This window comes from Bacteroides sp. Phil13, assembly GCF_001940965.1.
In the GTDB taxonomy this organism is placed as follows: Bacteria; Bacteroidota; Bacteroidia; order Bacteroidales; family Bacteroidaceae; genus Bacteroides; species Bacteroides intestinalis.
The window spans coordinates 173,015-214,353 of sequence record NZ_MSHA01000034.1; the positions used below are offsets into that span (position 1 = coordinate 173,015).

Consider the following 41,339-nt stretch of genomic DNA (forward strand, 5'->3'; position numbering starts at 1 on the left):
AGGAAACCACCAATAACAATACCAATGGTTGTCCAGTTCAGAAATGCTTCGCTTGTCATAGTTGCGCCTACACTCAGTCCTAAGAAAATAGTTGCCGCATTCATAATGCTGTTGGCAGCCGCATCAAACAAACGGCTGGTGTCCGCACCGATTTCCTTAATCAGGTTACCGAACATCAACATACCGATCAAAGGCACTGCCGTCGGTACAAAGAGAGCGACAATTGTAGTTACTGCTATCGGGAAAATGATTTTCAGTACACGCAGATTCTTGATTTCCGTCTTCGAAGGATAGAGCTTTTCCTGTTCCTTCATATTGATCATCAATTCCTTCTTAGAGCAGAACAGCTTCACTACCAACGGAATAATCACCGGCACCAACGCCATGTAAGAATAGGCTGCAATAGCAATCGGACCCAACAGATGCGGAGCCAGCTTAATAGTCGTGAAGATAGCCGTCGGACCATCAGCACCACCGATAATGCCTAGTGCACCTGCCTCCTGTGGAGTGAAACCTATCATAACAGCACATAGCAGCACAGTGAAGATGCCCAACTGTGCAGCAGCACCAAAGATAGAGAGACGCAGGTTGCGAAGCATCGGTCCGAAGTCCGTCAAAGCACCCACACCCATAAAGATGATGGGCGGCAAGAAACCTGTCTTAATCAACATATAGTAGATGAAATTCATCAATCCCAAGTCATGTGCAATTTCATGCAACGGCATTTCCCAGATGTTCTTCAATACCCCATTTACCATTACCATTCCGTTTTCATCTGCCTGAATGACCCCCATATCACCACCAGGAAAGTTGGCGATAAGTACACCAAAAGCGATGGGCACCAGCAACAACGGTTCGTAGTGCTTCTTGATACCCAAGTACAGCAGAATGAAAGCAATGGCATACATCACCAGAAACGACGGGTCAGCAATGATATTGCTGAACGCCGTCATATCATAGAGTTTTGCAAATATTTCTTCCATCGCTGTTTATCCTATCTTCATTAATACATCATCTTCTGAAACAGTGTCCCCCGGAGTGGCACAAATAGCCGTAATTGTTCCGTCAAAGTCGGCACGGATGGCATTGTATGTCTTCATGGCTTCAATGTAGCAAAGCAAGTCACCTTTCTTCACCTTGTCGCCCACCTTCACCGGAGTTTCCTGTGCATTCTTCGTCAGGAAGAACTTACCTTCCAACGGAGCGATCACATCCTGACCTTCGCCTACGGGAGCTTCCACTTTCGCTGTAGCATCTGCCGGTAAGTCAATATCACCATAAGCCACCGTTACGCGATAAGCCTGTCCATCCACCTGTACGGTTAGTGTCTTCGGTTTAGCGTCATCCAACGGGGACTTATTAAGTTCCGCCTTCCGTTTTTCCACATCTGCCAGGAAGTCTTCTTTCGCCTTGCCACTCTTGTATGCTTCGTATTGTGCCGGATGCATGGCATATTCGAAGAGTTCTTCATCATCTTCTCCCAGATCCCATTTATTCTCTTTCATCATCTTGCGATACTTGTCGAGCGCATCCGGATAATTATCCTGTGGATTTCCGGTGAAGAACTTACGGCCTTCACGTTCCGCTTTCTCCACGAGTTCAGGAGCCAGCGTACCCGGCAGTTTACCTGCCTTGCCCAACAGCATATCCCAGATATCATCAGCGATCATACCCCAACGTTCCTTGCCTTTTTCCATGGCAATCACGTTCATCATCGCCAGATTCTTAACGTACTGGCTGAACGGAGTTACCAACGGAGGATAACCTACACGCGGCCATACATAAGCTACTTCGTTAAACAGCTTGATAAGCAACTGATCCTGCGTCATAAACGGCAAGTTACGTTTTGCCTTATATTTATTGATGGATTCCAGATTGGACTCCAGGTCGGCCATAAGGCTACCCATCATACCACCCGGAAGTCCCGGACCGATCAGCAGGGAGTTCATCAAGCGGTTTTTCGGACTGATGTACAGACCAAGAAAATCGTCCATAAATTCCTGAATCAATGCACGCACCTTCATATATGCTTCCATATTCACCTCAGGAACTTGGAAACCTGCATCTTTCAGCATTGCCTGCACGCTCAGCAAGTCAGCATGTCCCGTACCCCATGACAACGGTTCCATGCCCACGTCGATATAATCGCAACCAGCCTCACAAACTTCGAGGATGCTTGCCATATTAAAACCGGGACCTGCATGACTATGATACTGAATAGGGATTTCAGGGTGTGCAGCCTTGATATTTGCTACGATCTTACCCAATGATACCGGACGTCCGATACCTGCCATATCCTTGATACAGATTTCATCAGCACCTGCCTTGATGAGTGTTAACGCCATATCCGTATAGTATTCTACTGTGTGGATGGGCGAATGGGTGATACAGAGCGAACACTGTGAAATCATTCCGGCTTCCTTAGCGTAAGTGATGGAAGGAATAATGTTACGGGTATCGTTCAGTCCACAGAACGTACGTGTAATGTCTGTCCCCTGTACTTTCTTCACTTTGTAAAACAGCCTACGTACATCCGCAGGCACGGGGCTCATGCGCAGGCCATTCAATGCGCGGTCCAACATGTGAGTTTGTATACCGGCTTCGTGGAACGGTTTCGTCCATGCACGTACAGCTTTATTAGGATTTTCACCAAACAATAAATTTACCTGTTCAAAACCTCCGCCATTGGTTTCTACGCGGGCAAAACAGCCCATTTCAACAATAGCTGGAGCAACCTTTACCAACTGGTCTACGCGGGGCACATATTTTCCGGCACTCTGCCACATGTCCCTGAACACCAAGCTGAACTTAATTTCTTTTTTCATACTAAATAAATAGATGTGTGTTTTTTATTAAAGATTATCATTTTACTTTCTCGACCTTGGCTACTTTACCCTTGCCTTGTGTCACCACCGTTACAGCAGCACTGATAGCAGCCAAAATATTTCCGGGAATCGCTGCGGGACCTTGCGCACCTTTCTTATCCGGCACCACCTCTTCGGGGGCATACTTGTTTACCAGAAGAATAAGTCCTTTACCTAAGTAGATTACAATCAGCAGGATAGCGAACACTGTCGTCATACCTACCACCATCAGCAGAAGCGCTGTGTTGAGATTTTCCATATTATAAATTATTAGTTATTCGGTCTGTTTTGCAAAAAATCGTCCGAAATTACGGATTTTTGATGAATTAAAATAGAAAAAGAACGATAAAATATGCTAAAACGAAAGTTCCCGTGCTCTCTCCTATCAAAAAGATTGCACGGGAACCATCTGTCACAAGTCACTGGATATCAAAAGATACTAACTTACAGAGCCGGGAGGATTAACCTAATGGATCACCCTCGATACCACCGTCACCGCCGGTATTTCCGCTATCGGTGTTGCCACCGGAAGTGGCGGTTTTACCCCACTCTTCCCAACAGATATTATTATCCACCATGCTGCGAGTAACAACCTTACTATTCACATCGCGTTCAACCTCGGGAATGAAACGGACGCGCACGCCCACTATCTGGGAGGCACTGACCTCTTTAGCAGTTTGTACTCCCTTCTTATTAGCAGCAGCCGTATAATAAAAAGTGCCAACCCCATCTATTTTCACCGTACGTCCCTGTGCCATATAAAGGGAGAGCACTTTTCCCAAGTTTTTAACGATAGCATAGGCATCACCACGGGTAGTGGTAGAAAGATATGCCAATTGATCCGCAACCTGATCGGTTGTAATGGCTTTACCCCATGTAATTGATTTAGGATACCACAAGCCATTGATTTTCTGTTGATTTTTCTTGTAAAACATAATTAATAATGTATTAAGTAAATATAAATATAGTTGCAAATGAACCAGTCATCATTGCTTTGACCGATCAGGTTAAGGACTGACCGAGGCCGCATCTCCTTATAATTAAGAGATAATAAGAAAGAATTTCATCGCGAGGCCTCAACGATTAAACCTTTCGTTTTTCTCAAATTCGATGTTGCAAAGTTAGGATACACAAGAAGGAAAAGCAAGAAAACAGCCTCTACAACTTATTTCACCAATCCACTATTAATCAATATATTACAAAAAGTGAATCTCTACAATACAACAACAGGAGCAAGTACGGAAAATGAAGCAAACGATAAGTATCTCTACAAGGGAGGAAGCTAAAGAACTGATAATGAACAATAGGAAAACAAAGTATCTCTACAATACGGGTAAAAGAACTTTTCTTCTCTTTCCCTCTTTTAATTGCGCATAATTTCATTACTTTGCACCCTAATACTTAATCAATAAAAGATTGCTCCATAAATTAAATATATGTTCTATAGACTGATAACCCAAAAACGTGATGAATGGCTATGCTCCGCGGATTGCACAATCCGCGAATTGCTATCCTATATCGACCGAAAAGGAAGAATGCGCGATGCCCAGCTCGATGCCATAAAAACCTACCTGTTTCTCAAGATAGCATGCAAAAACCAACCTTTGTGGAAACTGTTCGTTAATGGAACATTCAATAGCATGGACTTAAGTACAATGCCGCTCACAGTAGAGGCACGCAATGTGCTGACAACCAACAAAGCCGCCGCTGCCTTGTTGGAATATGCCTTGCAGAAGGACAAGAACGGAAGACAGCTTGCTCCCGCATTGGAAACCTTCATCAAAGAACATGCCACGGAGATAGACTATGAAAAGGCTTTCAGAAAGATATTCTATGACGTAACCTATACGGATTATCTGTTCAGCCTGCCCATGGGAGCCGGGAAAACCTATCTGATGGCAGCATTCATCTATATTGATCTGTACTTTGCACAGAATGAGCCAAGCAACCCTTGCTTTGCACATAACTTCATGATATTTGCTCCTTCCGGGCTGAAATCATCCATTATCCCCAGCTTGAAGCACATCAAAGAGTTTGATCCGTCATGGGTAATACCCGAACCTACCGCCTCACAGCTCAAGCGATTAATCAAATTCGAGATACTGAACGAACAGAAATCAGCCAAGAAGAGCAATCTCATCAAAAACCCCAATGCGCAGAAGATAAACAATCACCAGCCACTGGAGGACTTGATGGGATTGGTAGCCATTACCAACGCCGAAAAAGTAATATTGGACAGGGTGGATCAGGAAGAAGATAGCAAGCTGTTCACGGAAGAAGAATATAATAAGGTGAAACTTGCTAATGAATTGCGGAACATCATCGGACAATTACCAAATCTGGCCATCTATATAGACGAAGTGCACCATGCCGCCGATGGCGAAATAAAACTACGCAAAGTAGTGAACGAATGGACGCGCGCCCACTCGTTCAATGCTGTATTAGGCTTTTCGGGTACCCCCTATCTGGAAAAAGCGGAGAATGTAGTTTTGGGAGAAACATTCAGCATCAAGAATACAGACCTGGCCAACGTGGTGTATTACTACCCTCTCATTGAGGGGATCGGTAATTTTTTGAAAATACCTGAGGTGAAGTATGCCGATAATGAGACCGATATGATTGTCCGCAACGGAATAAAAGAGTTTCTGGAAAAATACAAGGAAACCGTTTACCCGAACAACACCCGTGCCAAACTCGCCATCTATTGCGGACAGATAGAGACGCTGGAAGAACAGATTTATCCGCTCGCCGCCGAAATATCAGCCGCTTATGGACTGGACCCCGCGACAAGTATTCTGAAATATCATGGAGGAAACTCTAAATATCCACAGCCGGAAGGATCGGAAACAGAGTTCGCATCACTTGACACTATCTTTTCCAAAATCAGAATAGTTTTGCTGGTACAAATCGGCAAAGAGGGATGGGACTGTAAGAGCCTAACCGGCGTAATCCTTCCTCAAAAAGGAGTATGCCCCACGAATATGGTGCTACAAACAAGTTGCCGCTGTCTGCGCCAAGTGCAGAAAAACCATGCGGAAACTGCCCTGATCTGGTTGAACAAATTTAATGCCGACACCTTGAACAAGCAGTTGAAACAACAACAGAACATCACTTTGCAGGAGTTCAGTGACAAGAAAACATATTCCTTCAAATCCATCGAACGATTTTCGCGCATGGAGCGGATGCAGGTGCCTCCCATCGACTTCTTCCAGTTAAAAGTTTCGTATCAGACATTAATCATAGACGAAGACACGCATACCGCAGAACGGCTGACAGACGAAGGCATACTGCAACAGGCCGAGTTGTCCATTATCCATCATCAAGACATGGAAGGGCACATCATAGGGCACTATGAAGAAGAAAAACAATCGAACCATGAAATTGCTTCTTTCAATCACTGGCTACAGCTCATTGCCAAAGAAAGCTTCGGCACACTCTCCATTACGGAACTAAGAAAATACGATAAAGAGTTAAACGGCATCTTTCGCCGGATTACAGTCAAAGAAGGAGAACTCCTGTCCTTCAATCACCATTTTGACCACATGCAGATACGCTCTTTGATACGCCAAGCATTCGTCCCCAAGCGGGATTTCCGCATCAATGAAGAGATTGTGCCTGCCAAAGCCAACCTGCTGCAAATAGAAAAATTAGTTTCTCCGATTGAAGTGACCGATGACAGCCGGTTCTACCCTTCACAAAAAGAGGTGAAAGAAGTGCTCCAATGGGACAATCGCCCTGCTGACGCTCCACTTGCCCCTGAAGTGCAGGCTGCCATGAAAATATTGGAGGCACAAGGAATGGATACCTCATCGCTACACCCGCATGACCCGCACCCCGAACGTGAGAAGACCTATCATTACCTTCCCTACCGTTTCGACAGCCCCCTGGAGAGGGAGTATTTCTCGCAATCCGTCCTGCCTATAATCAAAGATAAGGAGCTGGAAATATACTTCAACGGTGACGACACCATGACCGAATTCAAGATTGACTGCTACAGACAGTCGGGCAAGGAATGGAGATACATAGGAAAATACGTCCCCGACTTCCTTCTCATCAGCCGAAATGCCGACAAGCAGATTCATAAAATCATTATCATTGAGACGAAAGGTGAAGGGTTTGCCGCCAAGTTTGCAGATAAGCGCAACTTTATCGAGACCGAATTCATCAAGAAGAACAACGAAAAGTTCGGTTACCCACGTTTCAGCTTCCTCTATCTGGAAGACACATTAAGCAGGGAGGAACAGGAAAGACGGACCCTGCGTGCAATCAATCAATTCTTTAACAACTAAAAATACATTCAAGATATGGCTATTAAATATGTACCCTATTTCCCGAATACACTGGAAGGCCAAGCATTGCTCGACAACTTTGTGCGCACCAAACGCATCCTGCGCTATCGTGACAATAACAAAGTGATAGAACACATAGAACGTGGCATGCCGTTCTACGAAACAGAGTTGCAGGAAAAGATAGGTAAGAACCCGGACGGGAACCTAATTATCCGTGGTGAGTGTGTTTCTGCTTGTGCTTACTTAAAAGATAAAGGCATCAGTGTGGATTTGGTATATATCGATCCCCCGTTCGCCAGCGGGGCGGATTATGCGAAGAAGGTTTATATAAGGAGGAACCCCAAAGTGGCGGAAGCAATGCGACAGGCTGAAATAGAGCTGGATGTGGAAGAGCTGAAAGCCTTTGAGGAGAAGATGTACGGTGACATTTGGGACAAGGAACGCTATTTGAACTGGATGTACGAAAATCTGATGGCCATCAAGAGTGTGATGAGCGATACGGCAAGTATTTATGTTCATCTGGACTGGCATATAGGACATTATGTGAAGGTGTTGATGGATGAGGTTTTCGGAGAAGATAACTTCAGAAATGAAATCGTATGGAAAAGATCTACAGCACACAACGACAGTACAGGTTTTGCCAATCTCCATGATTCAATATTCTACTATTCTAAAAGCCTTGATTTATTCTTCGACATTCCGCTCGTACCATATACGCAAGAATATATTGACAGATATTATAATAAAGAAGATGAAAATGGACGTAAATATTTAGATCGTGACCTTTCAGCAAAAGGATTAAAGGGTTCCGGATATTCTTACGCTTGGAAAGGGAAAAGCGGATACTGGAGATGCCCAATAACGACTATGGAAAGATTTGAAAAAGAGGGCAGATTGTATTATACGAATAATGATACTCCAAGATATAAGCAATATCTTGATGAAATGGAAGGGGTACCAGCACAAGACTTATGGACAGATATTTTTGCAGTCAACTCCCAAGCCGATGAACGTGTCGATTATCCTACCCAGAAGCCAGAATCTCTTCTTGAACGCATCATCCGGGCCAGCAGCGACAAAGGCATGGTAGTTGCCGACTTCTTTGGCGGCAGCGGAGTAACCGCCTCCGTATCTCACAAGCTGAACCGTCGGTTCATTCATTGTGACATCGGCATCAACAGTATACAAACCGTTCGTGACCGCCTCATGGCCGCAAAGGCCGAATTCGACATCCTCGAAATAAAAGACGGCGTTTCACTCTACCGAAACCCCGTGCAAACCATGGAAAAGTTAAAAAGTCTGATTATCGGCCTTCGCAACGAAGATGCCTTGGACAAATTCTGGGAAGGCAGTATCATGGATACCAAATGCGGCATGATGCCTGTCTATCTGCCCAATCTGATGGACAGCAGCACCCGCCTGCTGGACAAACCACTGATGAACCGTATCATCCGCGAAGCCATGCCCGACTTGCCCGATGACGTAAAGCGCGTAATCGTCTATTACATAGACATCATCGATCGGAAAGAGATAGAGCAGTTTATCAAAGAGCAAGGCAACCCGCTCATTGAAATCGAACTACGCGACCTGAAACAGGTGCTCGACAACGTAGTAGTGGAAGACTATGCCGAATGGCAACTTGCGGAAACACAGGACAACCTGTTCAAAGGATGGCAAGTAGAAATCATACAGTTCCACAGCGACCGTGTACTTAAGAAGATAGAAGCCATCAACCTCAAAGGGGAGCAGCAAGTCACGCAGTTCAATCTGAAGAACTCCGGCAAGGGTAAGGAAAAGAAACACTCCCCCATCACCATCAGCGATGAAGGGCTCGAAACCATCGAATGGATTAGCCTAGACTGCTCTACAGCCGACAAGGAGGCTATCTGGCACAGCAATAGTGAGGTAAAAATCGACAAGCTGGGCTACACTATCCGAAACGGCATAAAAACCAATGAGTTCTGGGATGCCCGTATCCGTTGTGACCACAAGCCTTTGAGAATGAAAATCCGTAACATCTGCGGAGACGAAACAGTATATACATTATAACCTGTATTAATCATAACAGGATTTAAAGGAGTTATCACTTTGTTAGGAATTAAAGCCAATAGTTTCTGCTTGGGTACAAGTTAAGTTTTATCGCAATCCTGTAAAAAACGCCCCCAAAGCGAAAATTACCATTCAGGTACAAAAATCCCCGTCAGAAACACTTCTCGACGGGGTATCCAAAGATAACGACAGAGGGTGCCTCACATAACGACAGAGGATACCTCACATAACGACAGAGGGCACCTCATATAACGACTGAGGGTACCTCCATCAAAACAAGAGATTTGGAAGCCTTTTTTTGTTGCCATATTTCGGTTATTCAGCACCCTTCCACCACCGCATCCACCGTTTCACCGTTGGCAAACAACGCCTCGTCCATCTGCAACAGCCTCTTCTTCAACCGGAACTTCTGCTGAGATACCGAAGCGGGCGACACGGCCGTCAACGTAGCAACCTGCGCGTTGGTAAAGCGCAACCGGATGAGCAGGCAAAGCTGAAGGTCGGCAGGCGTAAGTTTCGGGAAACGTCCGGCAAGGCGAGTGGTAAACCCTTCGTACACACGGTCCGTGAGTGTTTGCAGGTGTCTCCACTGTTCGTCCGTGAGGAACTTGGGATGACTGCGCAGTTGCCCCACTACCTCATCGCGGTCTATCAAGACAGAAGTGAGTGCCTGTACCTGGCCATCCAGCACGTGCGCACGCTCCCCCTCCTTCCGCAACAATTCCAGTTCGCGGGGCAAGGGGCGATTTTCATAATCCTTAAGACGTGTACGAAGGGACTCATTTTCATCGCACAAGTGACTGCCATGCTCCATAAGGTTCATCAATGACCGATGTACTTCTTCCCGTTCTTCATCCGTCAACGACATTTCCCTCAGGCACTCCTGCAATTCATTTTTTTCCAGTTCATTGTTGCTCAGACGTTGCTCATTCTCGCTCAAATCAATGAGGTAACGGCGATGCTTACGGTCGGTCGAAAACTTGATATTGCTTATGGAGAGCCATACGTTCAGACCTATCATCAGTGCAGTAAATGCTCCCCAGAAGAATTGCTTCCGCTTATCGGCAGGCATCAGGCGGACGCGCTTTCCGTCGGAGAGTTCCTTCACCCTGTTATATTCACGATGCAGTTCGGAAAGCAGACGGGCGGTTTGGGCACTATCGGCGACACCGGCTTGTACTAAAGAGTCGGCACGGACAAGGGATTGTTCATAATCGAGCATGGTTTTACTGACAGGGGCAGTGCAAGCCGTCAGCCCCAGAAGAAAAAGAAAGGACAAAAAGAATAGCATATATCCGCTTTTCATAATCAATGTTTTGTCGTAGTTTTTATAATCAACACATATCAATCTTAGTGTCACAAAGGTAATGCTTTCTCTACATAATAAACAAAAAAGGCACAAAGTTTTTCGTTACTTTATGCCCCCTATCTATCTTAAAACAAGAAAAATCAGAACTCACTTGTAAAGTGGAACTTAATATTTTTAAAGTCCATCTGCGCCATCTGCAACACATAACCGCTATCAGCCAAGAATACATCCCTACCCTCACGATCCTTTGCCATATACTGATACTTGCGCTTTTTAAAGGCTTCCAGCTCTTCCGGATTATCACTCTCTATCCAGCAAGCCTTATACAAGCTCAACGGTTCCCAACGACACTTCGCACTGTATTCATTCTCCAAGCGATACTGGATAACCTCGAACTGCAACTGCCCTACCGTACCGATAATCTTACGCCCATTGAACTGATTGACAAACAACTGCGCCACACCCTCGTCCATCAACTGGTCGATACCCTTGGCAAGCTGTTTCTGCTTCATCGGGTCAGCATTCTCGATATACTTGAACATCTCCGGTGAGAAACTCGGTAAACCACGGAAATGAAGCATCTCCCCTTCCGTCAGCGTATCACCAATCTTAAAAGTACCGTTATCCGGCAAACCGATAATATCGCCTGCCCAAGCCTCGTCAACGGTTGTCTTGCGCTGTGCCATGAACTGCGTGGGCGAAGAAAAACGCATCGTCTTCCCATGACGTACATGCAGATAAGGAGTATTACGTGTGAATTTACCGGAACATATCTTGCAGAATGCAATGCAAGAACGGTGATTCGGGTCAATATTTGCCGTAATCTTAAACACAAAACCGGTAAATTTCGGTTCTTCCGGTTCCACTTCACGTTCTTCCGCCTGCACCGGACGAGGGCTTGGGGCTATTTCCACAAAGCAATCCAGCAGCTCCTGTACACCGAAATTATTCAGAGCCGAACCAAAGAATACAGGCGCCACTTCCCCTTTCAGGTATTCTTCCTTATCAAATTCAGAATATACTCCATCTATCAACTCCAACTCACCACGTAATTTATCAGCCAGTTGCGCACCGATTTGCTTATCCAGTTCTTCGGTATTGATATCTACCTCCACCTTTTCCGTCACTACCTGCTTGGAAGGCTGAAAAAGGTTCAGATTCTGCTCATAGATGTTATAAACTCCCTTAAAACGCACACCACTTTCGATAGGCCATGTCAACGGACGCACATGAATAGCAAGTTCTTCCTCCAGCTCATCCAGCAAATCGAAAGGATCTTTGGCCTCACGGTCCATTTTATTGATGAATATAATAACCGGCGTATTACGCATACGGCACACTTCCATCAATTTACGGGTCTGCGTTTCCACACCTTTTGCACCATCCACAACGATGATAACGCTATCTACAGCAGTCAGCGTGCGGTAAGTATCTTCGGCAAAGTCCTGGTGACCGGGAGTGTCGAGGATATTAATCTTATAATCTTTGTAATCGAACTCCATCACAGAGGTAGTTACAGAAATACCACGCTGTTTCTCTATATCCATCCAGTCGGATGTAGCCGTTTTCTTTATCTTATTGCTCTTTACAGCACCCGCCACCTGAATCTGTCCACCGAAAAGCAACAGTTTTTCAGTCAATGACGTTTTACCGGCATCCGGATGCGCGATAATCGCAAAGGTCCGTCTTCTTTCTATTTCGTTATTATTTGCCATATATAAATTAGGTATAATATTATTATTGGGCATTCAGTTTATCAATACATACTTTCAGGCTTTCTTCCCAATGTGGAATATGAATCCCGAAAGTATTTTTTATCTTTGTCTTATCCAATACGGAATAATGCGGACGTGGAGCCTTTGCCGGATATTCATCCGTATGCAACGGACTAACCTTACAAGTCGTAATGCCTGCAATGCGGTGAATGGCAACTGTAAAGTCATACCAAGAACATACACCCTCATCGCTGAAATGATAAATCCCAGGTATAATTCCCTGATTGATGGCTGCATAGATGGCAACAGCCAGGTCTTTTGCATACGTCGGTGTACCGATCTGGTCGAAAACAACTCCCAAAGATTCACGTTCACGTCCCAGACGAATCATCGTTTTCACAAAATTGTTTCCATAAATAGAGTATAACCAGGCAGTGCGAATCACCATCGCCTTCTCGCAGTTCTGCATGACTTCCTTCTCTCCGCCCAGTTTAGTGAAGCCATAAACTGAATTAGGACACGGCATGCAATCTTCTTTATAAGGTATATGCGCCGTACCGTCGAATACATAGTCCGTAGAAACTTGTATCATTGCAGCACCATAAGCCTGTGCAGCACGTGCCAGTATTCCCGGAGCCTCCTCATTCAGTTTGCGGCATAGTTCTTCGTTATCCTCTGCCTTGTCAACCGCCGTAAAAGCGGCACAATTTACTACGACATCAATCTGATTGCCGGCAATGCATGCCCGTACAGCGTGTTCGTCACAGATATCCAATTCCTGTACGTCAGTAAAAAAATAGGTGTGTTGCGGATTCTCTTTTGCAAGAACTTGCATCTCGTTGCCAAGTTGTCCGTTGGCTCCGGTTACTAATATTCTCATCTCTATATTTAGATTCTATTAATTACAATTCACGATTAAAACTACGATCCCTCATCACCCTGTCACTTTATCACTCTTCCAGCTTTAACTCCCCCTTCTTGTCCTTCTCATTATAGTTGGCAAGCAAAGATATGAAACTGCTGATAACCTCTATTGCCTTCGCCGTTCCCGGTGTTATTTCCTTCTTCTGCAAACGCAACAGCAGAACACCATACAAAGCTTCGAAACATGTTTCCAATTCCGGTTCATCCTTCTTCCCGCTCTTTTGACGCAACTCTACAATAAAAGGCAGTGCTTTGAAATAAGCCGCACTATAATAAGGGTACTTGGGTGATGATAGCAATTCGCCATGCAACTCCGTCAGGTTTATCACTACATTACGGTTGATTTGCAGATGCCCTTTCTCCTTCACACCTTCGATACGCATCATATCAATCAGATTTCCATACCATTCCTCCAATGCAGGGCGCTCTTCTTCGGGATAACGGGAAATAATATTTTCGCGGATTTTATCTATATCGCAACCGTTGGCACGTATCAAATCTTCCACCTGCCACATATATATAAGGTATTCTGCGATATTCTTCGCTTTCAGTTGTTGTGCTATCTTCATGATTTTATGTTTCTTGTCAGTAAAGTGATTCGCCCATCAGCGTAAACACCAATCCAAACACAGACACAACAATGACAATGCCTCCGATGATACGGTTCAATATCCAGATGCCGCGCAGGTTGAACTGTGTACGGACTTTATTCACAAAGAAAGTAATACCGAACCACCACGCCAATGCTCCCAATGCAATAGCCAAGTATCCGGTGACTGCCTCAAACACCAGCACCCCTTCGCTGACAAAGGCAAAGCGTGCAAAGAGTCCGATAAACAGGAAAATAATAAGTGGATTGGATAGTGTGACGGCGAATGCCGTTATGAAGTTATGAAAATAAGAACCTTTATTAGTAGAAACAGGGCGAATGGACGAAACAGGATTACTACGGAACGTATAAATACCAAAAGCTAACAACATGATACTTCCGAACAACTGCAAATAAAAGATATTTTTATTGACGTAATCGAATACGAAACTCATTCCGTACCCTGTCAGCAGAGCGTAAGCAATGTCACTCAACGAGGCTCCCAGTCCTGTTATGAAACCATACCAACGCCCCTTATTCAACGTACGCTGAATGCACAGCACGCCGACAGGCCCCAACGGAGCAGACACAACTACCCCGATAATAAAGCCCTTCCATAATATATCGAATATGGTCCTTATTTCAATCATGGCTGCAAATATCGTACTTTTTTGTGAGACGAACCAATTGTGTTAACGTTTTTTCGACTGATTAGCATAAAACACCTAATACTTTACACTACTAAAGCGAAAAAGTGACAAATAACAGGCTATTCTTAGACAGACACGTTGTGCATGTTTAGAGGTGAAAAGTCTTTTATAAGAAAATGAATTTGCAAGTCGTTTTACAGAGAATGAAAATAGAGACATTTTAGTTTGACATTGTAAAAAACATGCATTTATTACGGAGATTTATTTAAACATAAAAGCTGATTATAGAATAGTTACTTGAGCACCGGTTAAAAGAGCGTACATAAAGTAGAATACAAGCGACTCTTAGCATCCTATTATTTTACATAAAAGCAATATGAAAAGTTCAGATAAATTTTATTTTAGAAGTCAAACAAAAGGATAATTCAATACAGATATTATTAAATAACCAACTTAAAAGAATAAAAAGACAACTTTCAATAGCTTTATATCAAGATTTACATTACCTTTGTATCGTTAATTAATACAAACAGAAAAGACATGCTTATGAAAACAGCTCATCAATTAAGGAATCTCTTATTCATTACACTACTTGCACTTGCCGGTTGTATAAACAATGATGTATACAATCCTGACAGCAAACCAGACAATGAACCTGACAATGGAAATGTCACCGATCTTACTATTCCCTCAGATTTTCTATGGTCAACCACTGCCCAAGTTGCCGTTCACGTAACTATCGGCAATAATACGCCCCACACTTATACTATCTCCATCTACCCACAAGGAGCAGACGAGGAGAGTTTGCCTGTAGCCATTGGCACAGCCAGTTTCAACTACCCATATAACAAAGAAATCACACTACCTGCCAGCGATACGATAGTGGCCGTAACCCAAACATTACACTATACAGACGGTAGCCAAATGACATTGGAATGCAATGTCCCTATAGTCAACAAGAAAGCAACATTACATCTGGGAGAGTCCGGCAACACAGTCTCGTCCACCCGTTCTCCCAACATAACCACACGTAGTGATGATGACCTGGAAGATTGGAATAAAGCAAAAGAGTTAACAACTGACATCACAGAGATAAATAAGGGCGAAGAATACAAAGTTTCTATCGGGAACATGGTTAACTTGAATGATAACATCAACATTATGGAAGGCGGTAAAATTTATATTGCAGGAACATTAAACATTTCAGCAAAGAACGCATTTCAGAACCATAAAGATGCCAAATTTATCATCTTAAGCAAGGAACAGTCCAAAGGAGAAGCAGCGGGGATTCTTCAATGCTTTGGCGACTTCACTGTTAAGAATGAATTTGAAATAGAGAATTACGGTACAATGACAGTAAACGGAACACTCGCCATTGAAAATGGTGGTGAAATAGATAACTATGGATGCCTTCACGCCGAAAAAATAGAATTGGATGGTAACGGAAAGGATGACTCATTACTTGAAATAAAAGAAAGGGGATACGTTTTCTCCAAAACAATGTGGATGCAAAAAGCCACTTTAGAAATGGAAAAGAACTCTCTTTTAGAAATTGAGGAAACTTTAGAGTTAAAAAACGACTGTGAAATAGAGGGAGATGATGATGGCAAATGGGCGGTAGTCAAACTAACGGATGCAACAGTAATAAACGAACACAACGGTAAAACCCCACAAATTAAAAATAAAGTATTCATCGTATGCGACCACAACAATGGGGAAAAGCCGAAAAACATTTATTTGGAAGACGGTGCCCAATGGGGGAATACGAAAGCTGCTGCCAACGCAGGGGTGAAAACAACAGGCTCCGATTGTGCTCCCGCCTACAAACCGGAGGAAGGGGGTACCCCGGAAGAACCCGGTAATGATAAAGAATATACTTTAGGGCAGTATACCTACGCCTTTGAAGATCTGTGGCCCAACTTTGGCGATTACGACATGAATGATATTGTACTGGTTACCAAAGTTACACTAAAAGCTACAGCTAACTACGTAACCCAAGCCACACTGAAGTGTAAACTTGCCGCCATCGGAGCAAGCAAACGCATTTCCGCAGGAGTACAGTTGGACGAACTCACTGCCGGTGATATTAGCAGTATTCAATATGATACAAGTAATAACTTCACAGAAAATATGTTCAAAACCAATGCCAACGGCACTGAACAAGGACAAACTTTAGCAGTTATACCTCTGTTCGACCATGCGCATGCTTTTGCAGGTTATAACGGCACTCCCATCGTAGGTACCTATAAGGACGCTGAATTCAATCCTAAAGAATTCACCGTAACCATTCATTTCAAAGAGAACAGTGTGGAAGAATCCAAATTGGCTTTAAACAAATTGAACTTCTTCATCACTTGCAATGCAACACAAGGCAAACGTATGGAAATCCACCAGATCAATGGAAAAGCAACCGACTTGTTCGACACATCCGCCATTGGCGGAGTGGTTGCATCCCCCAATACCCCATTCAGGGCAAAGGGTAATTTCTGCTGGGTCATGATAATCCCCGGTGAATTCAGCTTCCCACTAGAGGGCAACAATCTCCGCCAATCTTTTGAGAATTTCGAGCTATGGATTGCCAATCCGGATTACGATTGGTACAACCATCCTTTCCCTGACAAAGTAAAACAATAAAGGATTCCCGATAAAAACGCATGCAAGCAAATCTGCATGCGTTTTTTATTTCCATTTCTTTCTCTCCCCCAACGATTTTATGTATCTTTGCGCCAAAGAAAAAAAGCCGGTATCTCCCGTAAGTGCTTCCTTGCCTTTTTCGGAGTACCTCAAGCATAAATCATAAATTATAAATCATAAATATTCAGTATGATTCTTTTTTTCAAGACCCCATCCAAGAGCGTGATAGCCGTAGAATGTGACCACGCACTCACCCAGGCAGAAAGCGACAAACTCTGCTGGCTTTTTGGAGAAGCCACCCCCGAAAGTGAAGACAACCTGAAAGGACATTTCGTTGGTCCGCGCCGCGAAATGATTACTCCTTGGAGTACGAATGCCGTAGAAATCACCCAGAACATGGGATTGAATGGCATTACCCGTATTGAAGAGTATTTCCCCGTAAAGGACGAAAACGCCGACCGTGACCCGATGCTGCAACGCATGTACAAAGGTTTGGATCAGGATGTATTCACCACAAACCGTAAGCCGGAACCGATCGTCCATATTGAAGACCTGGAAGCTTACAATGAGAAAGAAGGTCTGGCACTCTCAAAAGAAGAGATGGACTACCTTAAGAAAGTAGAGCAAGACCTCGGACGTAAGTTGACAGACTCCGAAGTGTTTGGTTTCGCTCAAATCAACTCCGAGCACTGCCGTCACAAAATCTTCGGTGGAACGTTCATCATCGACGGTGTGGAACAAGAGTCTTCCCTCTTCCAGATGATTAAAAAGACCACTCAGGAAAATCCGAATAAGATTATTTCAGCCTACAAAGACAACGTAGCTTTTGCAGAAGGTCCGGTAGTTGAGCAGTTTGCTCCGGCAGATCACTCCAAGCCTGATTTCTTCCAGGTGAGAGATATACAGAGTGTTATCTCACTGAAAGCTGAAACACATAACTTCCCTACCACTGTGGAACCGTTCAACGGTGCTTCTACTGGTACAGGTGGTGAGATCCGTGACCGTATGGGCGGTGGTAAAGGTTCCTGGCCGATTGCCGGAACTGCTGTCTATATGACTTCTTATCCCCGCACGGACGAAGGACGTCCTTGGGAAGAAATATTGCCGGTACGCCAATGGCTGTACCAGACTCCGGAACAGATTCTGATCAAGGCATCCAATGGTGCCAGCGACTTCGGTAATAAGTTTGGCCAACCATTGATTTGCGGTTCGGTACTTACTTTTGAACATAAAGAGAACGACGAAGTTTATGGTTACGATAAAGTAATCATGCTCGCCGGTGGTGTAGGTTACGGTACAAAACGTGACTGCTTGAAGGGTGCTCCCGAAGCCGGAAACAAAGTCGTCGTGATCGGTGGTGACAATTATCGTATCGGTTTGGGAGGCGGCTCCGTATCTTCAGTAGATACCGGACGTTACAGCAGTGGTATTGAACTGAACGCCGTACAACGTGCCAACGCCGAAATGCAGAAACGTGCCTACAACGTAGTACGTGCCCTCTGCGAAGAAGAAACTAACCCGGTGGTGTCCATCCACGATCACGGTTCGGCAGGACACGTGAACTGTCTCTCCGAATTGGTGGAAGAATGTGGTGGTTTGATCGATATGAGCAAGTTACCCGTAGGCGACCAAACTTTGTCAGCTAAAGAAATCATCGCCAACGAAAGCCAGGAGCGCATGGGATTGCTGATTGAAGAAGAAGCCATCGAGCATGTACGTAAAGTAGCTGAACGCGAACGTGCTCCGATGTATGTGGTAGGTGAAACTACCGGCGATCATCGTTTTGCCTTCCAACAGGCTGACGGTGTACGTCCGTTCGACCTTGCCGTGGAACAGATGTTCGGTTCATCTCCCAAGACTTACATGATAGACAAAACCGTAGAGCGTCACTACGAAATGCCAAAATACGAACAATCCAAGTTGCACGAATACCTGACGAATGTATTGCAATTGGAAGCCGTTGCCTGCAAAGACTGGTTGACTAACAAAGTAGACCGTTCCGTAACAGGTAAGATTGCCCGCCAGCAATGCCAAGGCGAATTGCAGTTACCGCTGAGTGACTGCGGTGTGGTTGCCCTCGACTATCGTGGCGAAAAAGGTATCGCTACCTCATTGGGACATGCGCCACAAGCTACATTGGCAGATCCGGCAGCCGGTTCGGTACTTTCTGTAAGCGAAGCGTTGACCAACCTTGTATGGGCTCCTATGGCTGAAGGAATGGACAGCATTTCCCTCTCTGCCAACTGGATGTGGCCTTGCCGCTCACAAGAGGGTGAAGATGCACGCCTCTACACCGCTGTAAAGGCATTAAGTGATTTCTGCTGTGCACTGCAAATCAACGTGCCTACCGGAAAAGACTCTCTCTCCATGACTCAGAAATATCCCGACGGTAGCAAGGTGATTGCTCCGGGAACCGTTATTGTTTCGGCAGGCGGTGAAGTATCCGACGTGAAGAAAGTTGTTTCTCCTGTACTGGTAAACAACGAAAAGACAACCATTTATCATATTGATTTCAGTTTCGATACATTGAAACTGGGTGGTTCGGCTTTTGCACAGTCATTGGGTAAAGTAGGTGACGAAGTACCTACCGTACAAGATGCCGAATATTTCCGCGATGCTTTCCTTGCTGTTCAGGAGTTGGTAAACAAAGGATTGATTCTTGCCGGACATGATATTTCTGCCGGAGGTTTGATTACAACTCTGCTTGAAATGTGTTTTGCTAATGTAGAAGGTGGTATGGAGATCAACCTCGACAAAATGAAAGAACACGATCTTGTGAAAATTTTGTTTTCCGAGAATCCGGGTATCGTGATCCAGGTAAGCGACAAGCACAAAGAAGAGGTTAAACAGATATTGGAAGATGCCGGTGTGGGTTATGTGAAAATCGGTAAGCCGACTGACGAACGCCACATCCTCGTATCCAAAGATGATGCTACTTACCAGTTCGGTATCGATTATATGCGTGATGTATGGTATTCTACTTCTTACCTACTCGACCGCAAACAATCTATGAACGGCTGCGCTAAAAAACGCTTCGAAAACTATAAGATGCAGCCTATGGAATTCGCTTTCATGCCTGATTTCAAAGGTAAACTCTCTCAATACGGTATTGATCCGGACCGTCGTACCCCGACAGGTATCCGTGCAGCAATTATCCGCGAGAAGGGTACGAATGGCGAACGCGAAATGGCCTACTCACTGTATCTGGCAGGATTCGATGTGAAAGACGTTACAATGACCGACCTTATCAGCGGACGCGAGACACTGGAAGATGTGAACATGATTGTTTACTGCGGTGGTTTCTCCAACTCCGACGTACTGGGTTCTGCCAAAGGTTGGGCAGGTGCTTTCCTCTTCAACCCGAAAGCTAAAGAAGCTCTCGACAAATATTACGCTCGTGAAGATACACTTTCACTGGGTGTTTGTAATGGCTGTCAGTTGATGATGGAACTGAACCTCATTAACCCGGAACACAAGAAGAATGGCAAGATGCTTCACAACGAATCTCATAAATTCGAATCCAGATTCCTGGGACTTACTATTCCTACAAACCGCAGTGTAATGTTCGGTTCGCTAAGCGGAAGCAAACTCGGTATCTGGGTAGCCCATGGAGAAGGTAAATTCTCTTTGCCTTACGATGAAGATAAATACAACGTAGTGGCTAAATATAGTTATGATGAATATCCTGCCAATCCGAATGGTTCGGACTACTCCATTGCTGCAATAGCAAGTTCCGACGGACGTCATTTGGCTATCATGCCTCACTTGGAGCGTTCCATATTCCCATGGCAGAACGGTTGTTATCCTGCCGACCGCCTGCACAGTGATCAGATTACTCCATGGATGGAAGCCTTCGTCAATGCACGTAAATGGGTAGAAGAAAAGACAAAGTAGTTCTGACTACAATTTATAAGTGATGTACAGGCGCAGGTTATAATATACAACTTGCGCCTGTTTTCGTCTAAACAATACGAGGTATCGGACACTATTCTTCTACATTCGTTTTGCTTTTATCAAACAAAATGCATATTTTTGCGTTAATTTCACAAAAGCTTCCAACAACAAACGACCGTAACTGTTATGAGAAAACTCGTCCTTTTCTTTGTATTCACATATTTTTCTGCCCTATGCATCGCCCAAACATATAAATATCTCGGCGTAGAAGATGGCTTAAGTAACCGTAGGGTATACGCCATCCAGAAAGGGCCAAAAGGTTATATGTGGTTTCTTACGCATAATGGCATCGACCGCTATGACGGAAAAAACTTCAAGCAATACCGGCTTATAGACAGTGAAATAGAGGTCAATTCTATGTTAAATCTGAGTTGGCTCTATGTTGGCACGGATGGAACACTTTGGGAAATAGGTAAGAAAGGAAGAGTATTCCGCTATGATGCCAAACATGACCGCTTCCAGTTAGTATACAAATTACCGGATGAAGTGGTAAAAGGAAATCCGACTCCTGTAAGTTACGGCTTTATCGACAGTAATAACATTGTATGGCTCTGCAATGAAGAAGCGCTATACCTCTATGATGTCGACACCGGCAAAACCAGCGTTATCAAAAATCATATTGGTGAAAGTATCACGGATATCGAACAGATTGATTCTGAACATTACTTCATCGGTACGGATGTCGGTATACATCATGCCGAATTAAAAGACAACGTTCTCAATCTTTCTCCTTGTCATTGGCTGGATAACCTGAAAATGCAAGTCAACGAACTATATTTTCATAAAGAAAGTCGTAAACTCTTTATCGGCACCTTCCAAAAAGGTCTTTATTTGTACGACATGAACATCCATCAAGCTATCAAGCTCAATGCCGGTTTGGAAGATGTCAGTATTACCCGTATAAAAGCTTTCAACGATAAGGAAATATTGATAGCCACTGATGGTGCAGGCGTATATAAAATGAATGTGGATAGCTACAAGTGCGATCCTTACATTGTAGCGGACTATAACAGTTATAACGCCATGAATGGCAACAGTATCTATGATCTCTATGTTGATGGTGACCGTATCTGGATGGCTAATTATCCTATCGGCATCACGGTACGCAATAATCAATACGCCAGTTATCAATGGATTAAACATTCCATTGGCAATAGGCAATCACTTGTTAATGATCAGGTAAATGCGATCATTGAAGATCACGAGGGTGACTTATGGTTCGCTACCAACAACGGTATCAGCCTGTACTCCACTCAAACCAAGCAATGGTATTCGTTCCTCAGCGTATTCGATAATGGAAATGTTACTAAGAATCATGTTTTTATTTCTTTATGTGAGGTATCACCGGGGATCATTTGGGCGGGCGGATACAGTTCAGGCATTTATCAAATCAACAAAAAACAAATGAAAGCGGAATTCTTCACTCCTTCTACATTTAGTGACAGTGATATCCGCCCAGACAAATATATACGTTCTATTATGAAAGATTCTGCCGGCAACATCTGGTCCGGTGGCTATTACAATCTAAAACAAATTGATTTTCCACATAAGAACATACGTACATATCCGGGGCTAAACGGCATCACGGACATTATAGAAAAGGACGAGAAACATATGTGGATAGGTACCGCCACAGGTCTGTATTTGCTGGACAAAGAGACTGGTGAATTCCAATACATCTCAATGCCGATAGAATCTTTCTATATCAATGCACTTTACCAGTCAGACAACAATTTATTATATATAGGAACCAGTAATTCCGGATTACTCATTTATGATTATGAGAACAAATCGTTCGAGCACTTTCATAAAGATAATTGCCCTTTGATTTCCAACAATATATATACGATTCTTTCAGATGAAGACCAAAGTATTCTGTTGAGTACCGAAAACAGTCTGACAAGTTACTATCCAAGTGAAAAAGTATTCCATAACTGGACTAAGGAGCAAGGATTGAAAAGTGACCATTTCAATTCTGCATCAGGTGTATTGCGGAAGAATGGAAACTTCATTCTCGGAAGTACGGACGGAGCTATAGAATTTCATAAAGACATGATGATTCCACGAAATTACAAATTTCAAATGATATTCAGCGATTTACGTGTATTCTATCAGACCGTTTACCCTGGTGACGAAGGCTCACCGCTGGAGGTTGACATAGATGAAACCAAAGTATTGAAACTAAAATATAATCAGAATATATTCTCTTTGCGAATATCTTCCATTAACTATGATTACCCGTCTCTGATTTTGTATTCCTGGAAATTGGAAGGCTTTTATGACGGATGGAGCCGTCCTGAAAAAGACTGTTTGATCCGATTCACTAACCTAAATCCCGGAAAGTATACACTACGGGTACGTGCCATTTCCAGTGAAGACAGGCGAATCGTTCTTGAAGAACGTGACATGGATATTATGATAGAACAACCAATATGGCTCAGCATCTGGGCTTTATTACTTTATGCTCTTGTTATTGCAGCAATTGTTACTATAACTTTACGTGTCATCATCTTACGTAAACAACGAAAAACTTCGGATGAAAAGATACGCTTCTTTATCAATACAGCGCACGATATCCGTACTCCGTTAACATTGATCAAAGCTCCTTTGGAAGAACTCAGCGAAAAGGAAGATCTGACACCAGGCGGACGTAGTAATATGAATACTGCCATACGAAATGTGAATGCCCTGCTGCGTCTTACGACTAACCTAATCAACTTTGAACGTGCAGATACTTATTCCAGTGCTTTGTATGTATCAGAATACGAACTGAGTACATATATGGAAGAAATGATCAATGCTTTCCGGGCTTATGCAGATGTCAAACGTGTCAGCCTGACATACGAAAGCAACTTCCGCTATATGAATGTCTGGCTCGACAAAGATAAAATGGACTCTATTCTGAAGAATTTGATTTCCAATGCTTTGAAATATACACCGGAAGGTGGTAGCGTACATATTTTTACAGCTGAAACTGAAGATAACTGGAGCGTTGAAGTAAAGGATACGGGTATCGGCATTCCGGCTTCCGAACAAAAAAAGCTCTTCAGAATGCATTTTCGGGGTAGTAATGCCATAAACTCAAAGGTTACAGGCAGTGGTATCGGCCTGCTATTAGTATGGAAGCTCGTCCGTCTGCATAAAGGTAAAATTAACTTCAGCAGTACGGAGGGTAAAGGTTCCTGCATTAAGGTTATATTCCCGAAAAAAGAAAAATATTATCGCAAAGCCGTTCACAGTCCGAAACCGGGAAGTGAGAAAGTGGTTTATGCAGAATCAGGTGTACCTAAGAATATTTCTTTAAGTACGGTTTACGATACTGCCAGACAGAGACAACAACAGAACGACGATCTCCCTAAAATCTTAATCGTAGAGGATAATGACGAACTGAGAGAGTATTTGCGCAATACACTGTCGGATGATTATACCATACAAGTATGCAGTGACGGTAAGCAGGCACTTGACATCGTTAAAGAATACATGCCTAATATGATCATTTCGGATATCATGATGCCCGAAATGCGTGGAGATGAATTGTGTCACAAGTTGAAGAATGATATTGAAACATCACATATCCCTATCATATTACTTACAGCACTGAATAATGATAGAAATATCATTGAAGGATTGAAGACAGGAGCAGACGAATACATCGTGAAACCATTTAATATTGGAATTCTTCGTGCTACGATAGCTAATATCCTTACTAACCGTTCCTTATTACGCCATAAATATGCCAATCTGGAACTGAACGATGAAGAGAGTGACACAGCTTGCATCAACTGTTCCACCGATATTGACTGGAAATTTATTTCTACTGTCAAGAAGAGTGTGGAAGACAATATGGATAATAGTTCCTTTACAGTTGACGTACTCTGTAACTTACTGAATATGAGTCGCACCAGCTTTTATAACAAAATAAAAGCTCTGACTGACCAAGCCCCGGCAGATTATATCCGACTGATACGCCTGAAACGTGCCGCCCAGTTACTGAAAGAGCAACAACACAGTATAACTGAGGTTGCCGAAATGACGGGATTTAGTGATGCAAAGTACTTCCGTGAAGTATTTAAAAAGCATTTTAACGTCAGCCCAAGCCAATATGCGAAACAGAAAGAAGAAGATAATAATGGTAAGATGATATAATAACATGAATATTTACTTCGAGGCATTCGGCCTCTTTTCTAAGATAGGACTCTTTACTATAGGAGGCGGCTATGCTATGGTGCCATTGATAGAAGAAGAGATTGTAGATAAACGGAAATGGATTGCCAAAGACGATTTCATTGACTTACTTGCTATTTCCCAATCAACCCCCGGCATTCTTGCAGTCAACATTTCTATTTTCATCGGATATAAGCTAAGGGGAATTCGCGGAAGTATAGTTACCACTTTAGGTACTATATTACCGTCATTCTTCATAATTCTTGCCATTGCGTTATTCTTCCATAACTTCAAAGACAATGTCATTGTTGAACGTATCTTTAAAGGTATTCGTCCGGCAGTGGTTGCATTGATCGCCGCTCCTACATTCAGTATGGCAAAATCAGCCAAGGTAAACCGATACAATATCTGGATACCCGTCGTGTCAGCATTGGTCATCTGGTTACTGAACTTCTCCCCTATTTGGGTAATTATCATTGCCGGTGTGGGAGGATACTTGTACGGACGATTGCGTCGTCCGAAAGTTGAAAGTTGAAAGTTGGCTGCGTATCATAAATCATAAATTATAAATCATAATTCTCCCATGCTTTATTTACAGTTATTCTATACATTCTTCAAAATCGGTTTGTTTGGCTTTGGTGGCGGATATGCCATGCTTTCTATGATACAGGGTGAAGTGGTCACCCGCTATGGCTGGTTGACATCACAAGAATTTACGGATATTGTGGCTATCAGTCAAATGACGCCCGGACCTATCGGAATCAATTCGGCAACGTATGTAGGTTTCACAGCTACCGGAAGTGTATGGGGCTCTATCATTGCCACTCTTGCAGTGGTGCTTCCCTCATTCATATTGATGTTAGCCATCAGTAAATTCTTCCTGAAATATCAGAAACATCCGGTTGTAGAAGCCGTATTCAGTGGATTGCGTCCAGCAGTGGTCGGATTGCTGGCATCAGCAGCATTGGTCTTGATGAACACAGAAAACTTCAGTTCACCTAAAGAAGATATGTACTCGTTTATTATTAGCTGCCTCATTTTCCTAGTAGCCTTTGTAGGAACCAGGAAATATAAAATCAATCCTATACTAATGATTGTAGCTTGCGGAATAGCAGGGCTTATATTATATCAATAAAAAAGGTGAAGCTTATAGCTTCACCTTTTTTGCAACTGTTTTCGATTCATTATGCAGTCGGTCGAGTGCCGTCACCACATAACGATATTTTGTTTTCCCATTCTCATACGGCAATTTATAAAAATTATCGCGCGTAATAGCTACGATATGGGAAGGATCACTGATATCCACTTTCTCTTTTGCACCGAAGCGGTAAATCACATATTGAACAGCACGGTTCATTTCATCTTTGTACTTCGGGGCTGTCCAGAACAAAAGATACCCATCTGCTGTCCACACTGGTTTTACCTTACGCACTTTGTCAGGTGCTTCATTATCCATGAAATCGAATACCGGCGGTAAAGCAGGATATTTATGATATTCAGCAATCAAAGCATCGCGATATTTCCCCGCATTTTCCACCACTGCGCTGGCAGGCCACTGACAGCTTCCGCCAATTGTCTGATAAGCACGCTGCAATGCCATCTTGCGGGGAAGTTGGTTCATAGAGGGGTTTTGCGGATCAGCATTCTGTACTGTATTCATCACTGATTGCCCGATAAACAAAGGACGGTTCTCCGTATGCTTTGCCCACCATTTCACCAATGTTTCATAATCAGCTGCCGGATGGCCAATATGCCAATATATTTGCGGAATGTTATAGTCCACCCAGCCTTCACGAGCCCAAAGAAGCACATCGGCATAAAGGTCATCATAGTTCTGTAATCCATTGGTCTTGCTACCCAGCGGATCACTCTTCTCATTACGATAGATACCGAAAGGAGATACACCAAATTTAACCCAGGGTTTCACCTCGCGTACCGTCTCATGTATTTTCTTTATCAACACATTGACATTGCTGCGCCGCCAGTCTGCTTTATTAGAAAAGCCACCACCGTAACGGGCAAAGCTGGCATCATCCGGAAAGTCCACTCCCGGTTTAGGATAAGGATAGAAATAATCATCCATATGGATAGCATCCACATCATAGCGGGAAACAATATCCATTACCACCATACAGATATGACGACGGCTTTCCGGTAATGCCGGATCAAAATACAATTGGTCACCATAGGTCACAAACCACTCGGGATGGATATTATAAACATGATTCGGAGCCAATTCATTCTTTAGCGAGGTCTTCACGCGATAGGGGTTGATCCACGCATGAAATTCCATGCCTCGCTTATGGCATTCTTCAATCATAAACTCCATAGGATCCCAGTAAGGATTAGGAGCTTTTCCCTGTACACCTGTCAGAAAACGACTCCACGGTTCCAGCTTGGAAGCATAAAGAGCATCAGCCTCAGGACGTACCTGAAAAATGATTGCATTGATACCTGCCCCTTGCAAAGAATTCAACTGGTCAAGCAAGGTTTGTTTCAACTTCTCGGTAGGAATTCCACGAAACTGTCCGTTGACAGCCTGAATCCAGGCTGCGCGAAATTCACGTTTGGGATATCTTTCGGGTTGCGGAGATTGTGCCGCCACTGCTAAAGAAAAGAGCAGGGCGCATACGCACAAAAGAGTTTTTACTTTCATTCTTTATAAATCTGATTAAGGGTTGTTTATTAATTATGCAGGCCATTCTACTACCATACGGGTACCGCCTGTGTAAGATGTATCCAGATAGATTTTGCCATCAACAATGTCCATTACCTGGCGGGCTATGGAAAGTCCCAATCCTGTACCAGGCCTAAAAGTATCTATTTTAAAGAAACGTTCGAAAATAGTATCCTGATATTGCGGGTCAATACCTATACCCGTATCCTCTATAACAAAACGAATGATACTATTCGCTTTATCTTCCTCACACAGTAGACGAATGACTCCTTGCTCGGTAAACTTCTCGGCATTGTCCAACAACAAAGCCAGGACACGCTTCATCCAGGCACGCACAGTCAGGATTACAGGATCATCAGGAGACGGAATCCACTGCAATTCCACACCGTCATTTTGTTTGCCTCCAAATTCATCTATACATTCAAGACAGCAAGCGTTGACATCCACAACTTCTTTAGGCATATCTGCCGTCTGAGAGTCCATGTCAGCTATGTCAATAATATTATCAATCAATCCCAGCAAATAAGCACTATTCTTCTCCACCTGACCAGAGTATTCACGAGCATCTTCCACATCCAGTCCTTCCTCAGCAAGCAAAGCAGAAAAGCCTACTACAGAATTAAGCGGTGTACGCAACTCATGCGTAACATGCTGGATGAATGAACTCTTGATACGGCTCATCTTCTGCAATTCCTTACGGGCAACATCCAATTTCCGGTTCATAGATAAAGTGCGAACATAGAGGTAAGTAACCAGCAGAAGTAATATAAATATCAGGCAACCGGCAATAGATACCGTAATAAGCCGTTCACGACTCATTCTTTCACTCAATTCCAATTTTTCCATCTTCAGGCGGTCCACTTCAAACTGGGCAGTGTATTTGTTCAGTTGTTCATCCATTTCTGCCGTACGTACAGAATCATTCAATTGAGAGTATTCTGCAAAAGCACGGCATGCCTCCTTATAGTGACCTACTTGTTCCAGCATAATGGCTTTCTGCCTATAATTTCCAGGGTAATAATTACCGATCGAACATTGGTAATCAATTAAAGAATCCATATAAACCACAGCATTACTTATATCTCCCAGGATCTGGTTGCACATTATTTTGTAACCAAACCATCCTTCTTGTGAAATATCTCCTTTATGTTTGAAATAATAAGCATTCGTCTCACGAACGTAAGGTTCCGCTGCCTTCGCTCCTTTCACCCCTAAGACAGCGATAACACGAAACTGATAAAAACGCATGTATAGCGCTTCTCCTATAGATATTTTTTTCTCTTCTATTGTTTTTTCCAACTGTTCCAAACGATCCAAATAAGGCAAAGCCTCATTATACGACTGACGTGCCAGATGAGTTTGAATGATATTAAGAGAAACGACGTAAGCGTCACGGTAGTATTTTCCTTCCTCAAAATGTTTTAAGGCATTATCATAATATTCAATACAGAGCTTTATATTCTGCCCAAACACACGGTGGTTATAGCCTATACACATCTCCCCAGATGCCATGCCATATTTATCTTTCCTCTGTTCAGCATCTTTACATAGCAATTCTGTCTCTTTCATCGCCTCTTCCTGCATGCCCTTTTCAGTCATCCGCTGAATATATTGCCTCCATGCCTGGTAGCGATCCGTATTGCGATGACAACGGTCCGCCCAATCCATATATTCATAAGTCATCAGACGCAGGCTATCCGTATCACCCAACTCATAATAATGATTTGTAATGATGGCATAAGCATCACTGATATTTGCCGTATCTTTCCGTGCTTTTGCCAGTTCCAGAAAGTGCATGCCCAAAGGTAGAAAATTCGGCTTGCCACTAGCTTTCCGCACACTATCGGCAAGTGATTTCAGATCAACAGTCTCTTGTCCTGTAATTGTCTCGACACAAGAGAACAAGCATACCAAAATGGCACACAAGCATATCCGAGGGTATCGCATAGGGATGATTCGTTTAAAAATGCGCATAAAAATAGCTCTTTTCCTGCTGGTATATCAGCAACTATTTAAAAGTATAACAAATCTTAACCTGCCAATCATTATACATATTTGAACCGCAGTGATTATCTTTGCAAACTGATATTCACTATAGTGACTCTGATTATGATAAAAAACAACTCCATACTTATCAAAGGCGCACGCGTCAACAACCTGAAAAATATAGACGTAGAAATACCCAGAAACAAACTTGTCGTTATCACCGGACTATCCGGTTCCGGTAAATCATCCCTGGCATTCGACACGCTATATGCAGAAGGACAACGTCGTTATGTAGAAAGCCTGAGCAGTTATGCCCGCCAGTTCCTGGGACGTATGAGCAAGCCGGAATGTGACTTTATTAAAGGAATTCCGCCAGCTATTGCCATAGAACAGAAGGTGAGTAGTCGCAACCCACGATCTACCGTCGGTACCTCTACCGAAATTTACGAATACCTGCGTTTACTGTATGCACGCATCGGACGGACATTCAGTCCCATCAGCGGAGAGGAAGTAAAAAAACATTCCACAGAAGATATCGTAAACTGTATGTTGGGATATCCGGAGGGAACAAGATACACCGTACTGGCTCCGATATTACTTCGAGAAGACCGAACGATGAAGCAACAATTAGATATCGATATGAAACAAGGTTTCAACCGTCTGGAAGTAAACGGAGAAATGGTTCGTATCGACGAATACGAACCTAAAAAAGAAGATACTGTTTTCTTATTGATAGACCGTATGGTAGCATCTAAAGAGAAAGATGCAATCAGCCGGTTAACAGATTCTGCCGAGACAGCCATGTACGAAGGTGACGGTGCTTGCCTGCTGCGATTCTATCAACCTGACGGAACAACCAGCCTATACCGCTTCAGCACTAAATTCGAGGCAGACGGCATTACTTTTGAGGAGCCCAGCGACCAGATGTTTTCTTTCAATTCCCCTATTGGTGCATGTCCTGAGTGTGAGGGCTTCGGCAAAGTAATCGGCATTGATGAACACTTGGTAATACCCAACCGCTCATTATCCGTATACGACGGTGCCGTGGTATGTTGGCGAGGCGAAGTGATGGGCGAATGGAAAGACATGGTGATACGCGGTGCCGAAAAAGCCGGTTTCCCGATTTTCACCCCCTACTTTGAACTTACAAACGAACAGCGCCGCATGTTATGGGAAGGCACCCCTTACTTCCAAGGAATCAATGCTTTCTTCAAGATGGTACAGGAAAATCAGTACAAAATACAATACCGTGTGATGTTGGCACGCTATCGTGGAAAAACGCTTTGTCCAAAGTGCCACGGTACCCGTCTGAAGCCCGAAGCCAGCTATGTACGGGTAGGCGGTCGAAATATCTCCGAACTTGTGGACTTGCCGATTACGGAACTGAAAACTTTCTTCGATAACCTTCAACTGGATAAGCATGATACGGATGTTGCCACCCGTATCCTAACGGAAATCAACAGTCGCATCCGCTTCCTTCTCGATGTAGGATTGGGATATCTGACATTAAACCGCCTCAGCAATTCGCTTTCCGGTGGTGAAAGTCAACGCATCAATCTCGCCACTTCATTAGGCAGTAGCCTGGTTGGCTCACTCTACATTCTTGATGAACCAAGTATCGGGTTGCATAGCCGCGATACAGATAAGCTGATCCATGTATTACGTCAATTACAACAATTGGGTAATACGGTTGTCATCGTGGAGCATGACGAGGAAATTATCCGTGCAGCAGATTACATTATAGATATCGGACCAAAAGCCGGACGTCTGGGCGGACAGGTTGTCTACCAGGGAGATATGAAAGATTTGCAACCGAATAGTGATAGTTACACAGTACGTTATCTGCTGGGAGAAGAAGAAATTCCCGTTCCGGAACACCGTCGTCCATGGAATAATTACATAGAACTGACCGGAGCCCGCGAGAATAACCTGAAAGGAGTAAACGTACGTTTCCCGCTAAACGTGATGACCGTAGTAACTGGAGTCAGCGGTTCCGGTAAGAGTACTCTGGTACGTGACATTTTCTTCCGTGCCCTGAAGCGCGAACTGGACGAATGCAGTGAACGCCCGGGTGAATTCGCTTCTATCGGTGGTGACCTGCAAAATCTACGGAACGTAGAATTTGTAGACCAGAACCCCATTGGTAAATCCAGTCGTTCGAATCCCGTGACATATATCAAAGCTTACGATGAAATTCGTAAATTATGGGCAGAACAACCGCTTGCCAAGCAAATGGGATACACCGCAGGTTACTTCTCATTCAACAGTGAAGGCGGACGTTGCGAAGAGTGTAAAGGTGACGGAACCATCACAGTAGAAATGCAATTTATGGCCGATTTGGTTCTGGAATGTGAAACCTGCCACGGTAAACGCTTCAAAGCAGATACACTGGAAGTAAAGTTCCATGATGCCAATATATATGATGTACTGGAAATGACCGTAAATCAGGCCGTGGAGTTTTTCACCAAACACGGACAAAAGAAGATTGTGAAGAAACTTGCTCCATTGCAAGATGTGGGATTGGGGTATATCAAACTGGGACAATCTTCCTCCACCCTTTCAGGTGGTGAAAACCAGCGTGTGAAACTGGCTTACTACCTCAGTCAGGAGAAAGCAGACCCCACCCTGTTTATCTTTGATGAACCGACCACGGGATTGCACTTCCATGACATCCGTAAACTGCTGGAAGCATTCGATGCATTGATATTACGTGGACACTCCATTGTAATCATTGAACACAACATGGATGTTATCAAATGTGCCGACTACGTGATAGACCTCGGACCGGAAGGCGGTAATAAAGGTGGAAATCTGGTGGCGGCAGGTACACCGGAGGAAGTAGCGCGATGTGCAGAAAGCTATACGGGTCAATTCCTACAAGAGAAATTACACATGAAATAATAGAAAGAAAATCATCTCATGAGACGATTTATTTTGTCTCGTAAGATGAAAATATCCGTCCCATGAGATAAAAAAAATCGTCCCACAAGACTATTAATATGATCTCATGGGACGGTTTATAAAATCCGTCAAGCGGAAGAAAACTCTTAGAAATAGAAGCCGAAACCTACCTTCAGGCTAAATACAGAACGGTCACTATTTACGTTCCAGTACACAGCCGGCTCAAGCGTCACCGTCCTTGTCAAAAAGAAAGCATAGCCAGCCTCCGCTCCAAAAGAAAACTTGGTATCATCACTTGTACCCCAATCCCAACGGTCCACATTGACATCAGCACCCAGATATATACCAATATTACTGAAATAATAACGACCACCTACACCGAGAGTATAGACATCCGTATCCGAACCACCATTGTTCCAGGCAGCCCCTGCATGTACCAACAACGCCACATTATCCAACAAGAATGCACCACCCTTGGCTTCGATGCCAAAAGAGGTCTTATCCGTATCCGTATTATGCGACAAACCTAACCCGGAAATTGACGGATTTACAATCCACTTTCCTTTTTCAAACTGTGCCTGGGCAGCCACTGTGGCCACAAGCAGACAAACGAATAATACTAATTTTTTCATTGTTACTTATAGTTTTTGGTGTTATTATACTTTTCATCTTCTTCTTTACGTTTCCGCTGCAATTCTTCCTTTTTGCGCAGAACCAGCCAAAGGATAAACACAATGACATAGGACGCTGCAACCGTGACGTATTTCTCCGTATCACTGATGACAGTGTTACGTGGCAGGAAATAGGCTGCCGTAGCACTCACATAAATAAGCAGAGCAATTGTAATACTTGTAGATTTTTTGAATTTCTTCATTACCAAAGTTTTTTAGTCGTTTTGAAATACCAGATATTGAACCAGAATGCGGCTACCACCACAGAAAGAATAGCAATAGTAAGCGCCATCTGAGGTCCTAATCCAAAACCTTCGGGGGCTATGCAGATATAGGTCGTGCAAACAGCCGTCATGAATATAGCCGGGAAATAAGTTACATAAAAGTAATGCCCCTTCTTCTCACGCACCAGATAAACGGTAATCGCCCAAAGAGTGAAAACAGAAAGCGTCTGGTTGGTCCATGCGAAGTAACGCCAAATCATATCAAAACCTTCTTTGTCACGCAGACTGTAAAGCAACAAACCAATAGCAACGAGGAACATCGGAATGCATATATATAAACGGCGTCGCATGGTCTTTTGTTCCATTCCAAGAAAGTCAGCCACAATGAGACGGGCAGAACGGAAAGCAGTGTCACCACTGGTGATAGGTGCAGCAATCACCCCCAATATGGCAAGGAAACCTCCCACCACGCCAAGCCAGTCTTTAGTAATGGCATCCACTACTACAGCCGCATTATTTTCGCCCATTCCATTTTCATGGAAGAAGTAAGTGGCAGCAGCAGCCCATATCAAAGCAACGATGCCTTCGGTAATCATAGCACCATAGAACACAGGCCGGCCATGACGTTCACTCGTCATACAACGGGCCATCAACGGGCTTTGTGTTGCATGGAAGCCACTGATAGCGCCACAAGCTATACTTACAAACATAATCGGGAAAATAGGTAATTCGGCAGCATTCGGATTCGTATTCTGTAATCCGTCCCAGAACTCCGGTAAAATGGGGTGTTTCACGTAGAGCATCACCAATATACCCACAGCCATAAAGAGCAGTGCAACAGCAAACAGCGGATAAATCTTACCGATTATCTTATCAACCGGCAACAGAGTTGCAAAAATATAATAGATAAATACAACCACTATCCAGAACGTTACATCCAGCGACTCCGGCGTAAGCTTTGCCAACAACCCGGCAGGACCGGCTACAAACACAGCTCCCACCAATATCATCAGAAGTACGGTAAAACCACGCATCACTTGCTTGGTAGTCGTACCCAGATATCGACCGATGATTTCCGGCAAACTTTCACCGCCATTACGCAGAGAGAGCATACCCGCCAGATAATCGTGTACAGCACCGGCAAAGATGCTGCCAAACACAATCCACAAATAGGACGACACCCCGAATTTAGCCCCCATAATAGCGCCGAAGATGGGTCCTAAACCGGCAATATTAAGAAACTGTATCATGAATATTTTCCAGGTGGGCAGAGGAATATAGTCCACCCCGTCGGTCTTGGTCAGGGCAGGTGTTTTACGATCGTCAGGGCCAAAAATGCGTTCAATGAAACGCCCGTAAAGAAAATAGCCCACTATCAATGCCAGTAAGCAAAGTGTAAATGTAATCATGGTGCGTTGTTATTCATTACTTTTAATGCACGCAAATGTAACAGTTTCTTGGGAAACTGCACAACTTTCTCGAGTGTTTTACTTATCTTCGCCGCGAAAAATGACAGAAATAAAGAAGTAAAAGAGAATCCAGCCCTATCATGAAACAGTTACTGCTCGCCATCGTATTTAGCATATTAGCTTTGCCCCTCACTGCACAATCCATCGGTGAGACGACAAATCGTCCTCCCAAGTACGAAGTACGTGCCGCCTGGATTACCGCTGTCTATGGTTTGGATTGGCCACGTACCCGTGCCACCACGCCCGAAAGTATCCGGAAACAAAAAGCAGAACTTATCGAAATACTGGACCGACTGAAAGATGCGAACTTCAACACCGTACTCTTCCAGACACGGACACGCGGTGATGTACTCTATCGCTCTAAAATAGAACCTTTCAATTCTATACTAACCGGGAAAACAGGTGGCGACCCGGGATATGACCCACTGGCTTTTGCCGTAGAGGAATGTCATAAACGCGGTATGGAATGCCATGCCTGGATGGTAACCATTCCATTGGGCAACCGCAAACATGTTGCCAATCTGGGTAATACTTCTGTCACCAAACAAAAATCCGCCATTTGTGTACCTTATAAGCGGGAATATTTCCTCAATCCCGGAAACCCGCAAACCAAAGAATACCTGATGAGTCTTGTACGTGAGGTTGTGGAAAAATATGACGTAGATGGTGTCCATTTCGATTATCTGCGTTATCCGGAGAATGCTCCCCGTTTTCCCGACACCTACGATTTCCGGAAGTACGGTAAAGGACGCGACCTTTCCCAATGGCGCAGGGATAATATCACAGAAATCGTCCGTCATCTCTATAAAGGTGTAAAAGCTCTGAAACCCTGGGTAAAGGTCAGTACCTGCCCCGTAGGTAAATACCGTGACACTTCCCGCTATCCTTCTCGCGGCTGGAATGCTTTCCATACCGTCTATCAGGATGCACAAGGTTGGCTGGGCGAAGGGATACAAGATCAGATATATCCCATGATTTATTTCCGTGGTAATCACTTCTACCCTTTTGCCCTCGATTGGCAGGAACAAAGTAACGGACGACAGATTATTCCAGGACTGGGCATTTATTTCCTTGACCCCAGCGAAGGCAATTGGACCTTGGACGAAGTGGAACGTCAAATGTACTTTATCCGCAAACATAAACTGGCAGGCCAGGCTCATTATCGTGTAAAATATCTGATGGATAACACTCAGGGATTGTATGATGCATTGGAAGAAGATTTCTATACCGCTCCTGCCTTGCTGCCTGCCATGCCATGGATAGACAACGTGCCACCTACAACTCCCGGCAATTTAATCGTTACCCAGCAGTGCGACGGTTACATACACTTGAGCTGGCTTCCCGCCACGGACAATGATAAACGCAATGTGCCGACTTATGTCATCTATGGTTCGGATACTTATCCCGTAGATACCTCTAACCCGGAAAATATCATAGCCCAGCGTGTACAGGAAACAGAATATACATATGCCCCCATCCGTCTGTGGACGGCAAAGAAATACTTTGCCGTTACAGCTGTAGATCGTTGTGGAAATGAGAGCGAAGCATGCAAACAGGTCTTACACTAATCATTCGTATCATTCACCCTACTCTTATAACATAGAACATAGGCGCGATATCGGCTCTTCGGTGTTACCGGAACTAACGGAAGGTAACCGGAGACTAAACGTCCGTTTTCTATAACAACAGGATACTGCTCCATCGCCTGCTTGTGCTCTTCCTGCAAGGCATCGTTCGTTGGATAGTAATCAATATTAAAATTACCGACCGTACCCGGAGCTACAAAATTCTCGCGAAACAGATGTGCCGCCACTCCCATATTCATACGCACGTTAATTTCCACACAAGGATGAATACGGTAACTCTGCGTTTCCTCATCACGACAAATCATCATGTCTACACCCAGATAACCCGTATAAGATTCTCCAAATACAACGGTTAATAACTCCTGCAACCTTTCGCGTACCTGCACCAAAGTTACCAATGGTACGTATTCAGTTATCCAGTTTTCCACCCATTCAGGTGTTACCAGTAGATTACCAAGATAGGCTCCTTTTTCATTGGTCAGGAAAAGAGAATAACCGGTAAAAAGTACCCTGCCACGTCCATCAGAATAAAATTCAAGAGCAAAATCTTCTATTTTATTATATACAGGTTGCCCGATTACCCCCTCTTGTTCATCCAAAACATGCTGGCACCAACCAGCAATAGAATCGGTAAATATACCTCTACACCAGTTCAGTCCTTTACCACTACTTGACCAAGGCGCCTTCAACACTGTACGTTTATACTTCTCTACAAATTCCTGACAAGCAGGGATGTCATTCAAATAGTTGGCCAAACCACAACAATTCTCAATGCCATGCAAGCCGTCAAGCACTACCATAGCCAACTCTCGAGAAGAAAAGGCACGAAGTCTTTTTAATTCCTCCAACGTAGGAAGTTTGTGTTTTGCAATTCCCCCTTTCAACATGCGTTTACGAAAAGCAAGATTCCAACCCCATGGTATAATCTGAGATTCGGCATAATCAGGCAGTTCAGGTTCGGTAACCAACTGTACGGAAAGGGGAAACATACGCTTCATTATTTGCAGATAATCTGCATTATAAGCTGATGGAGCGAGTACGGCACTGCCAGGCTGGGCATACCAGATGGGTAATAAAGCAAGGTCCTGAGCCATTCGGCGAGCAGAAGCGGGAGCTATATAATTTTCTTCATTGTTAGCAAGCGCCATGTCTGTGTCTGGGTTAAATACGTAGAGTTTCATACAATTACAGTTCTTTATTATTTAAGGCCGCAAAATTACAGAGAAAAACAAGGCAAAACAAATATATAAACTTCACTAACAAAAAAGATATTTTGCCATCTCTACTTTGCAATTCTATAAAAAAGACGTATATTTGTCGCCCGATAAACCGAATTTAACAGCATGGAAGCATTCTACCGCACACACGCCTATCTTGTTGAGCATACCAATGCCCCTGTTCGCCGTGACCTCATGGATGAGATCAACTGGAACGACCGCCTCATCGGTATTAAAGGAACGCGTGGTGTAGGAAAAACCACGTTTCTGTTGCAATACGCTAAAGAGAAATTCGGCACTGACCGCTCTTGCCTTTTCATTAATATGAACAATTTCTACTTTTCCAATTTCAGCATCGTTGATTTCGCCTATGAATTTCAGCGTCGCGGTGGGAAAGTGTTATTGATAGACCAGGTGTTCAAACATCCGGACTGGAGTCGGGAGTTGCGTATGTGCTACGACCGTTTCCCAAATCTCAAAATCGTATTTACCGGTTCGTCCGTGATGCGACTGAAAGAGGAAAACCTGGAACTGCGTGATATAGTGAAGAGTTATAACCTGCGTGGTTTCTCTTTTCGTGAATATCTGAACCTGCAAACAGGCATGAAGTTTCGTGCTTATACCCTGGAAGAGATTCTGAGCAACCACGAACAGATTGCCAAAGGTATCCTTTCTAAAGTGCGCCCGTTAGACTACTTGCAGGATTACCTGCACCACGGTTTCTATCCTTTCTTTCTGGAGAAACGCAATTTCTCGGAGAATCTGCTGAAGACCATGAACATGATGGTAGAAGTAGACATACTGCTTGTCAAGCAAATCGAACTGAAATATCTTCCGAAAATAAAGAAACTGCTTTATATGCTGGCAGTAGACGGCCCGAAAGCCCCGAACGTAAGCCAGCTGGCAAACGATATACAGACATCCCGCGCTACGGTAATGAACTACATCAAATATCTGGCAGATGCACGTCTTATCAATATGGTATATCCGAAGGGAGAAGAATTCCCTAAGAAACCATCAAAGATCATGATGCACAACTCCAACCTGATGTACTCCATCTATCCCGTGAAAGTGGAAGAACTGGATGTACTGGACACTTTCTTCGCAAATTCCTTGTGGAAAGATCACAAGGTGAACAAAGGCGACAAAAATATGTCGTTCCTGGTGGACGATGTGATGCCTTTCAAGATTTGTCCGGAAGGAATGAAGATTAAGAACAATCCCGGCGTCACCTACGCCCTGCACAAAGCAGAAATAGGAAGAGGGAATCAGATTCCACTCTGGATGTTCGGCTTTTTATATTGAGATTTATTCACTTAATAATAATTCAATTTAGTTATGACTAAACAGAAGAAATTCATTACTTGTGATGGTAACCAGGCTGCTGCGCATATCTCGTATATGTTCTCTGAAGTAGCTGCTATCTATCCCATCACTCCCTCTTCTACGATGGCTGAGTACGTAGACGAATGGGCTGCCGCAGGACGCAAAAACATCTTCGGCGAAACAGTATTGGTACAGGAAATGCAATCAGAAGCCGGTGCTGCCGGAGCCGTTCACGGTTCATTGCAAGCCGGTGCGTTGACTTCAACGTACACTGCATCTCAAGGTCTGTTGCTGATGATCCCGAATATGTACAAGATTGCCGGTGAATTCCTGCCTTGCGTATTCCACGTATCAGCTCGTACACTGGCTTCTCACGCTCTGTGTATCTTCGGTGACCACCAAGACGTTATGTCAACCCGTATGACCGGTTTTGCTATGCTGGCCGAAGGTTCTGTACAGGAAGTTATGGACCTCTCCGGTGTTGCTCACTTGTCAACTATCAAAGCTCGTGTACCGTTTGTTAATTTCTTCGACGGCTTCCGTACTTCTCATGAAATCCAGAAGATCGAGATGTTGGAAAACGATGATCTCGCTCCGCTGATTGACCAGGAAGCTTTGGCTGAATTCCGTGCTCGCGCATTGAATCCGATGAATCCGGTTGCCCGTGGTATGGCTGAAAACCCCGACCATTTCTTCCAGCACCGTGAATCATGCAACAACTACTACGAAGCAGTTCCTGCTATTGTAGAAGAATACATGAATGAAATTTCTAAAATCACAGGACGTAAATACGGCTTGTTCGATTACTATGGTGCCGAAGACGCAGAACGCGTTATCATCGCTATGGGTTCTGTAACTGAAGCTGCCCGCGAAGCTATCGACCACTTGGTAGCTAATGGCGAAAAGGTAGGTATGGTTGCCGTACACTTGTATCGTCCGTTCTCTGCTAAGCACTTCCTGGCTGCTGTGCCTAAGACTGCTAAGACTATTGCAGTTCTTGACCGTACAAAGGAACCGGGTGCTAACGGCGAACCGTTGTACCTCGATGTAAAAGACTGCTATTATGGTACTGCTAATGCTCCGGTAATCGTAGGCGGTCGTTACGGTTTGGGTTCTAAGGACACTACTCCTGCTCAGATCATTGCCGTATTCAAGAATCTGGCTATGCCGATGCCGAAAAACCACTTTACTATCGGTATCGTAGACGACGTAACCTTCACTTCACTTCCTCAGGAAGAAGAAATCGCATTGGGTGGCGAAGGCATGTTCGAAGCTAAATTCTACGGACTGGGCGCTGACGGTACAGTAGGTGCTAACAAGAACTCTGTAAAAATCATCGGTGACAACACTGATAAACACTGCCAGGCTTACTTCTCTTATGACTCTAAGAAGTCAGGTGGTTTCACTTGTTCTCACTTGCGTTTCGGTGATACTCCGATCCGCTCTACATACTTGGTAAACACTCCGAACTTTGTGGCTTGCCACGTTCAGGCTTACCTGCACATGTACGATGTAACCCGCGGTTTGCGTAAGAATGGTACATTCCTTCTGAACACAATCTGGGAAGGCGAAGAACTGGCTAAGAATCTGCCTACCCGCGTGAAGAAGTATTTCGCTAAAAACAATATCTCTGTATACTATATCAATGCAACTCAGATTGCACAAGAAATCGGTTTGGGCAACCGTACCAATACAATCCTGCAATCTGCATTCTTCCGTATCACAGGCGTAATTCCTGTTGACCTGGCTGTAGAACAGATGAAGAAATTCATCCAGAAGTCTTACGGTAAGAAGGGTGAAGATATCGTAAACAAGAACTATGCTGCCGTTGACCGTGGTGGTGAATACAAACAATTGACTGTTGATCCTGCTTGGGTTAACTTGGCTGACGACGCTAAGGCTGAAAACAACGATCCTGCATTCATCAACGAAGTAGTTCGTCCGATCAATGCACAGGATGGTGACTTGTTGCCGGTATCTGCATTCAAAGGCATCGAAGACGGTACTTGGTATCAAGGTACAGCTAAATACGAAAAACGTGGTGTAGCTGCTTTCGTACCCGAATGGAATGCTGAAAACTGTATCCAGTGTAACAAGTGTGCATACGTTTGTCCTCACGCTTCTATCCGTCCGTTCGTTCT

General features: G+C 44.0%; 25 protein-coding genes and 1 pseudogene (1 of these 26 cut by a window edge). 11 read left to right on the top strand and 15 right to left on the bottom strand.

All coding sequences use genetic code 11. From position 1 onward, the window contains the following. The 4 genes from BWI44_RS06270 to BWI44_RS06285 form a co-directional block, all read right to left on the bottom strand. Positions 1-983: the 5' portion of a sodium ion-translocating decarboxylase subunit beta gene (locus BWI44_RS06270; RefSeq protein ID WP_007664424.1), read on the bottom strand. The gene continues 253 nt to the left of window position 1, outside the view; the window shows 983 of its 1,236 coding nt (coding positions 1-983); the start codon lies at positions 981-983; the stop codon falls past the left edge of the window. 6 nt (positions 984-989) lie between these two features. Then, positions 990-2,825 carry a biotin/lipoyl-containing protein gene (locus BWI44_RS06275; protein WP_195208254.1) on the bottom strand — a complete coding sequence of 612 codons (1,836 nt, stop codon included), beginning with the start codon at positions 2,823-2,825 and terminating at the stop codon, positions 990-992. 37 nt (positions 2,826-2,862) lie between these two features. After that, positions 2,863-3,123, bottom strand: a complete 261-nt coding sequence (locus BWI44_RS06280) for an OadG family protein (protein WP_007664426.1) — start codon at positions 3,121-3,123, stop codon at positions 2,863-2,865. A gap of 202 nt (positions 3,124-3,325) precedes the next feature. Beyond that, positions 3,326-3,802, bottom strand: coding sequence for an HU family DNA-binding protein (locus tag BWI44_RS06285; protein WP_044533916.1), 477 nt, complete (start codon positions 3,800-3,802; stop codon positions 3,326-3,328). Positions 3,803-4,300: 498 nt separating this feature from the next. On the opposite strand from BWI44_RS06285, the gene BWI44_RS06290 reads away from it, so the two are divergent. Beyond that, positions 4,301-7,153 (top strand): DEAD/DEAH box helicase family protein, encoded by a 2,853-nt coding sequence (locus BWI44_RS06290; RefSeq protein WP_021968252.1) that lies wholly within the window; start codon positions 4,301-4,303, stop codon positions 7,151-7,153. A 15-nt stretch (positions 7,154-7,168) separates the two neighbouring features. Next, positions 7,169-9,202, top strand: coding sequence for a site-specific DNA-methyltransferase (locus tag BWI44_RS06295; protein ID WP_195208255.1), 2,034 nt, complete (start codon positions 7,169-7,171; stop codon positions 9,200-9,202). A gap of 319 nt (positions 9,203-9,521) precedes the next feature. On the opposite strand, the gene BWI44_RS06300 is transcribed toward BWI44_RS06295, so the two are convergent. The 5 genes from BWI44_RS06300 to BWI44_RS06320 form a co-directional block, all read right to left on the bottom strand. Next, positions 9,522-10,508, bottom strand: coding sequence for a helix-turn-helix transcriptional regulator (locus BWI44_RS06300; RefSeq protein ID WP_195208256.1), 987 nt, complete (start codon positions 10,506-10,508; stop codon positions 9,522-9,524). A 143-nt stretch (positions 10,509-10,651) separates the two neighbouring features. Then, entirely contained in the window at positions 10,652-12,226 is a 1,575-nt protein-coding gene (locus BWI44_RS06305) for a peptide chain release factor 3 (protein WP_007664431.1), read from the bottom strand. A 22-nt stretch (positions 12,227-12,248) separates the two neighbouring features. After that, entirely contained in the window at positions 12,249-13,106 is an 858-nt protein-coding gene (gene rfbD, locus BWI44_RS06310; RefSeq protein WP_021968249.1) for a dTDP-4-dehydrorhamnose reductase, read from the bottom strand. 70 nt (positions 13,107-13,176) lie between these two features. Then, complete coding sequence (locus tag BWI44_RS06315; RefSeq protein WP_007664433.1) at positions 13,177-13,719, bottom strand: DUF4924 family protein; 543 nt, start codon at positions 13,717-13,719, stop codon at positions 13,177-13,179. 16 nt (positions 13,720-13,735) lie between these two features. After that, positions 13,736-14,389 carry a LysE family translocator gene (locus tag BWI44_RS06320; protein WP_007664434.1) on the bottom strand — a complete coding sequence of 218 codons (654 nt, stop codon included), beginning with the start codon at positions 14,387-14,389 and terminating at the stop codon, positions 13,736-13,738. A 546-nt stretch (positions 14,390-14,935) separates the two neighbouring features. On the opposite strand from BWI44_RS06320, the gene BWI44_RS06325 reads away from it, so the two are divergent. From BWI44_RS06325 to BWI44_RS06345, 5 genes are all read left to right on the top strand, one after another. Further along, on the top strand, positions 14,936-17,023 hold the full coding sequence (locus BWI44_RS06325; protein WP_230372520.1) for an LruC domain-containing protein: 2,088 nt from the start codon (positions 14,936-14,938) through the stop codon (positions 17,021-17,023). 189 nt (positions 17,024-17,212) lie between these two features. After that, positions 17,213-20,917 carry a phosphoribosylformylglycinamidine synthase gene (purL, locus tag BWI44_RS06330; protein WP_195208258.1) on the top strand — a complete coding sequence of 1,235 codons (3,705 nt, stop codon included), beginning with the start codon at positions 17,213-17,215 and terminating at the stop codon, positions 20,915-20,917. A 186-nt stretch (positions 20,918-21,103) separates the two neighbouring features. Next, positions 21,104-25,123, top strand: coding sequence for a hybrid sensor histidine kinase/response regulator transcription factor (locus tag BWI44_RS06335; protein WP_195208259.1), 4,020 nt, complete (start codon positions 21,104-21,106; stop codon positions 25,121-25,123). Between the two features lie 4 nt (positions 25,124-25,127). Next, positions 25,128-25,676, top strand: coding sequence for a chromate transporter (locus BWI44_RS06340; protein ID WP_021968245.1), 549 nt, complete (start codon positions 25,128-25,130; stop codon positions 25,674-25,676). Positions 25,677-25,724: 48 nt separating this feature from the next. Continuing rightward, positions 25,725-26,276 carry a chromate transporter gene (locus BWI44_RS06345; protein WP_195208260.1) on the top strand — a complete coding sequence of 184 codons (552 nt, stop codon included), beginning with the start codon at positions 25,725-25,727 and terminating at the stop codon, positions 26,274-26,276. A gap of 12 nt (positions 26,277-26,288) precedes the next feature. Here the strand turns inward: BWI44_RS06345 and BWI44_RS06350 are convergent, their stop codons facing one another. Both BWI44_RS06350 and BWI44_RS06355 read right to left on the bottom strand, forming a co-directional pair. Beyond that, complete coding sequence (locus BWI44_RS06350) at positions 26,289-27,797, bottom strand: glycoside hydrolase family 10-like protein (protein WP_195208261.1); 1,509 nt, start codon at positions 27,795-27,797, stop codon at positions 26,289-26,291. A gap of 33 nt (positions 27,798-27,830) precedes the next feature. Continuing rightward, complete coding sequence (locus tag BWI44_RS06355; RefSeq protein ID WP_138291329.1) at positions 27,831-29,765, bottom strand: sensor histidine kinase; 1,935 nt, start codon at positions 29,763-29,765, stop codon at positions 27,831-27,833. A gap of 162 nt (positions 29,766-29,927) precedes the next feature. Between BWI44_RS06355 and uvrA the strand changes: the two genes are divergently transcribed. After that, positions 29,928-32,705 (top strand): excinuclease ABC subunit UvrA, encoded by a 2,778-nt coding sequence (gene uvrA, locus BWI44_RS06360; protein WP_044533323.1) that lies wholly within the window; start codon positions 29,928-29,930, stop codon positions 32,703-32,705. Between the two features lie 146 nt (positions 32,706-32,851). Here uvrA and BWI44_RS06365 read toward each other — a convergent pair whose 3' ends face one another. The 3 genes from BWI44_RS06365 to BWI44_RS06375 are packed head-to-tail and all read right to left on the bottom strand — an operon-like array spanning position 32,852 to position 35,009. Continuing rightward, entirely contained in the window at positions 32,852-33,337 is a 486-nt protein-coding gene (locus BWI44_RS06365; RefSeq protein ID WP_195208262.1) for an outer membrane beta-barrel protein, read from the bottom strand. Positions 33,338-33,339: 2 nt separating this feature from the next. Further along, positions 33,340-33,579, bottom strand: coding sequence for a hypothetical protein (locus BWI44_RS06370; protein WP_007664445.1), 240 nt, complete (start codon positions 33,577-33,579; stop codon positions 33,340-33,342). After that, entirely contained in the window at positions 33,579-35,009 is a 1,431-nt protein-coding gene (locus BWI44_RS06375) for a carbon starvation CstA family protein (RefSeq protein ID WP_195208263.1), read from the bottom strand. Before BWI44_RS06375 ends, BWI44_RS06370 begins: the two co-directional genes overlap by 1 nt. A 140-nt stretch (positions 35,010-35,149) precedes the next feature. Here BWI44_RS06375 and BWI44_RS06380 point away from each other — a divergent pair, with 140 nt between their 5' ends. Further along, complete coding sequence (locus BWI44_RS06380) at positions 35,150-36,637, top strand: glycoside hydrolase family 10-like protein (protein ID WP_195208264.1); 1,488 nt, start codon at positions 35,150-35,152, stop codon at positions 36,635-36,637. Here BWI44_RS06380 and BWI44_RS06385 read toward each other — a convergent pair. Next, entirely contained in the window at positions 36,634-37,836 is a 1,203-nt protein-coding gene (locus BWI44_RS06385; RefSeq protein WP_021968238.1) for a hypothetical protein, read from the bottom strand. The two genes, BWI44_RS06380 and BWI44_RS06385, sit on opposite strands and share 4 nt — an antisense overlap. Positions 37,837-37,998: 162 nt before the next feature. Here BWI44_RS06385 and BWI44_RS06390 point away from each other — a divergent pair, with 162 nt between their 5' ends. Both BWI44_RS06390 and nifJ read left to right on the top strand, forming a co-directional pair. Further along, positions 37,999-39,177: an ATP-binding protein gene (locus tag BWI44_RS06390; protein WP_195208265.1), complete on the top strand. Its 1,179-nt coding sequence runs from the start codon at positions 37,999-38,001 to the stop codon at positions 39,175-39,177. Positions 39,178-39,210: 33 nt separating this feature from the next. Continuing rightward, positions 39,211-41,339, top strand: a pseudogene (gene nifJ / locus BWI44_RS06395) (pyruvate:ferredoxin (flavodoxin) oxidoreductase); the annotation flags it as partial.

Coding starts and splice junctions, on each gene's coding strand:
- BWI44_RS06275 (WP_195208254.1), bottom strand. CDS start 2,825: ATGAAAAAAGAAATTAAGTTCAGCTTGGTGTTCAGGGACATGTGGCAG.
- BWI44_RS06280 (WP_007664426.1), bottom strand. CDS start 3,123: ATGGAAAATCTCAACACAGCGCTTCTGCTGATGGTGGTAGGTATGACG.
- BWI44_RS06290 (WP_021968252.1), top strand. CDS start 4,301: ATGTTCTATAGACTGATAACCCAAAAACGTGATGAATGGCTATGCTCC.
- BWI44_RS06295 (WP_195208255.1), top strand. CDS start 7,169: ATGGCTATTAAATATGTACCCTATTTCCCGAATACACTGGAAGGCCAA.
- BWI44_RS06300 (WP_195208256.1), bottom strand. CDS start 10,508: ATGAAAAGCGGATATATGCTATTCTTTTTGTCCTTTCTTTTTCTTCTG.
- BWI44_RS06305 (WP_007664431.1), bottom strand. CDS start 12,226: ATGGCAAATAATAACGAAATAGAAAGAAGACGGACCTTTGCGATTATC.
- rfbD (WP_021968249.1), bottom strand. CDS start 13,106: ATGAGAATATTAGTAACCGGAGCCAACGGACAACTTGGCAACGAGATG.
- BWI44_RS06315 (WP_007664433.1), bottom strand. CDS start 13,719: ATGAAGATAGCACAACAACTGAAAGCGAAGAATATCGCAGAATACCTT.
- BWI44_RS06320 (WP_007664434.1), bottom strand. CDS start 14,389: ATGATTGAAATAAGGACCATATTCGATATATTATGGAAGGGCTTTATT.
- BWI44_RS06325 (WP_230372520.1), top strand. CDS start 14,936: ATGAAAACAGCTCATCAATTAAGGAATCTCTTATTCATTACACTACTT.
- purL (WP_195208258.1), top strand. CDS start 17,213: ATGATTCTTTTTTTCAAGACCCCATCCAAGAGCGTGATAGCCGTAGAA.
- BWI44_RS06335 (WP_195208259.1), top strand. CDS start 21,104: ATGAGAAAACTCGTCCTTTTCTTTGTATTCACATATTTTTCTGCCCTA.
- BWI44_RS06340 (WP_021968245.1), top strand. CDS start 25,128: ATGAATATTTACTTCGAGGCATTCGGCCTCTTTTCTAAGATAGGACTC.
- BWI44_RS06345 (WP_195208260.1), top strand. CDS start 25,725: ATGCTTTATTTACAGTTATTCTATACATTCTTCAAAATCGGTTTGTTT.
- BWI44_RS06350 (WP_195208261.1), bottom strand. CDS start 27,797: ATGAAAGTAAAAACTCTTTTGTGCGTATGCGCCCTGCTCTTTTCTTTA.
- BWI44_RS06355 (WP_138291329.1), bottom strand. CDS start 29,765: ATGCGATACCCTCGGATATGCTTGTGTGCCATTTTGGTATGCTTGTTC.
- uvrA (WP_044533323.1), top strand. CDS start 29,928: ATGATAAAAAACAACTCCATACTTATCAAAGGCGCACGCGTCAACAAC.
- BWI44_RS06365 (WP_195208262.1), bottom strand. CDS start 33,337: ATGAAAAAATTAGTATTATTCGTTTGTCTGCTTGTGGCCACAGTGGCT.
- BWI44_RS06370 (WP_007664445.1), bottom strand. CDS start 33,579: ATGAAGAAATTCAAAAAATCTACAAGTATTACAATTGCTCTGCTTATT.
- BWI44_RS06375 (WP_195208263.1), bottom strand. CDS start 35,009: ATGATTACATTTACACTTTGCTTACTGGCATTGATAGTGGGCTATTTT.
- BWI44_RS06380 (WP_195208264.1), top strand. CDS start 35,150: ATGAAACAGTTACTGCTCGCCATCGTATTTAGCATATTAGCTTTGCCC.
- BWI44_RS06385 (WP_021968238.1), bottom strand. CDS start 37,836: ATGAAACTCTACGTATTTAACCCAGACACAGACATGGCGCTTGCTAAC.
- BWI44_RS06390 (WP_195208265.1), top strand. CDS start 37,999: ATGGAAGCATTCTACCGCACACACGCCTATCTTGTTGAGCATACCAAT.